The following is a 56,268-nucleotide window of genomic DNA, read 5'->3' as shown; positions in this document are numbered from 1 at the left end:
TCTACCTGGTGGTCTGCCTGGGCGCGCTGGCCGGCGACTACCTGGTGCTCACCGCCGAGCTGGTGGCCTGGGTGCAGGTGCTGATCTACGTCGGCGCGGTGGTGGTGCTGCTGCTCTTCGCGGTGATGCTGACCCGGGCCCCGATCGGCGCCTCGGACGACCTGGACCGGCCCGGCTGGCCGGCCGCGCTGATCGGTGGCGGCAGCGGGCTCGGGCTGGCCGTGCTGCTGGTCGACGCCTTCCGCTGGTCGCGGGTCGACCTGCCCGCCGCAGGCACCGCCGACCGCCTAGGTGAGCAGGTGTTCCGCTCCTGGGTGCTGCCGTTCGAGGTGCTCTCGGTGCTGCTGCTGGCGGCCCTGGTCGGCGCCATCGTCCTCTCCCGCCCGGACATCGGCCGCCGTGCCGGGGCCGCCCCGGCAACGAGCAGGGGCGAGCGGTCCGGGCCCACTGTGGGCGGCACCGGAGTCCCGGTCCCGGCCACCGCAGGCGGGACCGGCGGGCCCGCCCGGGCCGCCGTCGGGACGGCCGCTGACGAGGGCGGGCGCGCGTGAGGCCGGTCATCCCGTACGTCACCGCGGCGCTGCTCTTCGGCCTCGGCGTCTACGGCGTGCTGCGCCGCCGCAACGCGGTGCTGGTGCTGATGGCGGTCGAGCTGATGTTGAACGCGGTTAACCTGATCCTGGTCACGGCGGACACCACGGTCCGGGCGCAGCTGCCGCACGCCGGTCAGGTCTTCGCCCTCTTCGTGATCGTGCTCGCCGCCGCCGAGATAGGCGTGGGGCTGGCCATCGTCCTCCAGCTCTACCGGCTGCGGGCCAGCGTCGCCGTCGACGAGGTGCCGCTCACCGAGCCGCCCGCGCTCGTACCGGTCGGGCGGGCCGCCGGCGCGGGCCGGTCGGCGGAGACCGCCGCGCCGCCGTCGACCGGGCGGACCGCCGAGGGGGAGGTGGACCGGTGATCACGCTGCTCGGCGCGGCGCTGCCGGCCGTACCCCTGCTCGCCGGCCTGCTCGGCCTCCTGCTGCCGCCGTCGCCGCGCGGGGCGGTGACCGGCGAGGACCGGGCGCGGCAGGTGGCCATCGGGCTCGGCGTGGCCGGCGCGGCCACCGCGCTGCTCATCGCGGTCGTCCTGCTGGCCCGGGTCGGCGGCCCGGCGGAGAGTTCCACCACGTGGATCGACCTGGGCGGGCTGCGGGTGACCCTCGGGGTCCGGCTGGACGGCACCGCCGCCCTGGTCGCGGTCGCCGTCGCGGCGGTGGCCCTGGCCGTGCAGGTCTACTCGGTCGCCTACCTGAAGCGCGGCCCGCACGACGGCGTCGAGGTCGACCACCGCTACCCGCCGTACGCCGCCCAGATCAGCCTCTTCACCGCCGCGATGCTGACCGTGGTGGTCGCCGGTGACCTGGTCATGCTGCTGGTCGGCTGGGAGGTGATGGGCCTCTGCTCGTACCTGCTCATCGCCCACGACCGCCGGCTGCCGGAGGCGCCGGCCGCCGCGATGAAGGCGTTCCTGGTCACCCGGGTGGGTGACGTCGGCTTCCTGCTCGGCATCGCGCTGCTCGGCGTCTCCGCGGGCAGCTTCAAGATCGCCGACGTGCTCGCCCACGACCACTCCACCGGTACGCTCACCGCCGCCTGTCTGCTGCTGCTCGCCGGGGTGGCGGGCAAGAGCGCCCAGTTCCCACTGCACACCTGGCTGCCCGACGCGATGGCCGGCCCGACCCCGATCTCGGCGCTGATCCACGCCGCCACCATGGTCGCCGCCGGCGTGTACGCGGTGGCCCGGCTCTACCCGCTCTTCGAGCGGGCGCCGGTCGCGCTGACCGTGCTCGGCGTGATGGCCGCGGTCACCCTGCTGCTGGGCGCGTTCGCCGCCACCGCGCAGGACGACATCAAGCGGGTGCTGGCCTGGTCGACGGTCTCCCAGATCGGCTACATGACCGGCGCGCTGGCGGTCGGCGCGCCCTCGGCGGCGCTGTTCCACCTGCTCACCCACGCCGCGTTCAAGGCGTTGCTCTTCCTCGCCGCCGGCGCGGTCATCCACGCCGTCGGCACCACGCTGATGTCCCGGATGGGCGGGCTGCGGCGGGGCATGCCGGTCACCTTCTGGTGCATGCTGGTCGGTCTCGGCGCCCTCGCCGGGGTGCCGCCGCTCTCCGGCTTCTGGAGCAAGGACGGGGTCCTCGCCGCGGCCGAGGCCGCCGCGCTGGACGGCGCCGGCCCGACGCCCACCTGGGTCGGCTGGCTGGTCTGGCTGGCGGGGCTGCTCGGCGTCGCCGTCACCGCCTGGTACGCCACCCGACTGCTGCTGCGCACCTTCCTCGGCCCCAACCGCATGCCCCTGGTGCACCCGCACGACCCGCCGGCACTGATGCGCTGGCCGGTGCTGCTGCTCGCGGTCCCGGCCGCGCTGCTCGGCCTGGCCGGGTTCTGGGGGCCGTTCATCGATCGGATCTTCGCGCCGGCCAGCCAGGCGGAGCTGACCGACTTCGGCTACTCCCTGGTCCACCTGGGCGCGGCGCTGCTGCTGCCGCTGGCGCTCCTGCTGGCCGGTGCGGGCCTGGCCTGGGCCGGCTGGCGCCGGGACCCGGCCGCCGACCCGGCCCGCTTCCTGGGTCCGTTGCGGCCGGTCTTCGCCCGCGCGTTCCGGCTCGACGACGTCCAGCACGCGCTCGTCGTACGCCCGACGACCGCGCTGGCCCGGGCCGTGCGCACCGGTGACGAACTGGTGGTGGACGGCGTGGTGGAGGGCAGCGGACGCGCCGCGGTGGGTCTGGGCGGTGGGCTGGCCGCGCTGCACCGGGCGGCCCTGCCCCGGGCGGCGGCCGGGGTGCTGGCCGGCGCGCTGCTGATCGGCCTCGCGGTAGCGCTGATCGGAGGGTTGCCGTGAGCGCGAGGAGTGAGCCGGGTTTGCGAGCCCCGCAGTCGCGAGCTGAGGGAGCGTCGGCATGAGCCTTGGAGAGTTCCTGCTGGTCGCGGTGCTGGCGGTGCCCGCGCTCGGGGCGCTCGCCGTGGCCGCCACGCCCGGGGACCGGGCCGCCCGGCTGGTCGGCACCGTCGCCGCCGCGCTGACCCTGCTGGCGGCCGTCCCGCTGGTCACCGGCGAGCACGGCTGGTTCGGCTCTGGACCGCGGCCGGCCGTGCGGCCCTGGCACCAGCTCGACCTGCCCTGGGTGCCCGGCCTCGACCTGCGGTTCCACCTCGGCGTGGACGGCATCTCCTGGCCGCTGGTGGTGCTCACCGCCCTGCTCACCCTGCTCTGCTGCGGCTACACGCTCTGGCAGGTGCCCGCGGGCGGCGGCAGCGGACGGGCGCTGGTGGCGCTGCTGCTGGTCGTCGAGGTCGGCATCCTGGGCACCTTCCTCGCCCTGGACCTGGTGCTCTTCTTCGCCTTCTTCGAGGTCGTCCTCCTCCCCATGTACGCGATCATCGCCGGCTGGGGCGGCGAGGACCGGCGGCGGGCGGCCCGCAAGTTCGTCCTCTACACGCTCTTCGGCTCGGTGCTGCTGCTGGTCGGCGTCTACGTCGTGGTCGCCGCCGCCGGCACCGCCGACATCGTCGCGCTGACCGGCGGGGCCGGACTGCCTCGGGGCACCCAGCTCGCCGCCTTCACCCTGCTGGCGCTGGCCTTCGCGGTGAAGAGCCCACTCTGGCCGCTGCACTCCTGGCTGCCGGACGCGCACACCCAGGCACCGACGGTCGGCAGCGTGATCCTCGCCGGGGTGCTGCTCAAGATGGGCACGTACGGCCTGATCCGGGTGGCGGTCGGGGTGGCCCCGGAGGGCGCCCGCTGGGCCGCCCCGGTGCTCGGCGTGCTCGCCGTCGCCGCGATCCTGATCGGATCGCTGGTCTGCCTGGCGCAGGACGAGCTGAAGCGGCTGATCGCGTACTCCAGCGTGGGGCACATGGGCTTCGTGCTGCTCGGGGTGGCCACGCTCACTGCCACCGGCATCCAGGCGGCGCTGATCGGCAACATCGCGCACGGGGTGATCACCGGCCTGCTCTTCTTCCTGGCCGGGGCGGTCAAGGACCGTACCCACACCGGCGCGCTCGCCGACCTGTCCGGGCTGCGGGAGACCGCGCCCCGCCTCGCCGGCCTGCTCGGCTTCGCCGCCGTCGCCTCGCTCGGTCTGCCCGGGCTGGCCGGCTTCTGGGGCGAGGCGTTCGCCGTGATCGCCGCCGTGCGGCGGGGCGGCGGGCTCTGGACCACCCTGGCGGTGCTGGCCGCGATCGGCGGAGCGCTCACCGCCGCGTACTTCCTGCGGCTGCTGCGCCGGGTGACCCACGGGCGGCCCAGCACGGCGGTCGGTCGGCTGGCCCCGGGGCTGGCGGGAGCCGAGCTGACCGCCTGGGCGCCGCTGGTGCTCCTCGCGCTGGCCGTCGGCCTCGCCCCGGCGCTGGTGCTCGGCTACGCGTCCGGCCCGGTGAACGCCCTGGTGGAGGTGCTGCGGTGAGGTCGGCTCGGGGCGGGTGCGAGGTGGCGGCGTGAGCCTGGTGCAGAACGTGGACAACGTGGCGCTGCTGCCGGCCTATCTCGCCGCCGGCACGGCCGTGCTCGTGCTCCTGGCCGACCTGCTGGTGGCCCGGGCTGGCGCGACGGTGGCGGTGGCCGCCGCGGGCGCCGTCGCCACCGGGGTCGGCGCGGCAGTGGTGGGGGCGGCCGGGGAACGCCGCACCTTCTGCGTCGGCGCCGACTGCTCCTGGCTGTTCGGCGACCGGGCCGCCCTGGTCGCGGGGGTGTTCGCGCTGCTCACCCTCGGCGTGCTGGCGCTCTCCGGGCCGCTGCTGCGGGCCGGTCGGACGCCGGTGGGGGAGTACTGCTTCCTGCTCGCCTGCTCGATGACCGGCGGCGTGGTGCTCGGCGCGGCGGGGGACCTGATCACCCTGATCGTGGCGCTGGAGACGCTCACCCTGCCGCTCTACGTCCTCGTCGGGCTGCGGCGGGGCAGTCTGGCCAGCGCCGAGGCGGCGGTGACCTTCTTCGTGGTCAGCGTGGTGGCGACCACGCTCACCCTGCTCGGCGCGGCGCTGCTCTACGCGGTGACCGGCGGGCTGCACCTCGGCCGGCTCGGCGCGACCTTCGGGGAGCGGCCCGAGCTGCTGGACCTTCCGCTCACCACGGTCGCCGTGGCGCTGGTCGTGCTGGGGCTGGCCTTCAAGGTGGCGGCGGTGCCGTTCCACGCGTGGGCCCCGGCCACGTACGACGGGGCGCCGCTGCCGATTGCCGCGTACCTCTCCACGGCGTCGAAGCTGGGCGGGGTGGTCGCCCTGCTGGCGGTGGTGCAGACGGCCCTGCCGGCGACCGTCACGGGTCCGGTGCTGGCCCTGCTCGCGGTGCTCACCATGACCGTCGGCAACCTGGTGGCGCTGCGCCAGCGGCGTACCGTCCGGCTGCTCGCCTGGTCCTCGGTGGCCCAGGCCGGCTACATCCTCGCTCCGCTCGGCGCGCTGGCGCTGGCCGCCGGCCGCACCGCCGACGCCTGGGCCGGCGCGTACGCGGCCGCGGTCGCGTACGCGGTCTTCTTCGTCGTCCTGGAGCTGGCCGCCTTCGCGTCGGTGGTGGCCCTGCGCCCGCCGGACGCCGACGGCGGCACCCTGGACGACCTCCGCGGGGCGGCCCGCCGGCACCCGTGGGTCGGGGCGGCGCTCGCGCTCGCACTGGTCGGGCTGGCCGGACTGCCGCCGGGGCTGGCCGGGCTCTTCGCCAAGGTGACCGTGGTCCGCGCGCTGCTGGACGGCGGCGCGGGCTGGCTCGCCCTGGTGGTGGCGATCAACGCGGTGATCGGTCTGGCCTACTACCTCCGGCTCGCCGCCACCCTCTACGCCCCGCCGACACCTGACGCGGTCGTCGATCGTCCTCGTCCGCCCCGGGTAGTGACGTTGGCCCTGGCCGTCGCCACCGCCATCGCCGTGCTCGTCGGCTTCGCCCCGCAGCTCGTGCTGGACCTCGCCGGCTGAAGCCCATCGACACCACCCGTACCGCCAGTAGGCAGTAGTTCTCAGGCAACTATCAGCAATGAGCAGGATGGTTGACGGGTAACCGGTTGTTGAACCGGTCAGCGGAGCCCCCCGCGGGTCCGCGCACCGAAGGAGCGATCGTGCATCACAACCGTCTCAAGACCGCAGCGCTGCTCGGCCTGTTGACCTCGCTGATCCTCGCGGTCGGCTACTGGTTCGGCGGGAGCGGCGGTCTCGTCTTCGCCGTCGTCGTCTCGTTGCTGATGAACGGCGTGACCTACTTCTACTCCGACAAGCTCGCGCTGCGCTCGATGCGGGCGCAACCGGTCAGCGAGGCAGAGTTCCCCGAGCTGTACCGGATGGTGCGGGAGCTGGCCACCGAGGCGCGGCAGCCGATGCCCCGCCTCTACGTCAGCCCGACCTCGCAGCCCAACGCGTTCGCCACCGGGCGCAACCCGCAGAACGCGGCGGTCTGCGTCACGCAGGGCATCACCGAGATCCTCGACTACCGCGAGCTGCGCGGGGTGATCGGGCACGAACTCTCGCACGTCTACAACCGGGACATCCTCATCTCCAGCGTGGCCGCCGGTCTGGCCGGCATCATCACCGCGCTGGCGAACATCGCCTGGTTCATCCCGCTCGGCGGTGGGGACGACGAGGACGGCCCGAACCCGGCCGTGCTGCTGCTCACCCTGATCCTCGGCCCGATCGCGGCGACCATCATCCAGCTCGCGATCAGCCGGAGCCGGGAGTTCCAGGCCGACGAGTCCGGCGCCCAGCTCACCCGCGACCCGCTGGCCCTGGCCAGCGCCCTGCGGAAGATCCACATGGGCACCCAGCGTCGTCCGCTGCCCGCCCAGGGCCAGCTGGCCAGCACCGCCCACCTGATGATCGACAACCCGTTCCGGGGCGGCGCTATCGCCTCGCTCTTCTCCACCCACCCGCGGATGGAGGAGCGGGTCGCCCGGCTGGAGCAGATGGCCGGCAGCGCCGGCCCGGTGCAGTTCCAGCGCTGACGCACTGAGCGCCGTCCGCCCGTGCCCGGTCCGCCGGGCACGGGCGGATGTCTTTTCGGGTACGTCCAGCGCCCGCGGCGGTGTGCGGGCTCTAATCGTTTCCCCTCCGGCACGCCGGGCGTTAGGGTCGAAACGTCTCTCACTCATTACATCCCTGGAGGTCGACGGTGGTCGCACTGCGCCAGTACCTGGGCGTCTGGCGGATCCCCGGAGCCCCGATGCTGCTGATCGCCGGCATCATCGGCCGGCTCGGGATCGGCATGACGCCGCTGGCGCTGCTGCTCGTCGTCGAGGAGGTGACCGACCGGTACTCGCTCGCCGCAGTCGCCGGCGGCATCTACGCCCTCTCCGGTGCCGCCCTGAGCCCGGTCGCCGGTCGGATCGCCGACCGGGTCGGGCCCACGCCGGTCCTGCTGACCACGGCCGTCGCCCACCCCCTGGCGCTGTTCGGGCTGCTCTGGGCGAGCCGGTCAACCGGCAGCCTGGCCCTGATCTACCTGGCCGCCGGGATCGCGGGCGCCACCTACCCGCCGCTGACCGCCGCGATCCGGGGCGCCTGGAACGACCTCACCGGGCCGTCCTCCGGCCGCTTCCACCTGCGGAACACGGCCCTGGCGGCGGAGACCTCCCTCTTCGAGATCGTGTTCGTGCTCGGCCCGCTGCTGGTCGCCGCGTTCGTGCTGGTCGCCGACGCGGCCGCCGCCCTGGTCGGCGCTGCGGTGGTCACCCTGCTCGGGACCGGTGCGGTGGCGCTCGGCCGGGTGATGCGCGGGTGGCAGCCGCACCCGCACGAGCACCACGCCAAGGGACTCGGCCCGCTGCGGGTCGGGGGCTTCCCGGCGCTGCTGCTCTGCGTCGCCAGCCTCGGCATCGCGTTCGGCGCCGCCGGGGTGATCGTGCCGGCCTTCGCCGGCAACGCCACGATCGAGGACCCGGAGAGCCTCGCCGGCCTGCTGCTGGCCGTCTGGGGCATCGGCAGCGCTACCGGCGGCTTCTGGTTCGGCGTACGCAAGCCGGCCCGGAACATGACCCGCCAGTTCGCCTGGCTGCTTGGCGCGGTGGCCGCGAGCTTCGCGGTCTTCGCGGTGATGCCGACTCCGCTGGCGCTCGGGGTCGCGCTGGTGCTCGGCGGAGCCACCATCGCCCCCGCGCTCACCCTGGAGAACACCCTGGTCGGCCGGATCGCCCCGACCGGCATGCTGAACGAGGCGTACACCTGGGTGGTCACCATGTCGGTGGCGGCGAGCGCCGCCGGCGGCGCGGTGGCCGGCCTGATCGTGGACCACGGCGGCGGCGTGCCGTGGGCCTTCCTGTTCGCCGGGGCGGCGGTCGCCGTCGGGGCCGCGGTCGCCGCGCTGCCCGCCGGCCCGATCGCCCGGGCGGAGGCCTCCGCGGTACGCGCCGAGCAGACGCTCGCCGCCTGAATCCTCCTCGACCGGCTGACCGCTTGACCCGTCGTGCCTTCGGCGGGTGGTCTCAAGGCGGACCGCCGGGGTAACAGCCGGTCATGTTCGTCTTCTTCTCGAACCGAATCGGGTGCCTCAGCTCGCTCCTGATCAGCGCCATCCTGACCGTGGTGCTGCTGCTGGTGTTCTCGCGCTGACCTGTTCCCGGGCCGGGTCGCCTTCGCCTGATTTAACTAAAACTGCTATAAACCCGTCAATTCGGATAGTTAGCCTGGCGCGGTGGAGGGTAGGCGGGCCCGCAGGCGCTCACTGATTCATGGCTACGGTGCGGCGCGGCGGTCCAGCTGGCTGGAACTCTTCTTCGACCTGGTGTTCGTTGTCGCCGTGTTCCGGCTCGGCCAGTTGCTGGTGGACGATCCGTCGCTGCGCGGCGTGCTGATCTTTGCCGGTTTGCTGAGCACGATCTGGTGGTTGTGGTTCAGCTTCTCCTATTTCGCCGACCTCTTCGACGACGACCGCCCACCCAGCCGTCTGGTGCAGCTGACCGCGATGCTGGGGGTACTGGTACTGGCCGCCTCGCTCTCCGGCGGGGTGGCCGACGACGCAGACCGCTTCGCGGTGACGTACGGGCTGTTGTTGGCACTGCTCACCGCGATGTACGGGGTTGTCGGGTGGATCGACGTCGAGGCACGGGACTTCTGCTGGTGGAACGCCGTCGGGTTCCTGTCCGGGGCCGTGCTCTGGTTCGGCTCGCTCCTGGCCCCCGCACCAGGCCGCTACTGGGTGTGGGGCGTCGCGCTCGTGGTCAACTCCTTGGTCTCCGGACCACTGGCCTACGGCTGGGTGCGCCGGGCGCCGACGCAGACGTCGCACATGCCGGAGCGGTTTGGTCTGTTCACCATCGTCGTGCTCGGGGAGGCCGTGCTGGCGGTCGCCAACGGAATCGACGCCACGGGTTGGCGACCGGTGGCGGTCGCGATCGGTGTTGGCGGCTTCGTCATCGCGAGCGGGGTGTGGTGGGTGTACTTCATCGCCACGTTCGATCGCGAGGCGGGCAATCGGGTGCTCCGTGCCGGCCGGAGAGCAGTCATCCGGAGCTACCTGTACGCCTACGGCCACTTGCTGGTTTACGGCTCGATCGTGGCTGCGGCCGTCGCCGTCGAGTTGGCTGCCCAGGAGTCGGCACATCATGGACACGGCGTGGCCGGGCGGCTGCTGGGGGGCGCCCAGCTGGTGATGATGGGCAGCTGCGTCGTCATCTATCGCGGGATCGGCGTATCGGTCAGCCAGCGGGTCGCGGTGGCGCAGGCCGGGTTGGCACTCGTCGCGCTGGTGGTCGCATTCGGGGGACTGCCGCCGCTGCTGGCGGTGCTGCTCAGCGCGGCGGCCTGGGTGGTGTTGGCGGCTGTTGAGCAGGCCGATGCCTCGGCCCGGCATCGTTGACGGACCGACGGCGGCCTGCCCCAGCGGGTGAACCGTGGAGCAGGCCGCAGCGTTGTGCCGGGCCGGGCTCAGACGGCGATTCGTCCACCGTCGACGGGCAGGACCGCGCCGTGCACGAAGCTCGACCGGTCGGTGGCCAGGAAGGCGATCGCCTCGGCGATCTCCTCGGCCGTGCCGGGACGTCCGGCGGGTGCCGTGGCGGCCAGTTGGTCGAGGCCGTCCCCCATTCCGGAGGTGCCTTCGGTACGCGTCGGGCCTGGGCTGACCGCGTTCACCCGGACGCCCTGCGGCCCGTACTCGGCGGCCCAGGACTTGGTGAGCAACACCAGCGCGGCCTTGCTGGAACCGTACAGGCCCATCCCGGGGTCCCCGAACTCCGCGACCATCGTGGTCACGTTGATGATCGCACCCCGGCCGCGCTTCGCCATCTCCGGCGCGAGCTCGGCGACCAGGAAGTACGGCGCCTTCACATTCAGCGCGAACACCGAGTCGAAGTCCTGCTCGGTCGTCTGCTCGGTCGGGCCGAACGGGTAGATGCCGGCGTTGTTGACCAGCACGTCGACCTGACCCACCAGCTCCCTGGCCCGCGCGGCCAGCGACCGCGCGGATGCCTCGTCACGCAGGTCGGTGGCCACGAAGTCGGCCCGGCCGCCGGCCGCGCGGATGTCCCGGACCACCTGGTTTCCCCGGACCTCGTCCCGCCCGGAGATGACCACGTGCGCGCCGCGGCCGGCGAGCGCGATCGCGGTGGCGCGGCCGATGCCGCTGGTGCCACCGGTCACCAACGCCGACTTTCCCTGCAGTTCTGACGTCATCTCTTCACCCACATCTGTAGAAGGAAAGGGCTTCGGTCGGGCCTGTCCCGACCGGTGGGTGTAAGTCGCTCAAGCGCTGAAGCTTTCCCGTTGGGCTGTTCGAGCGGCTTATGGCGCCTATAAGCGGAGCGGGTCTCCCGGCGGGGCCTACTCCGACCCGAGATGCTCGATGGTGGCGATGAGGTGGCCGAGGTCGCGGCGGCGCGAACTGGCGGGCCACACCGCCCAGGTACGCCGGACCAGCGGATGCCCGACCAGCGGTGCCCAGGTGACGGATTCCGGCATCGGTGCTGACCAGTTGGGCGGTGCGAGGGCGAAGGCTCCGCCGGCTGCCACGGCCGCGAGTTTCACCTCGGCGATCAGTTCCTGTCCCTCCGGCGGGGTGGGTCCCAGATCCAGCCCGTGGCTGCGCAGGATCGCGGTGAGCTCGTCGTACCAGGCGGGGCTGCCGGCACGGGGGAAGCCGACCCAGTCCAGCCCGGCGAGTGCGTCCAGCCGGATTCCCTTCGGTCCGGCGATCTTCGCGGCCTGGTCGGTGGCCAGCAGCACGCCCAGGCGTTCCTCGACGACCAGCACGGCGTCCAGGTCCTGGCCGATCGGGTGTTCCCGGACCAGCCCGACATCGATTTCCCCGGCGCGCAACGCGGCGAACTGCGCCGCGGTGGACATGTGCAGTGCCTGAACCCTCGTGTCCGGGTAGTTCGCCGCGAGGTCGGCGAGCGGCCGGGACAGCAGGCCCGCGGGCAGCTCCAGCGGTATCCCGAGCCGCAGCACTCGTCCGCCCGCCCCGCTGTGCCGGGCGACGGCGGTCATCGCCTGGTCGTGCCGCGCGAGCACCGCGCGAGCCTCGGCCAGCAACGTCATGCCCGCCTCGGTGGCCTGCACGCCGGTGCTGCTGCGCACGAGCAGTTGGACACCGAGTTGTCGTTCCAGCGCGTTCATGGTCTGCGAGAGAGCGGGCTGGCTCACGTGCAGTCGCCGGGCGGCCGCGGAGAGGCTCCCTTCCTCGATGACCGCGACGAACGCCCGCATCTCCCGCAGCTCCATCCACCCATCACACCACCCGCTTTGCCGGCGGCTCGCGCCGCATGACGGAGCTCGTGCCAGTCGTCAGCGGACGCGGTACTCGTCGTCGGTGACCAGATCGCCCCAGTCGGACTCCGGCCCTTGACCTTCGCCCGGGCCTTCCCACATGGCGATGTGCGTCATGAAATGGTCCGGCGCCGCGCCGTGCCAATGCCACTCGCCCGGGGGCGTGTAGATGACGTCGCCGGGGCGGATCTTGATGATCTCGCCGCCGCGGGACTGGATGAGCCCGAGACCCTCAGTCACGTACAGCGTCTGCCCGACCGCGTGCGAGTGCCAGGCCGTGCGCGAACCGGGCGCGAACCGCACGGTGTTGACACGCATGCGCGACGGCTCCTCCCCCTTCGCGATCACGTCGAACCACACGTCACCGGTGAACATCTGCGCGGCCCAGGTTGCAGCGGGTGAGCGAGCTGCTGATCGGCCGAGGCGACGGCGGCTTACCGGTAGTTGGTGAACTGCAGGGCGACCCCGAAGTCCTCGCCCTTGAGCAGCGCGATGACCGCCTGGAGGTCGTCCTTCTTCTTGCCGGTGACCCGGAGCTGGTCGCCCTGGATCTGCGCCTGGACGCCCTTCGGGCCCTCTTCGCGGATCTTCTTGCTGATCGCCTTGGCCTTGTCTGACTCGATGCCCTGGATGATCTTGGCATCGATCTTGAAAACCTTGCCCGAGGGGCGCGGATCCCCGGCGTCCAGCGACTTCAGCGAGATGTTCCGCTTTACCAGTTTCTCCTTGAAGACCTCCAGCGCGGCCCGGACCCGCTCCTCGGTCTCCGCCTGGAGGCTGATCGCCTCCTCGCCCGACCAGGAGATCTCCGCGTCGGTGCCCCGGAAGTCGAACCGCGTCGCGAGTTCCTTCTCCGCCTGGCGGAGGGCGTTGTCGGCCTCCTGCCGGTCGACCTTGCTCACGATGTCGAACGACGGGTTCGCTGCCATGCTCATGCTCCTGCTGTCCGGCGGTCTGTCACGTTCCGTCCCCCGCTGACCAGCGGTACGACCCCCTGACGGTACCCGGTTGCAGAGATCCCGGGGGGAGCCGCTATCCTTGCTTCGGCTGCCGCGCGCGTCGTGGCGCGACATCCTGGCGGGTTGCCCGAGCGGCCAATGGGAGCGGACTGTAAATCCGTCGCGAAAGCTACAGAGGTTCGAATCCTCTACCCGCCACCAGGGACAAGCAAGGCCCCTGACCTGCGAAAACGCAAGTCAGGGGCCTTGCTGTGTGTCGCTGCTGTTTGACCACCGTTGCGCCCGGCTAGCCGTCCCATCGGGCACGTAGCAGGCACGGAGGGGCCTACCATGCCTGACAACCTTCCGCGGTTCCCGCGAGCCGAGATCATTCAGCGGTTCGGCGATGAGCCCTACCCGAGAGGGGCAGCGATCTGTCGCTCGGGTCACGTACTGTCCATGTCCCTTGGCCTCGGTGACCCGGTCACGTCCCGCGGCGTGGTGTAGATCGCCTGCGTGGGGCTCTGTGCGCTGTTCAGTTTTCCGGTTCGCTGTCGCGCTGACAACGAGTCTGGCTATGCGGCTATGAGTTCGCCGGTGGCGGCGGTCTTCGGGGTGGGTTGATCTGGGCCATGGAGCCTTCGGCGAGGTAGCGGCGGTCGCCGGTTTGCCATTCGTCGTGGGCTTCGACCAGGACGGCGCCAGCCGGCACGAGGCTGATGAGGCGACCGCCACGGCGATGAAGGAGGTGCTGCTGCGCTGGGGCAAGCTGGAGAACCCTCTCGCCTACGCCCGCCGGGCGGTGATCAGCAACTTCCTGAAGGAGAAGACCCGCAACCTCGATCGGATACGCCGGCGGCAGGTCGAGAAGCACGCCGGAACCGCCGAGTGCCGCGAGGATCCCGGCATGACCGTCTGGGAGGACCGCGAGTGGGTCATGCAGATGCTGAACTCACTCCCACCCGGGCAGCGCAACGTGATGGCCTTCATCGTCGACGGCTTCACCCCCACCGAGATCGCCGCGTTGCTGGGCCGCTCACCGGCCGCGATCCGCCAGAGCCTGCATGACGCCCGGCTACGGCTCACCGAGGCGCTGCGGCGCGAACGGGCTGCCGAGCAGGCGCCCGACTCCGCTGGGTGCGGCGTTCGCGGAGTACGGGCGGATCGCCAAGACCGAGCACCTGCTGCGCGTGGTCGACCCGGTCGACGGCACCTACCGGAGGCAGATGAACCGGCAGCTCACCGTCCAGGAATCCCACCACAAGCTGGCCCGGGACGTGTGCCACGGCAAGCGCGGCACCATCCACCAGGCGTACCGGGACGGCATGGAGGACCAGCTCGGCTCGCTCGGCCTGGTCCTCAACGCAATCGTGCTCTGGACGACCCGTTACATCGACGCCGCCGTCGCCCAGCTCCAGGCCGAGGGCCACGAGATCCGCGAGGAGGACATCACCCGGCTCTCCCCGCTCAAGCACCGCAACCTGAACTTGCTCGGCCGCTACAGCTTCACCGCCTCGACCCCGGCCGCCGGCGCCCTGCGCCCGCTGCGCGACCCGGACGCGCCCGAGCTGGACGAGGACGACGAAGGCGTGGACTGAACGCCCACATCGGGTGACGCGGGCATATCAGGTGGCCGGGTGCTCGGAAATCGCAAGCGCCGGCAGGGGAGCTGATGTCAGGCTGCCTGGTATGTCTAACTAAGCCTTGATTGGTGCGGCCGACCTGGCGGCCTGCTCGATCTTCGCGCAGTAGGCTGCACGGGCTTCCTCGTCGATCTGCTTCTCGTGTTCGGCGCGCAACCCGGTCCGGCCGTCGAGGCCCTCGCGCAGGATATCGGCGTGCCCGGCATGCCGGATGGACTCGCCGAGGACATGGACCATGATGGCGAACAGGTTCGTGTCGGCATAAGGCTCCGGCCACCACGGCACGTGGCCGGGGGCGTCGAGGGGAAGCTCGTTGATCGTCGCGTCCGAGTGTTCCCACGTGCGCCGGTAGAACGCGATGATCTGATCGCGGGTCTCGTCCTCGGTCGCCCACAGATCGCTGCCGTTGGAGTCCTGCCACCGGGGCAGCGGTTCCGGGGAAGGGCGGTCGAAGACCTCGCCGAAGTACCTGGCCTCGACGGTGGCCACGTGTTTGACCAGGCCGAGGAGGTTGGTCCCGGTCGCTGTCAAAGGTCGGCGGGCGTCGTATTCGGACAAGCCGTCGAGTTTCCAGAGCAGCGCCTTGCGGTCCCGCCGCAGTCTCCCGTGCAGGTTGGCTTTCGCGAATTCATCGTTCATGCGGCATGAGCCTGCCATGGGCTACTCGTGGTCTCAAGATCCGTACGTGGTCCGCAACGACTGGCAGAGCCGAGGCCTGGCCATGGCCGCCGTTGTTCACGCTCACGGACAGCACTGCCTCGGGGCGAAGAGCGGGCGCCTGCGGGGGGATTTGTACCTGAGGGGCTTCCGCATCGCCCGGGCTGAACGCCCCGAAGCGTGCGACCTCTGCGGCCATCTCCATCCGTGGTCGGCCTCGCCCTAGGCGCGACCCTCCTGGTCCTGGTCCTCGCCTACGGTGGGCTGCGGATCGGGGAGGCGCTGTGCCTGCGGCGACGGCACGTCCATGTCACCGATGGCCGGATGACCGTGGCCGAGTCGGTCGCCCAGCTCCCCGGCGGCCCGGTCATCGACACCCCGAAGAGTCACCAGCGGCGGGAACTCGCGCTGCCGGCCTTCGTGGTCGACCGGCTCCGCCAGCATCTCGCCGAGCTGCCCAAGGAGCCGGACGCCTTCCTCTTCCCCAGCCGGCAGCAGCGGACCGCTGACCGCCCGCAGAGCTACAACGGCTGGAAGTACCGCTTTGACCGTGCGGTCGAGCGGGCCGGCCTAACCGACCTCATCCCGCACGACGTTCGGGCAACGCACGGTAGCTGGGTGGCTGACTCTCACGGCGTCCTGGTCGCCGCCCGCCGGCTCGGCCACTCCAACGCCAGCGTCACGACCCGGCACTACGCCCGAGCAGTCGACGGCCGCGACGCCGAGGTGGCCGCCTTCCTGGACCGGGCACGCAGGGCCGAAGATCGTTCCGAGGGGGCACGCAACGGGCACGCGGGGGAGCCTGAACCGGCCGACGGCAGAGAAAAGCGGCGCTGAGCTGGGCGAACTTTCATCTATGACCTTGATAACGGGCAAAACTGTTAATCCGTCGCGAAAGCTACAGAGGTTCGAATCCTCTACCCGCCACCAGGTGCAAGAACGGCCCCTGACCAGCAGAAATGCGGTCGGGGGCCGATCTTGTTTGGTCCCGCCGAGTCCAGCCATTACCCGCCGTCGCTCACGGTTCCGGGGCGTATCGGGGGGAGGACCGGGAGCCTGGCTCATGGGTCGGGAAAACGGACAACAGCAGCATCCGACCTAGTGCCTCGTCTTTGCACGTTGATCGTGTAATCCGCACGTGCTTGGCTTCGGCGGTCGCCGCCAGACGACCGCCGCGTGCTGCTGCCCCGGAGCCCCTGATCCAGCGCGCTTCTGCGCCGAAGGGGCAAGGGTTACGGAAGTCCGACAGGCGGCTGCCGAACCGCCAGATAATGCGGGAGTTAGCCTGCGGTTTATCCCCAGGGGCGGCGGGCAGGCTGATCGACATGCGGTCGGGAGGGAGCAGCAGTCGGATGAGCACGATGCATGCCGTGAGAGCTCACACCAGAGGCGGGCCGGAGCAGCTCGTGTACGAGGAGGCGCCGCGGCCTGAGCCGGGGCCTGGTGAGGTGTTGGTGGCCGTGAAGTCTGCTTCCATGACACCCACCGAGCTCACCTGGCCGCAGACTTGGACGTACAGCTCGGACGGGTCAGGACCTGAGCGCACTCCGGTCATCCCATCGCATGAGTTCTCCGGAGTCGTCGCGGCGTCCGGGACGGGGGTGGAGAGCCCCGCCGAGGGGGAGGCCGTCTACGGCTTGATCCCTTTCACCCGCGATGGCGCGGCGGCCGAGTACGTCGCCCTGCCCGCGGCCGTCCTGGCGGCCAAACCCGCCACCGTTGACCACGACCACGCCGCGGCGCTCCCACTGGCCGCGTTGAGTGCCTGGCAGGCACTGGTGGACCACGCCGACCTGCAGGCCGGCCAGCACGTGCTGGTGCAGGGCGGCGCCGGCGGCGTGGGGATCTTCGTGGTGCAGCTCGCGGCCGGTCTCGGTGCTCGCGTGAGCGCCACGGCGGCGGCGGCCGACCTGGAATTCGTCAAGGGTCTGGGTGCCGAGCAGGTCATCGACTATGCGCACGACCGCTTCGAGGATCACGTTCGCGACGTGGACGTGGTCGTTGATCTTGTCGGAGGAGCCACGCAGGCGCGGTCCTGGTCGGTCCTGAAACCGGGCGGTGTCCTGGTCACCCTCGTCACCCCACCCGACCAGCAGGAAGCAGCCCGGCATGGCGTTCGTGGCGTGTACTTCATCGTCGAGCCCGACCAGAACGCGTTGCGTTCCATCGCCGAGCTCGTCGATAACGGCCGGTTGAGGCCGGTGCTGGACCGCGTACTGCCCCTCACTGAGACGCGCTCAGGTTATGAGGCGCTCGAGACGGCCAAACGCCGCGGTAAGGTCGTCATCCACGTCGCTGACTAGTCACTGCCGTCGGTGCCGCTGTGGGCACCTGCGGCCAGCTGTTCGGTGACGGGATCCGGTCGGCCCGCAGGCCCGGACTACTCGCTTACAACGCGCTTTCGGCGAGCGTCGTACCGTCTGCTGATGTCCACCCGGTTCGGGCTCGACCCGACCGGTGTCCGCACCGTCCGGCGTCGGCCGCCACCGTTGATGCCGACGACTGATGTCAAGTTGCCTCCCCGCCCGGCGCTCGGCTGACCGAGGGGCGGTTCGTGCACTTCCGCTGGAAGTAAGAGCCCAGCCTTCCGGCCTCCCACGCGACCCCCGGCGTGCATCCCGACCTGCGGAATCGTGTTCCGTCGGTTTCCGGTATCTTCCGCCGTTTCTCGTGCTCGGTTGTGCTGGATCTGTGCCCTGTGATCATGATCGGCTACCCAGCTTCCGCAGCCGGTCGATGTCGAGCAGCGCCGCCGGGCCGGCGTCGAGCAGCTGGCGGCGCGGGCCAGTGGCGCGTTGAAGTTCACGGCAACGCCCGGGGCAGGTAGGGTGATGCGCTCCCTGTAGAGCTGGTGTCGCAGACGACTCACCCGGGCGGGCGGGCGCGGCGCCCCTGCGCCGGTCCTGCCAGGCTGCCTGCGCGTACAGTGCTTTGCGGGCGGCCTTTGGTGATCTTGCTCACCCCAGCTGGATCGGGTATCGGCCGACCGGCAGCCTGGCCGGGTGTCAACCACGGTGATGCCTGAGAGCCCTGCGGTCGCTGTCGCGCCCATCAGGCGCGACCCGTACATCGACAACGTCAAAGGGCTGTTGATCGTCCTGGTCGTGCTCGGCCACATGCTGGGTCAGACGGTCGGCTCCTCGCCAGCCGGCAAGACGATCTACACCTTCATCTACCTGTGCCACATGCCGGCCTTCGTCATGCTTTCGGGGATGCTCTCGGCAGCCGAACTCACCGGCCGTCGCGCGGCGTCGCTGATCCGGGATCTGCTCGTGCCGTACGTGGTATTTCAGCTGCTTTACATGAGCTTCTACACGGTGATGGACAAGCCGATGCACTGGACGGTCAACGAGTTCCTCTCCCCGATTTATCACCTGTGGTTCCTGCCCGCTCTGTTCATCTGGCGGATGCTCGCTCCGCTCTTCGCCCAACTTCGTGGAGCGGTCGTCATCGCGATCGTGGTGTCCCTCTCCGCCGGAGCCGCCACGGTGCTCGGCCGCGCCCTGGCATTGGACCGGGTGGCAGGAATGCTGCCGTTCTTCGTCCTGGGTGTCTGGCTCGGTCGCGGCAGGCTCGCGTACCGCCCATCTCCCCGTGTGCGGCTAACCGCGATCGCCGTGCTCACCGCTGCCGCGCCGATTTCCTATCTGGTCGCCTCGCGCCTGTCGGGCCTCTGGGTGTACTGGAACCGCGCTTACCAGCAGCTCGGGGTGGGGGTGACCGAAGGCGTCCTGATCCGGCTTGGACTGATGGCCGTCGGGTTGGCGATGACATGGGCGATCATGATGCTCGCTCCGCGCCGCCAGACGTTCCTCACGGGTTGGGGAACCAACTCCATGTACCCGTATCTGCTGCACGTGTTCGTCGTCATGGCCTTCGCTTGGTCACCCCTCGTCAACCGGGTCGACAACATCCCAGCCTTGCTGGTGCTCATCGCCGCGGTCGTTGCGCTGGTCTGGCTCACCGCCAGCCGGCCCGTGGTGTGGGCGTTGCGTCCGCTGGTCAGCCCTCCGGTCCGCTGGCTGCTCAGGGACGTCGTCCCAGCGACGAACCATCAGTCCACGGCGGGCCGGGGCCGGCTGCGGTGACTTTCGTTACTACTTCCAGTGGTCCGGAAGCGACATCCGCCCGCGCTGGTCCTCCCGCCCGTGCTGGTCGCCACCGCCGCTGGCCTCGTCCTGACCGGGATCGCCGTATCCGACGCAGCCCGCGCCCGAGGACGCCCACCCGAGCCCCCTCACCACCTGGCTAGCCAGAAATTGTCGCCCACGTCCCGAGACTGCTCTAACGGACGTCCTGAGATGACATGCCGGCAGCCGTACTGATCGAACGTTTGTTCGACGAGCGTGCCGGTGGTGGAGGTACGTGGCCGCTGGTCGAACGAGTCGTGGGGTCGCATGGCTCGGCGGGACATCTGGTTGGTCTCCGACGGTCGGCTCTGGCGGTGTTCCGGACCCATCAGGACGGCGTCGTCTTCGGTTTGATCGATGAGTCCGGCGGTCGGGCCGGCGATGGTAGCCGCGTCGACTGGGTCGAGCTGTACCCAGATCGCCTCGGCTTTCACGAGCCATGGGACGGGCTCTACGACACCTGACGTGAGCGGAGCGTCGCGGAGTCTGGCATCGCCAGCAAGAGGCTTTCCACTGTCTGCTGTCTACTCTCAGACGCTGTGGGCACGCAGGTGGTCAGCGAAGGACCTGGTGAAGCTTTCTAGGGCAGCCTGTACCCCTCACCGACGGGGATAGCGGCCACGCTCACCGCCGCTTAGTGTGCGGCCATGATCTTGGAGTCTTCGCTCGCTGCTGCGTCGTCGCCGGGCTCCCCTCTCGGGGACCTGCTGTCCTCCGTGGCCGTGTGGATCATCGGTCTGATAGTCCTGTACGTAGTGATACGTCTGGCCGTTCGTCACGGAATCCAAGACGCGGACCGCCGTCGGCCCTCACGGCCACCTCAGGGACAAGGTCGAATCTGACTCGTAGCTTGGGAATTGGACAAGATCGGGTCATCCTGCCGGGTTAGCCGCTGGTCGGTTCGGTCCTGGACGGCCTGGCTTGGCCCCTGGTGGCACCCGCTTGTGGCCCATGGATGGCCCGGCAGCTTCGACTGCCGTTGACGGAAGTGGCTCAGCGACGGTTACGAGATCGACGCGTCGACCAGGACGGTGCGGTGCAGGTCAACCCGAATCCACCCAACGGGGTCGGGACGGTGCTGCGGGTGATCGGCGATCCACTCCATGCGGTCCACGTGCCGTGTCACGGGCCGGTGGTGCCAGGCGTTTTCACGCCCGCCCTGGGGCACGTCATCCGCCCGCGGCGTCCTCGGCCTCCCAGCGCAGCAGGTCGCCCGGCTGGCACTTGAGCACCTCGCAGAGCGCGGCGAGCGTCGCGAAGCGCACCGCCTTGGCGCGGCCGTTCTTGAGTACCGCCAGGTTGGCGGGCGTGATCCCTACGCGGTCCGCGAGCTCGCCCACGGACATCTTCCGCCTGGCCAGCATCACGTCGATGTCGACGGCGATCGGCATCAGATCACCTCGTCCAACTCGGCCTGCATCTGCGCCGCTTCGACGTCGCGCGCGACGGCCTGGGCGAGCAGCATCCGCAGCACGAGCACGATGAGCGCGACCCCCAGGATGGCCACGCCAACCCCGCCCATGATGACGGTGACGCCCGGGTCGGCCCGCTGGCCCGGCGCATTGAGGACCGTGACCGCGAACCACACGAGGGCAGCCGCCACGATCGCGCCGATCACGACGTCCACGTACCGGAAGGCGGCGTGGGAGAACACGGTTCCGCGTCGCACCATCGTCACCAGCCGCCATACGCAGACCAGGGCGACCTGGACCGACACCATGCCCAGGATCGTGATCACGCGCAGCGGGGTCAGCGGGAGCGACCCGTCCTCCGGGTCGGTGGCCAACGCCCACACCATCAATGCCTGTACGAACACGGTGCCGGCGAGCACCACCACGAGCACGGCGCGCAGCGCACGCACTGTCAGCTTTCCCATGGCCCATCCTTCCATCGAGTTGCGATGAGAATCTATCGAACTTCGATAGGCCGAGCAAGAGCTGGGACGGAGGGTGGGCGGGCGGTTTCGCACCGTGACATCCGATCACCGCATCTAGCCGGGCCGAGAGCAAGAGTCCACCACCGACCAGGAGGCTGCCCAGGACGACCGCCACGACGACCCGCAGCCGCCGTCCGTCGAAACCGGTCACCGACGTGGCCTCCAAGCTGCGGCAAGCCGACCAGCAGGAACTGGGCAGGCGCCAGCTAGTGGTCGTTGAGCATGAACAAGAGCGTCTGGTGCTCGACATCGAGGAACGCGACCCGCCACCGCGGCGACGGCGCGGTTTCGTTGTACGACCTGCTGTGCAGCCACCGCGACTCGCTCGGCAGGAACGGCACCAGGGCAGGCCACACGTCCGCGGGGCTACTGTCATGGGGAAGTTCATCCAGGTTGACAGATGTCCACGGTGCGAAGTCGTATCGCTTCGCCAACGCCTGCGCGTCCTCCGGTCGCAGCTTGACCACGCCCTGGTACGCCCGGTCGGTAGGGCCGGGCATTCTGGAACACGGGTTGCCCGAGGCGCGCAGCTGCCAGTGGATTTCTGGGTAATCGCCGAGGTCCGGCAACTCCTCCGGAGGATCCCACGGGTCGGTGCGGACCTTTGCCTCTGCGACCTGCACGGACTCCTGGCACGTGCGCGTCTTCGTCGGATCGTCGCCAATGAGCAGGAATCCGGCCGCAACGCACCCGACGACCGCCAGCAGCAGTGCAGCAGCCGCGCCGAATACAGCCACCAGCAGCGGCCTGCTCGTCTTCATGGTCACGAGGGTACGAGTCCTCGCCCACAACCATCGGGCCTCAGGACGTGCGTGACACATCGGTCTCAGGACCTGGTGACACTCCAGTGGGTGCTCACCATCGGCGACGCATGTGTTCTGTTCGCGTCAGTGGCGGGCTTCGCGGAAGCTGTAGCGTTGCGCGGGTGTCCGAGGCTGGGGGCATGGACAACGCCGAAACGCTTGCTGCCACCGAGATCGCCTGGCTACGCGGTGGTAACTGGGGGGCAGTGATGGCTGGTCTGGCCATGCTGCATACGCGCGGGGTCTTGGCACCGGGTGCCGGCAGAATCCGCCGGACGGGATCGCTTCCGCAGGATGCTGAGCCGCTGGAGCGGGCGCTGTACGCCGCCTTGTACGGCTCTATAGGGCCCAGGGAACTGGCCGGCCAGAAGCGGGTGCAGCGAGCACTTCGCGATGTGCGGCGGAGCCTGGTCGAGCGGGGACTCGTGCGGGCTACCAGCCGAAGGGTTCTGATGCCGGTCCTGCTGGTGGTGCTGCCCCCGGTGTTGCTTGCGAAGTTGGTGGCGCTAAGAGCGGTCGGTGTGACAGAGGGACTGGTGGCCGTCGTGGTTCTCGTGGGAATCGCCGTCTGGCTTCGGCCTCGCCGGACCGTTGCCGGGACTCGAGCGTTGGCTGCCGGCCGGGTTCGATACGGCGACCTCGTCGAGCGGTCCCAGCTGGAGCCCGTCGAGGTCGGCCTCGCGGTGGCACTTTTCGGCACCCCCGCGATTCTGGCGCTGATGCCGAGATTTGCCTGGGGCGCTGGTCTGCTCGACGGTGGCCGGTCGTCGAACCACTTCGATAGCCGCCTCGACTCGTCGCCATGGGGTGCAAACACCGACTCCTTCTGGAACTGACCAAACACCCCTAGACCCGATCTGTCAGGCAGGTCCCGACACCGATCTGTCACCCACGCCTGAGACCCGACACGCCGGCGGCCGGCCGGCAGCTCGGTGTCGGGTCTCAGGACCGCGCTCCCGGGTCTTTCTCGTGGAGTCCACGGGAGTCCAGCCCGATCCGGCGCTGCATGGCCCTCTACGACCCGGAAGCCGGGCTCGCCGGTCAGGTCCGCGTCGAGCCGCCATCCCAGCTGCAGCTGCGGCTCCTGCCGCCGACGTCGTCCGCGATGTACGTCGCGTCGCCCGCAGGCCGTGGCTGCGCAACAGGCCGACGGCCAGTTCCGCCTCAGTGCGGCTGGTGACGACCGTCACCGTGAACGGTGCACTCTCCGCGACAGAAGTCAGTAAGCCGGTCCGGGCCGGACCCAAGCGCGAAATCGCGTTCCGGTCCGCCGGTCGCCGGACCGGTGCGAGGATGGGCGCATGCCAGCCCCGCCGGCGCCCCGGCGCCGGTCGACCTGACCCGGCAGGTGGAGAACATGTCCAACGACAAGGAAATCGGTCCCTTCCGGCTCGACACGCCGGAAGAAGCGATCGCCGACCTGCGTCGCCGGATCGCAGCCACGCGCTGGCCCACCCGGGAGCTGGTCACCGATCGCTCCCAAGGTGTGCAGCTGGCGACGGTCCAGGAGCTGGCCCGCTACTGGACGACCGAGTACGACTGGCGCAAGTGCGAGGCCAGACTGAACGCGCTGCCGCAGTTCACAACCGAGATCGACGGGGTCGAGATCCACTTCATCCACGTCAGGTCGCGGCATGAGGACGCGTTGCCGCTGATCATGACGCATGGCTGGCCCGGCTCGGTCATCGAGCTGCTGCAGACCGTCGGCCCGCTGACCGACCCGACCGCTCACGGCGGCACCCCCGAGGACGCATTCCACTTGGTGCTGCCGTCCTTGCCTGGCTACGGCTTCTCGGGCGGGCCGACCGAGCTCGGCTGGGAGTCCGGCCGCATCGCACGGGCGTGGGCGGCGCTGATGGACCGCCTCGGCTACACGCGCTACGTCGCCCAAGGAGGCGACGTGGGCGCCAACGTCACGGACGCGATGGGTCGCCAAGGACCGGAGGGGCTGCTCGGCATCCACATCAACCTGCTATCCGGGGCGATCGCTCTCAAGGACCAACTGCCGACGGAGTCCGAGCAGGAACGCGCGGCGCTCGACGCTCTCAACACGTTCACGACGGACGGCTTCGGCTACTTCCTGGAGCAGTCCACCCGGCCGCAGACGATCGGCTACTCCCTGCTGGACTCACCCGTCGGGCTGGCGGCCTGGATGCTCGACCACGACACGGACAGTTACTACAAGATCTCCCGCGCGTTCGTCGACGGCGAGCCCGTGGGCAATCTCACCCGGGACACCATCGTCGACAACATCACGCTGTACTGGCTGACGGGCACCGGCGCCTCGGCCGCCCGGTGGTACTGGGAATTTGGACGGTTCCGGGCCGCAGCCGCTGCGTCCGGCCAGGCTCCTCCGCCGGTCTCGGTTCCGGTCGGCTTCACGACGTTCCCCGGCGAGCTCTGGGCTGCCCCGCGCAGCTGGGTCGAGACGGTCTACCCCGACCTCGCGTACTTCAACCAGGTCGACAAGGGTGGCCACTTCGCCGCCTGGGAGGAGCCGGAGCTCTTCTCCACCGAGGTGCGGGCCGCGTTCCGGTCGCTGCAGAAATCCTGAGCCCGCTCCGGTTCGCGCGTGACCCTCCTGGTCAGTGAGCCGCCGCACGGGTACGGGATCTGGCACCGTCACGGCCTGACCGCAACGACGCCGTAGGCCAGGCAAGGTTTACGGCGTGTCGGCAACACCGTGAACGTTCGTGCTCCCAGGGCTGGATTGCCCGCGCTCTGCTCGAGATGAAGCTGATGTCGAACTACAACTTCTGGGACGGCATCCTCGCGCAGACCCCCAGTACGCGATCTCCGAGGAGGTCCGGGTCGCCTTCTTCGTCGCGATCGCCTACACCGACGAGGAGATGGCCGAGAGCACATCAACAAGATGCACAAGGCTGCCCGGATCGCCAGCGAGCGGTACAAGATCAAGGTGCGGCCGATCGTGATCGACGCCCGGAAGAAGGACTCCGCCTCCAAGCTCAAGCCGCCGCAGGACAAACTCAATCGTGGAGAACGCCGAACGGCTCGACAAGATCAAGAACGCCCGACTGCGTGGGCCGATGCGATCCTGGCGATTGAATCCTTGACGAGCCGCCAGATACAGGAGTTGATCCGGCGGGAGGAGGAGAGCGTTACGGGTCGGTTCCCGGCTCCTGCTTGCATGTGTGCCGGCCGGGCGCCTGTGCATCCGCTGGGAGGAGAGGCGATGACATCCACGAAGCGTTCCTCGCCCTCGGCTGCGCCATCATCTGCTGACGCCGACTCCAACGCTAAACGTGGCGACGTTGCGGTGCGGACGCCTTACCCCCTCGATCTGCGTGCGGTTGGCCATAGTCTCGCAGCGGCGCGTTGACCTCAACTTTGGTTGAGCTATCAGGATCCGCCGGTGACCACGACACTGCCGCGCATATCGGCTGAGGGCGCCCCCAAGACTGCCGGTACGGGATATCTGGCCGGCCTATTCATCGATGCCCTGGGATCAGGGCTCTACCTGCCCCTCACGGTGCTCTTCTTTCACGAGGTGACCCGGTTGCCGGTGGCGACCATCGGGCTCGGTCTCACCATCGCGGCGGTCGCAGGGGTGGCCGCCAATCCGCTTGCCGGGGTCCTGTCTGACCGATTCGGAGCGCGGAAGATCATCATCGCCACCTATCTTGCGCGGGCGGCGGGATTCGCTTGTTATCCGCTGGTCGGCAGCTTCGGGGCGTTCGTCGCCGTCGCTGCGCTGGTCTCCGCCGGCGACCGTAGCTTCTACCCCGCCAACAGCGCGTACGTCGCGGATCTGGCGGAGGGCGCCGCCCGGGACCGGCTCTATGCGCTGGTACGCACCGGACGCAACGTCGGCTTCGGGCTCGGCGGGTTGTTCACTGCCGCCGCGATGCAGTTCCCCGAGGAGTCCGGATACCACCTGATCGCCGGCGCCAACGCGGCGAGCTTCCTGATCGCGGCGGCGCTGCTCGCCTTCACGGGGAAGGCCGGCCCGGCCCGCCCACCCGGTTCCGCGCGCCGATCGACAACGCCTGATCGGGATGTTCGCCGGGTACGGCCGAGTCTTCGCCGACCGGCCGTTCCGGCGGTTGGTCCTGGCCGAGCTTGCGTTCACCTTCGCCCACTGGGTTTTCCCGCTCGCGATACCCGTCTACGCCACGGTGGTGCTGCACGCGCCCGCAAGCCTGCTCGGCGTGCTGTTCACCATCAACGCCGTCCTCGTCGGCGTCGGCCAACTCCCGGTTCTACGTTGGCAACGCGCCGTACGCCGGACCCACGCCATGGCTCTCGCGGGCGTGGTGTTCATCGCCTCGTTCTGTGCCTTCGCATTTGCCGACATGCTGCCTGCCGGCGCCGGAGTGTCAGTCGGGCTCCTGGTCGCGACGCTGCTGTTCACCCTCGGCGAATTGCTCCACGCCACACCATCGGCCTCGCTCGGTGCCGGCGCGGCACCGCAGTCACACCGGGGCCGTTACCTCGCCGTCTACCAACTCACCTGGGCGGTCTCGGCGATCTTCGCGCCGGTCGGCGTCACCCAGGTCATCACGGTGAACCCGCAACTTCTCTGGCTGATCGTGGCCGTCATTGTCGCGGTGGCCAGCGTGACCGTGCTCAGGCTCGCCACCAGCCTGCCCACCGACGTGGTGTGGCCGGCGAAGGACGATGCCCGATGACTCCTCTCGCGACGCCATCCCGTATGCCGTCGACCCGCCCTCTGGGGAGCGGGGCCGCCGCCGGGTCGCTGGTGGAACCAGTCGTGGGGCCGAATGGCCCGGCGCCGATCAACGATGCGCTGGCCGGCTTTTTCAACGGAAGGCGATGGCGGGGCCACACCAATGCTTGTGCTTCAGGTCACAGCAGAGCACGTCACATCCACAGGGCTAGCTCGTCCTTGAAGCAAGGTGCAGAGACGGCCCCTGACCAGCGGAAATGCGGTCAGGGGCCGATCTTGTTTAGTCCCGTTGAGTCCGACTGTTGCCCACCGTCGCTCAGGGTTCGGGGGCGTATCGGGGGCTACGCACGGCCAGACTGCCGCCAGGCGGCACAGAAACTGTTCAGCAGCACTTTGACGCGGCTCCGCTGGTGGCGGGTTCCTTCTCGGCATCGGTTGGTTCGCCGCAGCGGCACTCGCCGTCGACGCTTCCCTTGGTGAGGGTGTCGGCGTCGGCCTTGACGGTGTAGACCTCCCACGGCTCGTTGCCGGGGCCGCGTACCCAGACCTTGTCCTGGAGCGCGTAGCAGCATTCGGTGTTGTTCTCCTCCAGGGTGATCAGACCGGCGTCGGTGAGCCGCTTGGTGGCGGCGTTGACCTCGTCGGTGCTGAACACCTCGACGCCCAGGTGGTCCATCACGGTGGGCTGCTCGGGCTCGCCTTCGAGGAGGACGAGCTTCAGGGGCGGGTTTTCGATGGCGAAGTTGGCGTAGCCGGGTCGGCGCTTGGCCGGCTCGACGCCGAACAGCTTCGCGTAGAAGGCCACGGAGCCTTCGAGGTCGGACACGCGCAGGGCGAGCTGGACGCGGGACATGGCATTCCTCCTGGCAGGTTCAGCGGATGTGGTTGGCCAGCGCAGTAGTGCGGGTGCGGTCGTAGCGGGCGTCGGCGCGGCAAGCCGCGGTGCACACCTGCCCGCAGGGCTCGCAGAGCGTCACGCCCTGGACGTGCGCGGTACGGCGGTGCCGGAACAGCTTGATCATCGCTTCGTCCTTGCCTAGATGCTTTTCGAAGCAGGGCCTTCAGGTTGCACCCTGCTTTGAGGCCTGTCAACCTAGAGATATGTCGAAACAAGCCCTGCCGGTGGTGGACCTGAACGCGGTCGCCTGCTGTTCCCCGATCGCGGTCCGCCCGATGGACGTGGATCAGGCAGCGGTGGTCGCGCCGATGTTCAAGGCCCTGGGCGATCCGATCCGGCTGCGGCTGATGTCGATGATCGCCTCGGTGCCGGAGATCTGCGTCTGCGACCTGACCCCGGCGTTCGACCTGTCCGGGCCGACCATCTCCCACCACTTGAAGGTTCTGCGGGAGGCGGGCCTGGTCGACTCGGAGCGTCGGGGCACGTGGGTGTGGTACCGGGCCAAGCCGGAGGCGTTCCGGCAGCTCGGCGCGCTGCTGGAAATCTCCGCGACCCCGGCCTCCGGCGGCACCGCGTGAGCCTCGCCCTCACCCGGCGGGCATCGGCGGAGTTCGCCGGCACCGCCCTCCTGGTCGCCGCCGTCGTCGGGTCCGGCATCGCCGCCACCCGGCTCTCGCCGCACGACGTCGGGCTCCAGCTCCTGGAGAACGCGCTCGCCACCGCCCTGGCGCTGGGCGCGCTGATCCTGACGTTCGGACCGGTGTCCGGCGCGCACTTCAACCCGATCGTCTCCGCCGTCGACTGGTGGCTCGGTCGACACGCGGGCACCGGCCTGACCGGACGGGACCTCGCCGCCTACTGCGTCGCGCAAGTGACCGGCGCGATCGCCGGCGCTGCGCTGGCCGATCTCATGTTCGGGTTGCCGGCCGTTGCGTGGTCGCACACCGACCGGACCGGGGGCAACCTGTGGCTGGCCGAGGTCGTGGCCACCGCCGGCCTGGTCGTCCTGGTCTTCGCCCTCGCTCGCAGCGGCCGAACCTCCGCCGCGCCCGCTGCCGTGGGCGCCTACCTCGGCGCTGCCTACTGGTTCACCTCGTCCACCTCATTCGCCAACCCCGCCGTCACCATCGGCCGGGCCTTCACCGACACCTTTGCCGGCATCGCCCCCACCTCGGTGCCGGGCTTCGTCGCCGCCCAGCTCGTCGGCGGCCTGGTCGCCATCACCGCGCTCGCCGCCTGGTACCCGCACGCCGAAGACGCCGCCCATGCCGTCGTCGTGCCCAAGCTGGCAGAGGAGACCGGACGCCGATGAATCCCACTGCCACCGCTGCTGGCGTCACGATCGTGGCCATGGGCGACCAGCACGCCGACGCCGTGTTGGACATCTACCGGCTCGGCATCGCCACCGGCAACGCCACCTTCGAAACCGAACCACCCACCTGGCACGACTTCACCGCCACCCGGCTGCCCGGCCACCGCTGGGTGGCCCTCGACCCCGCCGGTCCTGTCCTGGGCTGGGTGGCCTGCTCGGCCGTGTCGGACCGGTGCGCCTACGCCGGAGTCGTCGAACACTCCGTCTACGTCCACCCCGACGCCCGCGGCCGAGGAGTCGGCCACGCCCTGCTCGACGCGCTGATCGCCTCCACCGAGCAGGCGGGCATCTGGACCATCCAGTCCGGCATCTTCCCTGAGAACACCGCCAGCCTCGCCCTGCACGCCGCCTGCGGCTTCCGCACCGTCGGCACCCGCCAGCGCATCGGCCGCCACCACGGAACCTGGCGCGACGTGACCCTCATCGAACGCCGCAGCCCCACCGTCACCTGACAGAAAGACCATCGATGAGCGACAAGCCCAGCGTCCTGTTCGTCTGCGTCCACAACGCCGGCCGCTCTCAGATGGCCGACGGCTGGCTCCGCCACCTCACCGGCGACACGGTCGAGGTCCGCTCCGCCGGCTCCGAACCCGCCGACCAGATCAACCCGGTCGCCGTCGAAGCCATGCGCGAAGTCGGCATCGACATAACCGACAAGACCCCGGTCCGGCTCACCTGGGATGCGGCCGAAGCCAGCGACGTCATCGTCACCATGGGCTGCGGCGACGCCTGCCCCGTCTTCCCCGGCAAGCGCTACGAAGACTGGAAACTCACCGACCCCGCCGGCCAACCCCTCGACGTCGTCCGCCAGGTCCGCGACGACATCAAGACGCGGGTCCTCGCCCTGCTCGCTGACCTGCGACAGCACCAATAAGACCTCGGAGCCGTCGGCAACCCCTGCCTTGCAAAGGCGGCTCGATGCTTTGGCCGCTCGCCGATTGGTGTCGGCTAGTGGCGTTGGCGTTTGCGATCTTTCTGTCCTTTGCCAGCGGTTGTCGGTTGTTGTCGCGCGTCTCACTGACTTCTTGCTGACGGCGGACCCTCATGAGCCGCGGCTTGATCCCCTGAACCCTCCCGCATGCCAAAGCAGGACGGGACCCATCAGCAACAGCTGCAATCCGGCATGCCGGAATCCCGAAGGATGTAAGGGGTTCCGTGCTCCAGCGGTCGGGTTGCCGCACTTTGCTGCTGTACGGCGATACCGGCCGCGACGCCGGCTCATCGGGCGCCGAGCCCGAACCCCTTCATCCCTAACTCCGGGCAGCGGCTTCTCCTGTGATTCCGCCACGTCGTGGCCTCTTCCATCGATGCCGGTGAAGAGCTACCGTCACGCTGTGCGTTGCCGGGATTACCGCTCCCGGCTGCGCCGCAGGGTCCCACCAGGATTGACGGAGTCGATGCCACGCATCCTTTCCGGGCCTCCGGCAGGCACGCAGCCTCCGTCAGCATCGGCAGCTTTGTCTGCGGAGAGGAAACCCCCATGCGCAGAACGCTGACGGCGGCGCTGTTCGCAGGCGTCGTCGTGGTGGCCGCCACCACCGCCACCGGCACGGCCACCGCCGCCCCGTCAACCAGCGGCTACATCGTCATGCTGCGCGACAGCGCAGCCTCCCCGTCGGTGGCCGCCGAACACGCCCGCGCCTACGGCGCGTCTGTCAGCCACGTCTACCAGTACTCCATCCACGGCTACTCGGCGCAGATGAGCGCCACCGCCGCCGCCCGGATCGCCAAGGATTCCCGCGTCCTGCTGGTCCAGCCCGACGGCGTGGCCACCATCGACGCGCAGACCACGCCGACCGGCATCGACCGGGCCGACGCCGAGCTGAGCCCGACCGCGAAGATCAACGGCGTCGACGAGCGGGTCGACGTCGACGTCGCGGTGATCGACACCGGCATCGACCTCACCCACCCCGACCTGAACGTCTACACCGCCGGCGCGAAGAACTGCTCCACCGGCAGGAGCGCGAACGACGGCAACGGCCACGGCTCGCACGTGGCCGGCACCATCGGCGCGCTCGACAACGGCGTCGGCGTGGTCGGCATGGCCCCGGGGGCCCGGGTGTGGCCGGTACGGGTGCTCAACAACGCCGGCAGCGGCTCGTTCTCGGACATCATCTGCGGCATCGACTACGTGACCGCGCACGCCGGCGAGATCGAGGTCGCGAACATGAGCCTCGGTGGCTCCGGCTCCGACAGCGCCTGCGGCAGCAACAAGGACGCCATGCACGAGGCGATCTGCCGGTCGGTCGCCGCGGGTGTCACCTACGCGGTGGCGGCCGGGAACGAGACCGACAATGCCGCCAACCACGTGCCGGCCGCGTACGACGAGGTCATCACGGTCAGCGCGCTGGCCGACTTCAACGGGCAGCCCGGTGGCGGCGCGGCCCCCACCTGCCGCACCGACGTGGACGACACCATCGCCGACTTCTCCAACTTCGGTGCGGACGTGGACCTGATGGCCCCGGGCGTCTGCATCTACTCCACCTGGAAGGGCGGCGGCTACAACACCATCTCGGGCACCTCGATGGCCAGCCCGCACGTCGCAGGTGGCGCGGCGCTGTACAAGGCGACCCACCCGACGGCCACCCCGAGCGCCGTCAAGTCGGCCCTCCAGTCGGCGGGCACGACCAACTACAGCTGGCCGGCCGGTGACCCGGACGGGATCCAGGAGAAGCTGCTCAACGTCGCCACCTTCTGACCGCCTCGAACGCTTCGGCGTCTCAGCGAGGGGCTCTGCAAAGGGGGCTCCCGGCCGTGGCCGGGAGCCTCCTTTGCCGTCATCAGCGGCTCCGTTGGCTGGTCAGCCACCGGAACCCGGCCGGCACGGCGAGGAAATATCAGGAGGTGGGGCGAGCGGTCGGCGTAGCGGTCGGGTGACCGCCACCAGCGGGTTTGCTGGGAACGCTCGTCGGAGCGCTGTCCGGCTTCCCGGCTGTGTGGGACGGGCGAGCCTCGGTCGGCCGGGCGGTCGGAGTCGTCTTGGTGTCCTTCTGCGCGAGCAGGGTGTCGCAGTAGGCGGCCACCTTCTCCTTGTCCCCGGCGGTGGTGATCAGCACGCCGAACGCGGGGTTCTCCAGCGCCTTGCCGGGGTTGTCGCCGGCCCCGGCCTTGTACGCGCGGCACAGGCCGACCAGCGAGGGTGACGGGGACGCGGCGACCTTCGCCTCGGCCGAAGGCTTCCCCGCCTGCTCGGACGACTTGCCCGTGGCGTGCGGCGAGGGCTGGACGTTCGCGTTGCCGCTCATCGGGTTGGGCAGTACGCCGTTCGCGGCGGCCAGGGCGACGCCGCCGGTAGCGACGACGGCCACCGCTGCGGCGCCGGCGACTTTCAGGGTGAGCAGTTTGGCGAGGGCGGTCTCGAGCATCGAGCGTCTCCGTGGTTGAAGGCCTGGGCCGAGATGAGCCGTCCGGAAGGCGTCCATTGCCGCCTCCTCGCCCGCCCACTCGCCCGGCTGTGCCTGGGCGCGGGTCGCCGCGAGGAGACGAACCAGGGCATCAGGGCCCGCGTGCGGATTCGTCACGTCACCGCCGAGCAGTCGCTCCGCGGTGGTCCGGTCCACCCCGTAGGGCCAGTCTGCGCTCATCTCACGGTCCTCAGCGCCGCAGCCTCTCCCGACGTCACACCCTTCTCGGCAAGTGGGCGCTCGGACAGTGACACCTCCGCTTGCCGTAACCGAGCGGCGAGACGCCGCAGCCCCCGGTAGGCGGCCGTCCGCACGGCACCCGAACGCTTCCCCAGCACCTGCCCCGCCGTCGCGGCGTCCAGCCCCATCACCGCCCGCAGCAGCACCGCCTCCGCTTGATCGCGGGGAAGGGTGCCGATCAGTCGGATGGCGGCTTCCGTTGACATCGACTGCATGGCCTGCATCGCCGGATCCGCCTGGTCGGCCAGGTCACGGAACTCCTCCAAGGGCACTAGGGTGCTGGGCCGGCGGCGCATGCGACGCAGATGATCCATCGCGCGATGGCGGGCGATCGTCGCAGCCCACCCACGGAAACCGTCGTAATCACCCTGGAACGACCCCAGATCGCGCGCGATCTGCAACCAGGCCTCCGACGCCACGTCTTCCGCGTCATCCCCGACCAGGGTGCGCAGGTAGCGCAGGAGAAGTGGCTGAACCGCCCGGTACAGCAGACGGAAAGCCTCCTGGTCACCGCTACGCGCCGCCGGCACGAGAGGCGACAGGTCCCCTTCCCCGCCAGCCGGCCAGGTTCCATCCGCCGCCGACGATGCGTCGTCAAAAACTTTGGCCGGCAGTCGATCGCTGCTGCGGTGACCCCGCCATGCCCTGGCGCTCACGTTCGTCATGATCGGGCAACCACCTGCGGCACCGACACCAACCTCCAGAAGGCATCCGGGAAGGGGGCGTAGCAGGACGAACGGATCCCCCATCCAGCCGATGCTGCTACCTAACCGTGTCAGCGCCCGACGATGCCGTTTCGTCACCACGGCTCGGTTGCCGCTTCCTCCGGAAGCCTGCCGTCTAGCGATGGTGCTGGAGGGTCCGGCCTGACGTCGCAGCGTAGGTAAACCGCACAGTGGACGCATGCGCCCACCCGAGGTGCGGCAGTCTCGTCTCCTCCCACCCCTGGTCCTGAATCTATGGATTGCCGGCGAGGCGGTTTTGAGGCCCGGTACGCAGATCACGAGCTTCGCTCGGCTGGTCTGGGGCTGTGACGGTGCCTGCGTCGCTGTACCTGCTTGCTGTATGGCGGGCGCATGTCCGGGATCAACTGCCGTCCGGCTTGCCCTTCCAACTGATCTTCGGAATTTCGGCGTTCCCGGCATCTGACCTGTCCGCCGATGCGATGATTGGCCATCATTGTCAGATTTGGCCGAATTTGCCTTAGAGGAAGGTCTACCAATGAGGAAGTTGATCACGGGCACCGTAATCGCGGCTGCCGCCGTGCTTGTGCCGGCAGCTCCGGCCTTCGCCATCCATGACCCCAATGTCCCCGCGGGTGTCTGCTCGGCTCCGGGTTCCCAGGCAGTTGGGCATCCGGCGACGGGCAAGGCAAACACCGCCTTCTCGAACACGGTGCTAGAGGTACGCAACAACGCCAACCCCCCCTGCGCCAAGCGCTAGACGAGGTGCGGGCCCGGGCGGGGCGGAAGCACGCACTGACCGAGCGGACCCCGCCCGGACTCACCCACGTCCCAGGGGCCGCCGAGCAGACCGAGGAATCCGAGCTGCCAACGTCCCCGGCCAAGGTCGGACTCGCTTCAAGGTAGAGGTCGCCGGCTGCCCCTGCTCTGGCAGTCCGTCACCGGGCGTGAGCTGGGCAAGGTTGATCTTCGTTGGTCATCGTTGGTCATCGCTGAGCTCTGGCGGCCTGGAGACGGACTGGGGCGTGAGCGGTCGCGCTATCGCGGGGTCAACACACAGAACTCATGGCCATCGGGATCGGCCATGACCACCCAGCTGACCTCGCCCTGGCCGATGTCGATGCGAGTCGCCCCGAGGGAGACGAGACGGTCGACCTCCGCTTGCTGATCACCGTGGACGGGTGGAGCGAGGTCGAAATGCAGCCGATTCTTTCCGGTCTTCGGCATCAATGGCGGACCACCCCACGTGATCTTCGGACCGCCGTGCGGCGAGCGGATCGCGGTCTCTTGGTTCTGGTCCCAGACCAACGGCCAGCCCAGCGCTTCGCTCCAGAAGTACCCGACGTCCTGCGAACCGTCGCACGCAAGCGCTCCGATAAATCCGCAGTCAGCAAGGAAGTTGTTGCCCGGCTCGATGACACAGAACTCATTGCCTTCGGGGTCGGCGAGCACCACATGGCCCTCTTCCGGGCGTTGGCCAATGTCTATGTGCCGGGCGCCGAGTCCGAGCGACCTCGCCACCGTCTGATGCTGGCCCTCGAGGGACGTGCTCGTCAGATCGAAGTGCATCTGGTTCTGGCCGGCCTTCTCATCCTGCGTCGGAAGAAATCGGAGCCGGAACCCGGTGTCATCGCTCGGCAGGAGCGCAATGCCGTCCTGGGGGTCGTCGGCCATCTCCCAGCTCAGGACGCCGGCCCAGAAGCGCGCGAGACGGAGCGGGTCGTTCGCATCGAAGCAGAGCGCGACGAGGTGACAAGTCATTCGGCTCCGCACCTCCGATCTGATGACTCAAAGCCGCAGACAGGGCCACATCTTCCGTGCCCAGGAGGAAAGCAACGCTAGGCGCTCGGGGGCCTGCCACGCAAAGAGAATTGAGTCAGAGGGCGGCGCTTGCCCCCGCGTGGGCGGACAGCCCACACCCGCACGTTGGGCGACCAGCGCGTTTCCTCGGCGTCGTCGTGGCTGTTTACCGGCACAGCGGGATGGGGCTGCGTCATCGACGTAGTCAGTGTCGGGGTAGCCGATGACGTAGCCGCCGCGCCAGCGTACGAAGATCCAGTACTACCGCACGCTCGCCTCGTAGCCAGGGATGGCCTACCGCAAGCACCCCGAACCGCCGGGAAGCCTCGGCTAGCTGGGCACCTGCCTGAGGCAGGCAGGTTTTCCCACCAAACGAAAGGTTTTAGTGCAATCGGGGTAAATTTGGCAGGACGGCCGGAACTAGCCGTACCAGGGGAAGCGACTCACCGACAGCTGCTTGGCATTGTTTACCGGCTGCGGCCCAGGGTTCGCCCATGTCGTAGAGGAGGTCCGCGTGGGTATCGCAGGGCCAGCTCGTCCCGCTCGTGTCGCTCTGGCCGCCGTGGCCGGTGTCGCTACCGTCGTGCTCGCCGCACCCGCCCTCGCCCACGTACAGGTCAACGCCGACAAGCCTCAGGCTGGAGCCCGTGACGTGACCCTCACCTTCACCGGCGAGGCCGAGTCCAACCGCGCTGGCATCAATTCGGAACGAGTGGTTCTCCCACCCGCGATCACCCCCGAACAGGTGCGACTGGCCAAGGCGCCCTTCGGCTGGAGGTTGTCCCACAATCCTGACGGGTTCACGGTGGCCGGGCCCGCGCTGAGGGTTGGCCAGGACGCCGTGTTCGCCGTCACGGTCGCGCAGTTGCCGTCCGACGCCACCGAGCTGCCGTTCAAGACCCTGGAAACCTACGGCGACGGCAGGGTGGACCGTTGGATCGAAATCCCCGAAGCCGGCAAGCCCGCGCCCGCCAACCCAGCCCCGGTGCTCAAACTCAAACCAGCCACCCCGGTACCGACCAGCGCGTCACCGACCCCGACCAGCGCTGCTGCCGCCCCCAGCTCGGCCGCGCCCAACGCCATTCACCGCCCGACCGGCAGCGACAACGCAACCGTGACCAACCTCCTATGGATCTTGCTCATCGCGGTCGCCGTCGCGGCCGCCGCCATCGGCGCCTCCGTCCTCCGGCGACGCCGGCGGTAACACGACGAGATGCGGGCGCCTCCCACCCGAGATTGCCGCCTCACCGCTTGCCCGCCGGCTGTGTGACCTCCGACTTCTGGCCGTCAGGGACACGTAGCGCGGGCATGCCGGCGGGGTCGTGGCGACGGCGTCCGGTCGGCGACTCTCCGTTACGGCGCGAAGCGCAGATTCTTCGAGACAGGGGTAGCGCGGGGTCGGGTCGTTCTGATAGTCAGGGCGGGCAAAGAGGCAGGGCAGGGGCGACCTGCCAGATTCGTGGCTTCGGGGGCACTCAAGAGAAAATCAGCCACTGACACCGAAAGTCCGAGTGTTCGCCAAGTGAACCAACGCATGGCGGACAGGGCGGTGGGGGTATCACCCCGCCAGGCAGGGCCTCCTGCCGATCGGTCGGACTTGTCCGCGTCCCGGCGGAGCCACGCGCCAAGGTCTTTGCTGCCCTCGGCGCTTGTGGCACCATCATGGAATCTTCGCGCCCCCCGTGCTGCCCGTTTCGCCGACAGGAGCCCCACAGATGCCTACTCAAAAGCTGGGTCGGCTGCTCGCTTTGACCCTCGTGCTGGTTGCCCTCTTCGGGGGAGCCGCCACCGTCGCCGGCGTCCAGCCCACCGGCGATGCGACCACTCTTGAATTTGAGTGGACCTAAGCCGCCCGCGGACGTGAGTCTTTCCGGGCGCTCCCCCGGAAGCCCTGACGTGCAGGGTTCGGGCGTGAGAATGGAGCTCACTCTCCGTAATGATGAGGGAGCTTGATGGCAAGTCGTACGGGCGTGGCCCGACGAGCCACGGACAACGCCTGGCTGATCACTGGCCCGTTGGCCTTGCTGGCCGTCATCTGTTCGACCTTCCTCGGCATCGCCTCCCGGGAACCCCACACTGACTGGGGGATCGCCCTTCTGTTGCTCGTCGCCCTCGTGGCCGCGCACCTCCCAGTGCTGACCTTCGTGGTGCGTCGACAGGCCATCTCCGCGACCATCACCGAAATCCCGCTGGTCCTGGCGCTCTACCACCTACCGCCGCTGACCGTCGTCCTGCTGGCGACCCTCGCGGCTCTCATCACCCAGATCCGTCGAAGGCTGGGGCCCGCCAAGTTCGCCTTCAACGTCGCCCGCTCCGCCGCCGCGACCTCGCTCGCCGGTCTGGTCCTGCTTGCGCTACCGCCGATCCGAGGGGGAGTCGGCCCCGGCGCCTGGGGGGTCCTTTTCGCCGCGGTGAGCACCGTCACGCTCGTCACCCTGGCGGCCGTGGTCGGCGTCATCACCCTTCTGCAGGGCTGGCAGGCGGGCAGGGAGGTCGTCAAGACGGCCGGGGTGCCGCTGCTGGCCGCCGCGGTCAACGTGACCGTGGGCCTGATCATCCTCATCGCGGTGGCAAGCACCCGCTGGTCGCTGTTGCTGCTAGGCGCGTTGGCGCTGACGGTCGCGATGGTCTACCGCGCGTACGCCCAGTTCCTCCGGCAGCACCGCACCGTGGCCGACATCTACGAGCTGACCCGGGCGATGACGCAGAGCGGCCAGGACGCAACGCTGCCCGACGCCCTGCTCGGCCGGGTGCGCGCCCTCATGCAGGCCGAGTACGCCACCCTCTGGCTGCCGGCCCAGGGTCGGCATCCCGAGGTCCTGCTCACCGCCAGCGTCGAGGGGCACGGCCTGCTCGACTTCTCCAAGATTCCCGGAACCCTGCGGGAAGGGGCCATCGCGCAGCGCAAGACGATCGCCCTCGGTGCCCGGTTGGGCGGGGACAAGGAGCAGCTCGCGATCCTCCGGGAGGCGTCGGCAAAGGACGTGATCATCGTCCCGCTCCGGTCCGGCCAGGCGGTGATCGGCACCCTCGAGGTAGCCAATCGGCTCGGCGGCATCGGATTCTTCACCCCCGACGACGTCCCGGTCCTGGAAACCGTGGCCGCGCACGCCGCCGTCGCCTTGGAAAATTCGCGGCTGGTCGACCGGCTGCGGCACGACGCGTACCACGACGCGCTGACCAAGCTGCCGAACCGGCGGCGGATCACCGGCGCGCTCGACGAGGCGGTGAAGATCCGGGCGCCCGGCGAGGTGGTCGCCGTGCTGCTCTTCGACGTGGACCGCCTGCGGCAGGTCAACGAGTCGCTCGGGCATGCCGCGGGGGACAAGGTCCTCGTCGAGGTCGCCGAGCGGCTGCGCGCCTGCGCCCCGTCGTCCGCGCTCGTGGGCCGGGCCGGGGGCGACGAGTTCCTGGTGACCCTGCGGCTGGAGAACGCCGAGGCGGCCGTGGAGTTGGCCACGCAGCTGCGTGAGCAGATCCGCGACGAGATGGTCTTCGACGCACTCACCCTGGACGTGGACACCGCCGTCGGGGTGGCCGTACACCCTGATCACGGCAGCGATGCCGCGACCCTGCTGCAACGGGTGGACCTGGCCGCGACGGCGGCCAAGTCGGTCCCCGGCAGCGTGCAGCTGTTCAACCCGGCGCTGGAGTCCCGCTCGCTGCGCCGCCTCGGGCTCGCCGGCGACCTGCGCCGCGCCCTCGACGAGGGCGAGCTGGAGGTCTACTTCCAGCCCAAGGTGACGCTGCGGGACCGGCGGCTGCTCGGAGTCGAGTGCCTGGCCCGCTGGGAGCACCCCACGCACGGCACGGTCGCCCCGGAGGACTTCGTCGCGGTGGCCGAGCACACCGGCCAGCTCGGCCGGCTCACCGAGGTGGTGCTCCGGGAGGGGCTCCGGCGCAGCCGGGACTGGGCCCACGCCGAGCAGCCGCTCGCCGTCGCGGTCAACCTCTCCGCGCGTACGCTCACCGACCCCCGCTTCCCGGACCGGGTACGCGAGCTGCTCGACGAGTACGGCGTGCCGCCGCAGCGGCTCACCTTCGAGATCCGGGAGGCCGGGGTGCTGGACGGCACCGACCGGCCGGTACCGACCCTGCGCCGGCTGCGCGACCTCGGCGTACGGCTCTCGGTGGACGACTTCGGCACCGGGTCCTCGTCCCTGGCCTACCTGCGCCGGCTGCCGGTGCACGAGGTGAAGGTGGACCGCTCGTTCGTGCAGGGCATGGCGACCGATCCCGGCGATCTGGCGATCGTCAACGCGGTGGTCACGCTCTCCCAGCAGTTCGGTCTGGCGGTGGTGGCCGAGGGCGTGGAGAGCGAGCTGACCCTCGAACTGCTCCAGGACATCGGGTGCGAGATCGGTCAGGGGTTCCTGTTCAGCCGGCCCCTGCCGTACGAGCGGCTGGAGGCGTGGTTCGGCGCCCAGGTGGAGTCCGAGCCGGCGGCGGGCGCGGAGGCGCCCCGGCTGCGGATCGTGCCCGACCGCTCCGTGACCCTGCTCTGAGCTGGTAAACGCTCCGTGACCCTGCTCTGAGCTGGTAAAATAGAGGTCACGCCCGGCACGGGGGGATCCGATTTCACCTCCAGGGCCGCGCCGTGTACTCTTACCTCTGCGCGCCCCACGAGAGATCGCGCAGGCCCCCTTAGCTCAGTCGGCAGAGCGTCTCCATGGTAAGGAGAAGGTCTACGGTTCGATTCCGTAAGGGGGCTCAACGGGTCCGGCTGGACCCACCACGGCGGTGTAGCTCAGATGGCAGAGCAAGCGGCTCATAATCGCTGTGTCGCCGGTTCAAGTCCGGCCACCGCTACTCGTCCTCCGGGCTCGCTCCCGGTGGCCGGTGGGATGGGCGCCACAGGCGCCCACTTTGCATGTCCGCGTTGTCAGCGCGTAGGCTGATGCGCCCGTAGTTGTTCCGTTAGCGAGGAAGGCACTCCGCCGTGGCGAAGGCGACCGATGTCCGGCCGAAGATCACTTTGGCGTGTGTGGAGTGCAAGGAGCGCAACTACATCACGCGCAAGAACCGCCGCAACGACCCGGACCGCATCGAGCTGAAGAAGTTCTGCCCCCGGGACGGCAAGCACACGCTCCACCGCGAGACCCGCTGACCCACGGCCGGCCGAGCCGGCCCGGTCCCGCAGCACCTCCGAACGCCGATTCGCGCGGACGGCGGCCCCAAGCCGCCAACCCGTACGGATCGGCGTTCGTGTTTTCCGTGTAGGTTCGCCGCATGTCCCTGGACCCGTCCTTCGTCGGCCGGACCTATCCGCCGACCGCCCCCTACCAGGTGGGCCGAGAAAAGATCCGCGAGTTCGCCACCGCCATCGGCGCCACCGATCCGGCCCACCACGACCCCGAGGCCGCCCGCGCGCTCGGGCACCCCGACGTGGTGGCCCCGCCGACCTTCCCCGTGGTGGTCACCATGGCCGCCAGTCGGCAGATCATCGAGGACCCGGTTCTCGGCGTGGACTACAGCCGGGTGGTCCACGGCGACCAGCGCTTCGCGTACACCCGGCCGGTGGTGGCCGGTGACGAGCTGGTCTGCGTCAACACCATCGAGGAGATCACCAGTCGGGGCGGGCACGGTTTCCTGACCACCCGCACCGACGTCAGCACCGCCGCCGGCGAGCCGGTGGTCGCCGTCTGGTCCAAGATCGTCGTACGCGGGGAGGCCTGACATGGAGCTGCCCACCCAGACGTTCCGGGTGACCCGCGCGGACCTGGTCCGCTACGCCGGCGCCTCGGGCGACTTCAACCCGATCCACTGGAGCGACCGGATCGCCACCAAGGTGGGTCTGCCCGGGGTCATCGCCCACGGGATGTTCACCATGGCCCTGGTCGGCCGGGCGGTCACCAGGTGGGCCGGGGCGCCCGACGCGGTGGTCGACTTCGGCGTCCGGTTCACCCGGCCGGTGGCGGTCCCGGACGACGACCAGGGCACCGAGATCGAGGTCAGCGCGGTGGTCAAGGAGCTCACCGAGGATGGCCTGACCAGGCTGGACGTGACCGCGACCTGCCTGGGGGAGAAGGTGCTCTCACAGGCCCGGGCGACCATCCGGACGCCCCGCTGACGGGCGCTCCGACGCGCGAGGGGCAGACCGGTTGGGAAAGTCGTACGACTACCCGTACACTGGTCCGCCGTGGGGCAAGTGACCCCTGCCCGGCCGTGCCTGGTCGAGCGGGGTGAGAGTTGCCGCACAGGGGTGTAGCTCAATTGGCAGAGCAGCGGTCTCCAAAACCGCAGGCTGCAGGTTCAAGTCCTGTCACCCCTGCGCCTCAGGCCTGACCGTTCCCGTGGGTCGCGCCGCCCAACGGCGGCGCTCGGCCCGTGGTGGTGGCACCGGCGGGGTGGTTCCGAGGCATCGGGGCCCTCCCGGTGGGTCCGCCGGCCGCGGCCCGTCGCGGGACGGTTGGTCCGGCTGGCGTGATCACACGCCGCGCACGCCGATCGGCGTGCGACCCGATATCCCGCACGGAGGGCGAAGTGGCCGAGAGCAAGCGGCGCCGCGAGGACGCCGACGACGAGCGTCTGAATGACGAGGTCGTCGACGACGTGGCCGGCGACGACGCCACCGGCGCGGACGAGCCGGTCTCCCGGGGTGGCACCGCGACCCGTGCGCGGGCCCGGGCCGAGTCGGCCGACAAGCCGAAGACCCGGAAGGAAACCGACCGGGTGGGGCTGTTCGCCCGCATTGCGCGGTTCTTCCGCGAGGTGGTCGCCGAACTGCGTAAGGTCATCTGGCCGACCCGCAAGGAGCTGCTGACCTATACGGCGGTGGTGGTTACCTTCGTGGCGGTGATGCTGGCGATCGTGGCCGGCCTGGACTACGGCTTCGCGAAGGCGGTGCTGTGGGTCTTCGGCAACCCCAGCTGACCGGCTACTGAGCGATAGTGACGGAAGTGAGCGAGCGTGCCTGAGTACGACGAGACCGCCGAGACCTCGGACGAGCAGTCCACGGTGGCGACGGCGGCCAACCAGGAGTCGGTCGAGGCCGCCAGCGAGCAGCAATTCGCGACGACCGAGCCCGCGGCGGAAGAGGAGTACGACCCGGTCGCCGAGCTGCGCCAGAAGCTGCGCTACGCCCCGGGCGACTGGTACGTGGTGCACTCGTACGCCGGCTACGAGAACAAGGTCAAGACCAACCTCGAGACCCGGATCACCTCCCTCGACATGGAGGACTTCATCTACCAGGTCGAGGTGCCGACCCGGGAAGAGGTCGAGGTCAAGAACGGCAAGCGGTCCCAGGTTCAGGCGAAGGTCTTCCCGGGCTACATCCTGGTCCGGATGGAGCTGACCGCCGAGTCCTACTCCTGCGTCCGCAACACCCCGGGGGTCACCGGCTTCGTGGGGGCGACCGACCGGGCTGACCGCCCGGCCCCGCTCTCCCTCGACGAGGTGCTGAAGTGGCTGGCCCCGGCGGTCGAGGCGGTGGAGAAGAAGGCCAAGCCCGAGGTCAAGGTCCTCGACTTCGAGGTCGGCGACTCGGTCACCGTCACCGACGGCGCCTTCGCCTCGCTGCCGGCCACGATCAGCGAGATCAACGCCGACCAGCAGAAGCTCAAGGTCCTGGTGTCGATCTTCGGCCGGGAGACGCCGGTCGAGCTCAACTTCAACCAGGTCGCCAAGATCTGACGTACGGTCACGCCGGCGGTGGGCTCCCAGCCCGCCGCCGGCGTGTCGTTTCGCCGTCCCGCCGGACCTCGGCGGAGGGGGCGGCGGACGGCTGCGCTACCCTAGAACGTCGCCGTCGTCGCATCGCGCTGACCGTGCGCGCCCGCGGCCGGCACTTTCCCAGTTTCAAGCCCCAGGAAGAGACATGCCTCCGAAGAAGAAGCTCGTCAAGACGTTCACGCTTCAGCTGCCGGCGGGCCAGGCCACCCCGGCGCCGCCGGTCGGCCCCGCGCTCGGCCAGCACGGCGTGAACATCATGGAGTTCTGCAAGTCCTACAACGCGCAGACCGAGTCCCAGCGGGGCGACATCGTCCCCGCCGAGATCAGCGTGTACGAGGACCGGACCTTCACCTTCGTGCTGAAGACCCCGCCCGCCGCCCGGCTGCTGATCAAGGCCGCCGGTGTGCAGAAGGGCTCGGGCGTCCCGCACAAGGAGAAGGTCGGCACCGTGACTCGCGCCCAGCTGCGCGAGATCGCCGAGAAGAAGATGGCCGACCTCAACGCCAACGACCTCGACCAGGCTGAGAAGATCATCGCCGGCACCGCCCGGTCGATGGGCCTGAACGTCGCCGACTGACGTCAGCCACCACCCGCCGGATCAGTTCGTGGGAGGGCGCGCGGTGACCGCGGCCCGCCATAGACCACAGGAGTAACCAGACATGCAGCGCAGCAAGAACTACCGCAAGGCCGCCGAGGTCATCGACCGGTCGAAGCTGTACGCCCCCGCCGAGGCCGTCAAGCTGGCCAAGGAGACCACCAACGTCAAGTTCGACGCCACGGTCGAGGTCGCGATGCGCCTCGGCGTCGACCCCCGCAAGGCGGACCAGATGGTCCGCGGCACGGTCAACCTGCCGCACGGCACCGGTAAGACCGCCCGCGTGATCGTCTTCGCCGCCGGCGCGAAGGCGGAGGAGGCCACGGCAGCGGGCGCGGACGAGGTGGGCACCGACGAGCTGGTCGCCCGTATCCAGGGCGGTTGGCTGGACTTCGACGCGGCGATCGCCACCCCGGACCAGATGGCCAAGATCGGCCGGATCGCGCGGATCCTGGGCCCGCGCGGCCTGATGCCGAACCCGAAGACCGGCACGGTGACCATGGACGTCACCAAGGCCGTCTCGGACATCAAGGGCGGTAAGATCACCTTCCGGGTGGACAAGCACTCCAACCTGCACCTGATCATCGGCAAGGCCTCGTTCACCGAGGCTCAGCTGGTCGACAACTACGCTGCGGTGCTGGACGAGGTGCTCCGCGCCAAGCCGTCCGCGGCGAAGGGCACGTACCTCAAGAAGGTCACCCTCACCACCACCATGGGCCCGGGCGTCCCGGTCGACCCGAAGCTGGTGAAGAACCTGCAGGAGGCCCCGGCCGAGGCCTAGCATGGCTCCCGCAACGGGGCCCCGCCACGACAGTGGTGGGGCCCCGTTCGTCTGTCCGCTGTCGCGGGCTCGCGGCATGCGGCACACCGGCCCTACCCGGCCCGTCGACGGCACGACGTGCCGCAACCGGAGTCGATCATGAAATCGGGTGAGGGTGACTGGCGGCACGAGGGGGCGATTTGGCGGAACCGGGACCCCTCGCGTAACCTTCTGGCGTAGTTCCACCCAGAGACCGCTGGTCACCGTGCCCCGGCACGGTCGAAGGTCCCGCGATGACGGGCGACCCGCGCAGGGCGGCAAGCGAAAATCGGCTGTGAACGTGGTCCGCCGACCATTGCTCATATCGCCGGCCCTCGCCCCGTGCGCCCTGCGCCGGGGCTTTTCTCGTTGTCGTGTTGCCTCCGGCGCCGTCGAGGAGCATCCCGCTCGCCGACGGCGACCAGCTCCGAGCAACGAGAGAGGAGGGACATGGCGGACAAGCCGATCCGGGCCGACAAGGCCACGGCCGTCGCTGAGCTGACCGAGAGCTTCCGTAACGCGGGCGCTACGGTGCTGACCGAGTACCGCGGTCTGACGGTTTCCCAGCTCACCCAGCTGCGGCGCTCGCTCGGCAAGGAGACCACCTACGCCGTCGCCAAGAACACGCTGGCCAAGCGTGCCGCGGTCGACGCGGGCATCTCCGGCCTCGACGAGCTGTTCACCGGTCCTACCGCGCTGACTTTCGTTTCGGGCGACGTCGTCGAGGCGGCGAAGGGGCTTCGCGACTTCGCGAAGGCCAACCCGAAGCTCGTCATCAAGGGCGGTGTCTTCGAGGGCAAGGCCATTTCCGCGGCCGAGGTCACGAAGCTCGCCGACCTGGAGTCCCGTGAGGTGCTGCTGGCCAAGCTGGCCGGCGCGATGAAGGGCAACCTGAGCAAGGCCGCGGCCCTGTTCCAGGCTCCGCTCTCCAAGGCCGCCCGTGCGGCGGCCGCCCTGGCGGACAAGCGCGAGAAGGAAGGCGCCGAGGCGGCCTGAGGCCTCCCGGCGCACCCACGTTCTTAGTTAAGACATTCAGGAAAGGACGCCAGACATGGCGAAGCTCAGCACCGAAGAGCTGCTCGACGCGTTCAAGGAGATGACGCTGATCGAGCTCTCCGAGTTCGTGAAGCAGTTCGAGGAGACCTTCGAGGTCACCGCCGCCGCCCCGGTCGCCGTGGCCGCCGCCGCCCCGGGTGCCGCTCCGGCCGAGGCCGAGCCGGAGAAGGACGAGTTCGACGTCGTCCTCGACGCCGACGGTGGCAAGAAGATCCAGGTCATCAAGGTCGTGCGTGAGCTGACCGGCCTGGGCCTGAAGGAGGCCAAGGACCTGGTCGAGGCCGCGCCGAAGGCGGTCCTGGAGAAGGTCAACAAGGAGACCGCCGACAAGGCCAAGGCCAAGCTCGAGGGCGAGGGCGCCAAGGTCACCGTCAAGTGACCTGAGGTACGACCAGCGCGCGTCTGGCTCACGTGAGCCGGGGCACACCGCGTCGCGGCGGGCGGTGATCCGGGAACGGATCACCGCCCGCTGTGGTTGGTGGCTACCCGGCGGCAGCGGCGTGAGCAGGGCGTCCAGCGTCCCTCGTACGGCTATCCAGCGGTGCCCGGTGGTAGCCCGTCGGTGGGAAAGACACCCCGACCGGTAACCGGCCCTTGACGCGGCCCCGGCCTGCCAGGCACGCTGACACCAGCAAGACCTTCCGCGCTTGCAACGGCCACCACTTGGGTATGGCAGCGGTAGCACCAGCACCGCGGTACCCGAGCGACCCGGCGGGAACGTCGCGTTCCGAGCGGCCCGGTGAGACCCGGTTTTCCAGGGTCCCGAGGCAAGTTCCGCGACGACCTGCGGGGTGGGCTGGACAGCGGTTAGCCTCTCGGCTACACTGCTAGTTTGCGCTGCCTTCCGACTTGACCCCTGCTCGGAAATGTCCGTTTGCGGATATTTCTGGTGGGGTCATTGGAGTGCACGCATACCAGCCGTTCTGCAGCACCGGTCCTCGGAAGGACGCATCTTGGCAGCTTCCCGCCCTGCGAAGACCAGTCGTACGTCGAGCGCTTTCGCTCCCCGCCGAGTTTCTTTCGGCAGGATCACCGAACATCTTGAGGTCCCCAACCTCCTCGCCATCCAGAACGAGTCCTTCGACTGGCTGGTCGGCAACGAGGCTTGGCAGGGCCGGTCGGCGAACGACCCGCACGCACGCTCGGGTCTCGCGGAGATCCTCGACGAGATCAGTCCCATTGAGGACTTCTCCGGCACCATGTCACTCTCCTTCTCGGCGCCGCGCTTCGACGAGGTCAAGGCCTCGATCGAGGAGTGCAAGGAGAAGGACCTGACCTACTGCGCCCCGCTGTTCGTGACCGCGGAGTTCACCAACAACACCACCGGCGAGATCAAGAGCCAGACGGTGTTCATGGGTGACTTCCCGATGATGACGCCGAAGGGCACCTTCATCATCAACGGCACCGAGCGCGTCGTGGTCAGCCAGCTCGTCCGGTCCCCGGGCGTCTACTTCGACAAGCAGCCGGACAAGACCTCCGACCGCGACCTCTCCAGCGTCAAGGTCATCCCGAGCCGGGGTGCCTGGCTGGAGTTCGACATCGACAAGCGCGACACGGTCGGCGTCCGCATCGACCGCAAGCGCCGGCAGGCCGTCACCGTCCTGCTCAAGGCCATCGGGTGGTCCGCGGACCGGATCCGCGAGAAGTTCGGCTGGTCTGAGCTGATGATGACCACGCTCGAGAAGGACCACATCGCCGGCCAGGACGAGGCGCTGCTCGACATCTACCGGAAGCTCCGCCCCGGCGAGCCGCCGACGCGCGAGAACGCCCAGACCCTGCTGGACAACCTCTTCTTCAACCCGAAGCGGTACGACGTCGCCAAGGTCGGTCGGTACAAGTTCAACAAGAAGCTCGAGCTGGACGTGCCGATCACCACCGGCACGCTGACCGAGGACGACATCGTCGCCACCGTGGAGTACCTCTGCCGGCTGCACGCCGGTGAGGAGGGCTACGAGGCCGACGACATCGACCACTTCGGCAACCGCCGCCTGCGCACCGTGGGTGAGCTGATCCAGAACCAGGTCCGGGTCGGCCTCTCCCGCATGGAGCGGGTCGTCCGCGAGCGGATGACCACCCAGGACGTCGAGGCGATCACGCCGCAGACCCTGATCAACATCCGCCCGGTGGTGGCGGCGATCAAGGAGTTCTTCGGCACCTCGCAGCTGTCCCAGTTCATGGACCAGACCAACCCGCTGGCGGGCCTGACCCACCGGCGCCGGCTGAGCGCGCTCGGCCCGGGTGGTCTGTCCCGGGAGCGGGCCGGCTTCGAGGTCCGCGATGTGCACCCGTCCCACTACGGCCGGATGTGCCCGATCGAGACGCCGGAAGGCCCGAACATCGGTCTGATCGGCGCGCTGTCCACCTTCGCCCGGGTCAACCCGTTCGGCTTCATCGAGACGCCGTACCGGAAGGTCGTCAACGGTCGGGTCACCGACCAGATGGACTACCTGACCGCGGACGAGGAGGACCGGTTCGTCAAGGCGCAGGCCAACGCCCCGCTGAAGTCCGACGGGTCGTTCGCCGAGGACCGCGTCCTGGTCCGCCGTAAGGGCGGTGAGACCGAGGACGTGCCGCCGGAGGCCGTGGACTACATGGACGTCTCGCCGCGGCAGATGGTCTCTGTCGCGACCGCGATGATCCCGTTCCTCGAGCACGACGACGCCAACCGCGCGCTCATGGGCGCGAACATGCAGCGCCAGGCGGTGCCACTGGTCAAGGCCGAGTCGCCGCTGGTCGGTACGGGCATGGAGTACCGCGCGGCCGTGGACGCCGGCGACGTCGTCGTCGCCGAGGTCGGCGGTGTGATCGAGGACCTCTGCGCGGACTACATCACCGTCCACCAGGACGACGGCCACCGCCGGACGTACCTGCTGCACAAGTTCCGCCGCTCCAACGCCGGCTCCTGCGTCAACCAGAAGCCGGTCGTCTTCGAGGGCGACCGCGTCGAGGCCGGCCAGGTCATCGCCGACGGTCCGTGCACCGACGAGGGCGAGATGGCGCTCGGGCGCAACCTGCTCGTGGCGTTCATGACCTGGGAGGGCCACAACTACGAGGACGCGATCATCCTGTCGCAGCGCCTCGTGCAGCAGGACGTGCTCACCTCGATCCACATCGAGGAGCACGAGGTCGACGCGCGAGACACCAAGCTCGGCCCGGAGGAGATCACCCGCGACATCCCGAACGTCAGCGAGGAGATGCTCGCCGACCTGGACGAGCGCGGGATCATCCGGATCGGCGCCGAGGTCGTCCCGGGCGACATCCTGGTCGGCAAGGTCACGCCCAAGGGCGAGACCGAGCTGACCCCGGAGGAGCGGCTGCTCCGCGCGATCTTCGGCGAGAAGGCGCGCGAGGTCCGGGACACCTCGCTGAAGGTGCCGCACGGTGAGACCGGCACGGTCATCGGCGTGCGTACCTTCTCCCGCGAGGACGGCGACGAGCTGCCGCCGGGCGTCAACGAGCTGGTCCGGGTCTACGTCGCCCAGAAGCGGAAGATCCAGGACGGCGACAAGCTCGCCGGCCGGCACGGTAACAAGGGCGTCATCTCCAAGATCCTGCCGATCGAGGACATGCCGTTCCTGGAGGACGGCACCCCGGTCGACATCGTGCTCAACCCGCTGGGTGTGCCGAGCCGGATGAACATCGGGCAGGTGCTGGAGACCCACCTCGGTTGGGTCGCCAAGACCGGCTGGAGCGTGGACGGCGACGACGCGGACTGGAAGAAGGCCCTGCGCTCGATCGACGCCCACGAGTCCGAGCCGGACACCAACGTGGCCACCCCGGTCTTCGACGGTGCCCGCGAGGCGGAGATCTCCGGTCTGCTCGCGTCGACCCTGCCCAACCGGGACGGCAAGCAGCTGATCGGCTCCAGCGGCAAGGCGCAGCTGTTCGACGGTCGCTCCGGCGAGCCGCTGCCGGACCCGATCGCGGTCGGCTACATCTACATCCTGAAGCTCAACCACCTGGTCGACGACAAGATCCACGCCCGGTCGACCGGCCCGTACTCGATGATCACCCAGCAGCCGCTGGGTGGTAAGGCGCAGTTCGGTGGCCAGCGCTTCGGTGAGATGGAGTGCTGGGCGATGCAGGCGTACGGCGCCGCCTACGCCCTGCAGGAGCTACTGACGATCAAGTCCGACGACGTCCTCGGCCGGGTGAAGGTCTACGAGGCGATCGTCAAGGGCGAGAACATCCCCGAGCCGGGCATCCCGGAGTCGTTCAAGGTGCTCCTCAAGGAGCTGCAGTCGCTGTGCCTCAACGTCGAGGTGCTCTCCAGCGACGGTGTGGCCCTGGAGATGCGCGAGACCGACGACGAGGTGTTCCGGGCCGCGGAGGAGCTGGGCATCGACCTGTCCCGGCGCGAGCCGAGCTCGGTCGAAGAGGTCTGAGGTGAGCGGTCGGGAGCCGGTCCGCCGGCTCCCGACCCCCGCCCAATAGCTAAGCAGTACAGACGACGACATAGGGGACATAGTGCTCGACGTCAACTTCTTCGACGAGCTGCGCATCGGCCTCGCCACCGCCGACGACATCCGTCAGTGGTCCCACGGCGAGGTCAAGAAGCCCGAAACCATCAACTACCGCACCCTCAAGCCGGAAAAGGACGGGCTCTTCTGCGAGAAGATCTTCGGCCCGCAGCGGGACTGGGAGTGCTACTGCGGTAAGTACAAGCGGGTCCGCTTCAAGGGCATCATCTGCGAGCGCTGCGGCGTCGAGGTGACCCGGTCCAAGGTCCGTCGTGAGCGGATGGGGCACATCGAGCTGGCCGCTCCGGTGACCCACATCTGGTACTTCAAGGGCGTGCCGAGCCGGCTGGGCTACCTGCTGGACCTCGCCCCGAAGGACCTCGAGAAGATCATCTACTTCGCCTCGTACGTCGTGACGAGCGTGGACGCCGAGGCGCGTCACCGTGACCTCGCGACGATCGAGAACGAGATCCTGGCCGAGAAGCGGCAGGCCGAGAACAGCCGCGACTCGGAGATCGAGAAGCGGGCCGCCAAGCTTGAGGCCGACCTGGCCGAGCTGGAGGCCGAGGGCGCCAAGGCGGACGTCCGGCGCAAGGTCAAGGAGGGCGGAGAGCGCGAGATGCGCCAGATCCGCGACCGGGCCCAGCGCGAGATCGACCGCCTGGACGAGGTGCTGGACACCTTCCGCAAGCTGGAGCCGAAGCAGCTGGTCACCGACGAGCTGCTCTACCGCGAGCTGCGCGACCGGTTCGGCGAGTACTTCACCGGCGGCATGGGCGCCGAGGCCATCAAGGCGCTGGTCCAGAACATGGACCTCGACGCCGAGGCGGAGAGCCTGCGCGAGACCATCCGTACCGGCAAGGGCCAGCGGAAGATCCGGGCGCTCAAGCGGCTCAAGGTCGTGGCGGCGTTCCTGAACACCCGCAACTCGCCCCTCGGCATGGTGCTGGACTGCGTCCCGGTCATCCCGCCGGACCTGCGTCCGATGGTGCAGCTGGACGGTGGCCGCTTCGCGACCTCCGACCTGAATGACCTGTACCGCCGCGTGATCAACCGGAACAACCGCCTCAAGCGGCTGATCGACCTCGGCGCGCCCGAGATCATCGTCAACAACGAGAAGCGGATGCTCCAGGAGGCCGTCGACGCGCTGTTCGACAACGGCCGTCGGGGTCGGCCGGTCACCGGCCCGGGCAACCGCCCGCTGAAGTCGCTCTCCGACATGCTCAAGGGCAAGCAGGGTCGGTTCCGCCAGAACCTGCTGGGCAAGCGCGTCGACTACTCCGGCCGTTCGGTCATCGTGGTCGGCCCGAAGCTCAAGCTGCACCAGTGCGGCCTGCCCAAGCAGATGGCGCTGGAGCTGTTCAAGCCGTTCGTGATGAAGCGGCTGGTCGACCTCAACCACGCGCAGAACATCAAGTCCGCCAAGCGGATGGTCGAGCGGCAGCGGCCGGTCGTGTGGGACGTGCTGGAAGAGGTCATCGGCGAGCACCCGGTGCTGCTCAACCGGGCGCCGACCCTGCACCGGCTGGGCATCCAGGCGTTCGAGCCGCAGCTGGTCGAGGGCAAGGCCATCCAGATCCACCCGCTGGTCTGCACCGCGTTCAACGCCGACTTCGACGGCGACCAGATGGCGGTCCACGTGCCGCTGTCCGCCGAGGCCCAGGCCGAGGCGCGGATCCTGATGCTGTCGTCGAACAACATCCTCAAGCCGGCCGACGGCAAGCCGGTCACCATGCCGACCCAGGACATGGTCATCGGCCTCTACCACCTCACCCACCTCACCCCCGGTGAGAAGGGCGAGGGCCGGGCGTTCAGCTCGGACGCCGAGGCGCGGATGGCGTACGACAACGGCGAGCTGCACCTGCAGGCCCCGGTCAAGATCCGCCTGCGCGGCATCATCGGCGTCGACAACGGCGCCGGCGCCGAGCCGTGGGTCGCTCCGGAGGGCTGGGTCGAGGGCGAGCCGCTGACCGTGGAGACCACCCTCGGCCGGGTGCTGTTCAACGAGACGCTGCCGCAGGGCTACCGCTTCGTGAACTACGAGATCCGCAAGGGTCAGCTCTCCGCGATCGTCAACGACCTCGCCGAGCGCTTCCCGAAGGTGGCGCTGGCCGCCACCCTTGACGGGCTCAAGGAGGCCGGTTTCCACTGGGCCACCTGGTCCGGCGTCACCATCGGCATGGAGGACGTCATCGCTCCGCCGCGCAAGCGGGAGATCCTGGAGCGGTACGAGAAGGAAGCCGACCGGATCGACAAGCAGTACCAGCGTGGTCTGATGACCGCCGAGGAGCGCCGCGGCGAGCTCATCGAGATCTGGACCAAGGCGACCAACGAGGTCGCCAAGGAGATGGACACCGCGCTGCCGCAGGAGAACCCGCTGTGGAAGATGATCAACTCGGGTGCCCGCGGTAACCTGCTCCAGCTCCGGCAGATCGCGGCGATCCGTGGTCTGGTGGCCAACCCGAAGGGCGAGATCATCCCGCGGCCGATCAAGGCCAGCTACCGGGAGGGTCTGTCCGTGCTGGAGTACTTCATCTCCACGCACGGTGCCCGCAAGGGTCTCGCCGACACCGCCCTGCGTACCGCCGACTCGGGTTACCTGACCCGTCGTCTGGTGGACGTCTCGCAGGACGTCATCATCCGCGAGGAGGACTGCGGCACCGACCGGGCCATCCCGATGCAGATCGGCGAGCGGATCGACGGCAAGCTGGCCGTGCACGAGCACGCCGAGACCAGCGTGCACGCCCGGACCCTGGCCGACGACATCAAGGGGCCGGACGGCGCCGTGGTCGCCGAGCGGGGTCAGGACCTCAACTCCATCCTGGTCGACAAGATCGTCGCGGCCGGGGTGGAGACGGTGCGGGTGCGCAGCGTGCTCACCTGCGAGTCGAAGCTGGGCGTCTGCGGTGCGTGCTACGGCCGCTCGCTGCCGACCGGCAAGACCGTGGACGTCGGCGAGGCGGTCGGCATCATCGCCGCCCAGTCGATCGGTGAGCCGGGTACGCAGCTGACGATGCGTACCTTCCACACCGGTGGTGTCGCGGGTGAGGACATCACCCAGGGTCTGCCCCGGGTCCAGGAGATCTTCGAGGCGCGTGTGCCGAAGGGCAAGGCGCCGATCGCGGAGACTCCGGGCCGCATCCGGATCGAGGACGGTGAGCGGTCGCGCAAGATCGTCATCATCCCGGACGACGGCAGCGACGAGATCGTGCACGACAAGATCTCCAAGCGGGTGCGTCTGCGCGCCCACGACGGCGATCACGTCGAGGTCGGCGAGAAGCTCACCGAGGGCACCATCGATCCGCACGAGCTGCTCCGGATCCTCGGCCCGCGCGCGGTCCAGGTCCACCTGACCCAGGAGGTCCAGGAGGTCTACCGCTCGCAGGGTGTGCTCATCCACGACAAGCACATCGAGATCATCATCCGCCAGATGCTCAAGCGGGTGACGGTCATCGACTCCGGCTCGAGCGAGTTCCTGCCGGGCGTGCTGGTCGACCGGGCACTCTTCGAGTCGGAGAACCGCCGGCTCGTCTCCGAGGGCGGCGAGCCCGCGGCGGGCCGCCCGGTGCTGATGGGTATCACCAAGGCCTCGCTGGCCACGGACTCCTGGCTGTCGGCGGCCTCCTTCCAGGAGACCACCCGGGTGCTGACGGACGCGGCGATCCACGCCCGCAGCGACTCGCTGATCGGCCTCAAGGAGAACGTGATCATCGGTAAGCTCATCCCGGCCGGTACGGGCATCAGCAAGTACCGCAACGTCCGGGTCGAGCCGACCGAGGAGGCGAAGGCCAAGGTCTACTCGATGACCGGCTACCCGGAGACCGACTACGGCTTCGGGCCGGCCAGCGGCCAGGCGGTTCCGCTGGACGACTTCGACTTCGGGTCGTACCGCTAAGCGCCACGCAACGACGAGGCCCCCGGCAACCGCCGGGGGCCTCGTCGTGTCTCCGGCTGCGCCAGTCCTCGGGGTGCTCCGGGTGGCGTAACCTCGGCGCGGCGCTCGGCGGGATGGAACAGCGCGGGGGCACCGGCCGGGCCGGAGCGGCATGATGGTGGGCATGACGACCGCACCCGGGCCGGTGCCCGTCGCGCAGCAGGGGCCGCGCCATCCGCTCGATCCTGAGCCGATCCGCTCGACGAAGGCGCGCGCGGTCTTCGCCCTTGGCCTGATCGGGGCGTTGACCGGGCTCTTCGTCGGCGGGGTGGTGGCGTCGACCGTCGCCCTCCAGTTGGCCCGGCAGGCCCGCCGGGAGGCGTACGCCTCGGGTGGCTTCCTCACCGGCGGGGACTGGCTGCGGCGGGGGGAGCGGCTGGCCTGGACCGGCCTGGTGCTGGGCGCCGTCGCGGTGGTGGCGGCGGTGGTGATCGGCGTGGTTCGGCTCGCCGACGCCCCGTTCGCGCACGACTACGGCCCGAACATGGACTGACCGCCCGGGGAGCGTCCGTCCCCGGCGAGGGGATCCGCGACGGTAGCCTGGCCGGTGTCCGCCGCGTGGGGGGACGACGGGACACGTCGACAGGAGGAGTTCGTGACGGAATCGGCCCCACCGGCGGGAGGCGAGCCGACCCGGCCCTCCGCCAGGCAGGACGCCGTCGAGCCCGCCTCGGGTGCCGGCGCGACGAGCCCGTGGGCCGCGCCGGGCGCCGGGTTGGACGAGGGGCCGAGCGTGTCGCCGGAGGTCGCCCCCGTCGGGTACGCCCCGCCGCCGGTCTCGCCGCACCCGGGCCAGCAGCCTCCGTCGGGTCCGTACGGCCAGCAGCCTGCCTCGGGGCCGTATCCCGGACCGCAGGGTCCGTCCGGACCGTTTCCAGGGCACCCGCAGCCGTCCGGTGGCGGGTGGCCGGCACCGGGGTCGTACCCCGGAGGGACGCCGCACTTCCCGGCGCCGCCGCCCGGTGGCGCATGGCCGCCGGCACCGCCGGCCACCGGTCCCCGGCCCGGGCCGGTGCCACCGCCCCCGCGCGAGCCGGCCCGCCCACCGAAGCGGGTCGACCCGGTCCCCGGGACGCCCTTCGGGGTCGTCCACCTCGACGTGCCGCCGGTGACCTCCGGGCTCGCGGTGGGGTCGCTGGTGACCGGGATCGCCTCCATCCTGGTCTCGCTCGTGGTGCTCTGCTTCGGCCTGGCCGGCCCCGACTACGGCGGCGCCTGGGCGGCCGGGGCGTTCACCGTGCTGGGCGCGCTGGCCGGGACGGCGGCGATCGTCGCCGGCCTGCTCGCCCGCCGGCAGATCCGGCGGCCGGCGCCGCCTCCGGCCGTCCGCTTCACCGGCCATGGGCTCGCGGTCGCCGGTCTCAGCTGCGGCGGGACGGGTCTGCTGCTCAGCCTGGTCGGTCTCGGCCTGGCGCTGGTGGTCCAGATCGCGTGATCCGGGTCGCATCCGGCCGTGGCGCGGCCGACCTGCCGGTTCGGTGGGCCGGGCGGCTGCCTGCCCGGGCTGACTCGGGGCCGACGGGCCGATCCGTAGGAAAGCCGGTACACTTGTCACCGTAGGTGCCCATCACGGGTGGGCAGGGAGGACAGGTTCGGCCGGTGGGCTGCGAGGGCAGTTCTCCCGGACCGCTCCGTTTTGACCTGCGCGGCTGTGGTAGGTACTCTTTCCTCTTGTGCCCGGGCAAGCCCGGGCAATGCGTGCGTGCGTTGGAGCCGGTCGCCCGGTGATCGCGCGGCGGCACGACAAAGCCAAAGATCCGGTGCACGGTGAGTCGCGTGCCGGTGACAAGAAACCCGGTGCGGGCGCGAGCGACGGCACCGGGACCGTGATCTGGGCGACACGCCCGACCGCGGGTGCTGGGACCGCCATCAGGCGGCTCCGGTTGGAAGGTAAGAGAGCCGTCCATCAGGCCGGCTACGAGCAGACGGTGCGGTCGCGACAGCGGCCGAAGGGAGCGGAGAAACCCGGTGCCCACGATCCAGCAGCTGGTCCGAAAGGGCCGCCAGGCCAAGACGACCAAGACCAAGACCCCGGCGCTGAAGGGTTCCCCTCAGCGGCGCGGTGTGTGCACCCGCGTGTACACCACCACCCCCAAGAAGCCGAACTCGGCGCTCCGCAAGGTCGCTCGTGTCAAGCTCAGCAGCCAGATCGAGGTGACCGCCTACATCCCGGGCGTGGGTCACAACCTGCAGGAGCACTCGATCGTGCTCGTCCGCGGCGGCCGGGTGAAGGACCTCCCCGGCGTGCGTTACAAGATCGTCCGCGGCTCGCTGGACACCCAGGGTGTCCGCAACCGCAAGCAGGCGCGCAGCCGTTACGGCGCGAAGAAGGAGAAGAGCTGACATGCCGCGTAAGGGACCCGCTCCGCGGAAGCCGCTGGTCGCTGACCCGGTGTACAACTCGCCGTTGGTCACCCAGCTGGTGAACAAGATCCTGCTGCGCGGCAAGCGTCAGCTCGCCGAGCGCATCGTGTACGCCGCCCTGGAGGGCTGCCGCGAGAAGAGCGGCACCGACCCGGTCGTCACCCTGAAGCGGGCGATGGACAACGTCAAGCCGACCCTCGAGGTGCGCAGCCGCCGTGTCGGTGGCGCCACCTACCAGGTGCCGGTCGAGGTCCGTCCCGCCCGGGCGACCACCCTCGGTCTGCGCTGGCTGGTGACGTACTCCAAGGCCCGTCGTGAGAAGACAATGGTCGAGCGGCTGATGAACGAGCTGCTGGACGCGAGCAACGGTCTGGGTGCCGCCGTCAAGCGGCGCGAGGACACGCACAAGATGGCCGAGTCCAACAAGGCCTTCGCGCACTACCGCTGGTAACACCCTGGTTCCGGCGCCCGCCCGGGCGCCGGGACCGCCACCAGTTGTGTCTAGACG

Annotated in this window: 51 protein-coding genes, 4 tRNA genes and 5 pseudogenes (1 of these 60 cut by a window edge); 46 read left to right on the top strand and 14 right to left on the bottom strand. The window is 69.6% G+C overall.

Annotation, left to right across the window (positions count from 1 at the left end; genetic code table 11):
* The 8 genes from GA0070624_RS00895 to GA0070624_RS00860 all read left to right on the top strand — a co-directional run.
* On the top strand, nucleotides 1-551 hold the 3' portion of the coding sequence (locus GA0070624_RS00895; RefSeq protein ID WP_245718606.1) for an NADH-quinone oxidoreductase subunit J family protein. The gene continues 97 nt to the left of window position 1, outside the view; the window shows 551 of its 648 coding nt (coding positions 98-648); its start codon lies beyond the left edge, outside the window; the stop codon is at nucleotides 549-551.
* Nucleotides 548-958, top strand: a complete 411-nt coding sequence (nuoK, locus tag GA0070624_RS00890) for an NADH-quinone oxidoreductase subunit NuoK (RefSeq protein ID WP_091335730.1) — start codon at nucleotides 548-550, stop codon at nucleotides 956-958. Before GA0070624_RS00895 ends, nuoK begins: the two co-directional genes overlap by 4 nt.
* Complete coding sequence (locus tag GA0070624_RS00885; protein ID WP_091335728.1) at nucleotides 955-2,889, top strand: NADH-quinone oxidoreductase subunit 5 family protein; 1,935 nt, start codon at nucleotides 955-957, stop codon at nucleotides 2,887-2,889. The genes nuoK and GA0070624_RS00885 overlap by 4 nt, the downstream gene beginning before the upstream one ends.
* A 58-nt stretch (nucleotides 2,890-2,947) precedes the next feature.
* Nucleotides 2,948-4,453 (top strand): complex I subunit 4 family protein, encoded by a 1,506-nt coding sequence (locus GA0070624_RS00880; RefSeq protein WP_091335726.1) that lies wholly within the window; start codon nucleotides 2,948-2,950, stop codon nucleotides 4,451-4,453.
* A 31-nt stretch (nucleotides 4,454-4,484) separates the two neighbouring features.
* Nucleotides 4,485-5,957, top strand: coding sequence for an NADH-quinone oxidoreductase subunit N (locus GA0070624_RS00875; RefSeq protein ID WP_091335724.1), 1,473 nt, complete (start codon nucleotides 4,485-4,487; stop codon nucleotides 5,955-5,957).
* 140 nt (nucleotides 5,958-6,097) lie between these two features.
* A complete protein-coding gene (gene htpX, locus GA0070624_RS00870) occupies nucleotides 6,098-6,973 on the top strand; it encodes a zinc metalloprotease HtpX (protein WP_091335723.1) in 876 nt (291 codons plus the stop codon).
* Between the two features lie 167 nt (nucleotides 6,974-7,140).
* Complete coding sequence (locus tag GA0070624_RS00865) at nucleotides 7,141-8,397, top strand: MFS transporter (RefSeq protein WP_091335721.1); 1,257 nt, start codon at nucleotides 7,141-7,143, stop codon at nucleotides 8,395-8,397.
* Nucleotides 8,398-8,658: 261 nt separating this feature from the next.
* Nucleotides 8,659-9,822 (top strand): low temperature requirement protein A, encoded by a 1,164-nt coding sequence (locus GA0070624_RS00860; RefSeq protein ID WP_091335719.1) that lies wholly within the window; start codon nucleotides 8,659-8,661, stop codon nucleotides 9,820-9,822.
* Nucleotides 9,823-9,890: 68 nt separating this feature from the next.
* Here GA0070624_RS00860 and GA0070624_RS00855 read toward each other — a convergent pair whose 3' ends face one another.
* From GA0070624_RS00855 to GA0070624_RS00840, 4 genes and pseudogenes are all read right to left on the bottom strand, one after another.
* Entirely contained in the window at nucleotides 9,891-10,637 is a 747-nt protein-coding gene (locus GA0070624_RS00855) for an SDR family NAD(P)-dependent oxidoreductase (RefSeq protein ID WP_091335717.1), read from the bottom strand.
* A 147-nt stretch (nucleotides 10,638-10,784) separates the two neighbouring features.
* Nucleotides 10,785-11,684, bottom strand: a complete 900-nt coding sequence (locus GA0070624_RS00850) for a LysR family transcriptional regulator (protein ID WP_091335716.1) — start codon at nucleotides 11,682-11,684, stop codon at nucleotides 10,785-10,787.
* 63 nt (nucleotides 11,685-11,747) lie between these two features.
* A pseudogene (locus tag GA0070624_RS00845) lies at nucleotides 11,748-12,122 on the bottom strand ((R)-mandelonitrile lyase); the annotation flags it as partial.
* A 41-nt stretch (nucleotides 12,123-12,163) separates the two neighbouring features.
* Nucleotides 12,164-12,658 (bottom strand): YajQ family cyclic di-GMP-binding protein, encoded by a 495-nt coding sequence (locus GA0070624_RS00840; RefSeq protein WP_091335712.1) that lies wholly within the window; start codon nucleotides 12,656-12,658, stop codon nucleotides 12,164-12,166.
* A 147-nt stretch (nucleotides 12,659-12,805) separates the two neighbouring features.
* Here GA0070624_RS00840 and GA0070624_RS00835 point away from each other — a divergent pair.
* Nucleotides 12,806-12,889: transfer RNA gene (locus tag GA0070624_RS00835), tRNA-Tyr, on the top strand.
* Between the two features lie 361 nt (nucleotides 12,890-13,250).
* Here GA0070624_RS00835 and GA0070624_RS35475 read toward each other — a convergent pair.
* Complete coding sequence (locus GA0070624_RS35475; protein WP_245718605.1) at nucleotides 13,251-13,541, bottom strand: hypothetical protein; 291 nt, start codon at nucleotides 13,539-13,541, stop codon at nucleotides 13,251-13,253.
* A 33-nt stretch (nucleotides 13,542-13,574) separates the two neighbouring features.
* Between GA0070624_RS35475 and GA0070624_RS36695 the strand changes: the two are divergent.
* Nucleotides 13,575-13,691: pseudogene (locus tag GA0070624_RS36695) on the top strand (hypothetical protein); the annotation flags it as partial.
* A gap of 100 nt (nucleotides 13,692-13,791) precedes the next feature.
* A pseudogene (locus GA0070624_RS00825) lies at nucleotides 13,792-14,265 on the top strand (Tn3 family transposase); the annotation flags it as partial.
* 99 nt (nucleotides 14,266-14,364) lie between these two features.
* Here GA0070624_RS00825 and GA0070624_RS00820 read toward each other — a convergent pair.
* Nucleotides 14,365-14,949 (bottom strand): DinB family protein, encoded by a 585-nt coding sequence (locus GA0070624_RS00820; RefSeq protein WP_091335710.1) that lies wholly within the window; start codon nucleotides 14,947-14,949, stop codon nucleotides 14,365-14,367.
* Nucleotides 14,950-15,174: 225 nt separating this feature from the next.
* Here GA0070624_RS00820 and GA0070624_RS00815 point away from each other — a divergent pair, with 225 nt between their 5' ends.
* From GA0070624_RS00815 to GA0070624_RS33735, 4 genes are all read left to right on the top strand, one after another.
* A complete protein-coding gene (locus GA0070624_RS00815; protein WP_176731545.1) occupies nucleotides 15,175-15,804 on the top strand; it encodes a site-specific integrase in 630 nt (209 codons plus the stop codon).
* 122 nt (nucleotides 15,805-15,926) lie between these two features.
* The gene (locus GA0070624_RS00810; RefSeq protein ID WP_342672736.1) at nucleotides 15,927-17,270 is read left to right on the top strand and encodes an NADP-dependent oxidoreductase; all 1,344 of its coding nucleotides are present in this window, start codon (nucleotides 15,927-15,929) and stop codon (nucleotides 17,268-17,270) included.
* A gap of 699 nt (nucleotides 17,271-17,969) precedes the next feature.
* Nucleotides 17,970-19,055, top strand: coding sequence for an acyltransferase family protein (locus GA0070624_RS00805; RefSeq protein ID WP_091335707.1), 1,086 nt, complete (start codon nucleotides 17,970-17,972; stop codon nucleotides 19,053-19,055).
* Nucleotides 19,056-19,273: 218 nt separating this feature from the next.
* Nucleotides 19,274-19,561, top strand: a complete 288-nt coding sequence (locus tag GA0070624_RS33735; protein ID WP_141714913.1) for a hypothetical protein — start codon at nucleotides 19,274-19,276, stop codon at nucleotides 19,559-19,561.
* Between the two features lie 705 nt (nucleotides 19,562-20,266).
* On the opposite strand, the gene GA0070624_RS00800 is transcribed toward GA0070624_RS33735, so the two are convergent.
* The 3 genes from GA0070624_RS00800 to GA0070624_RS00790 form a co-directional block, all read right to left on the bottom strand.
* Entirely contained in the window at nucleotides 20,267-20,488 is a 222-nt protein-coding gene (locus GA0070624_RS00800; protein ID WP_010981499.1) for a helix-turn-helix domain-containing protein, read from the bottom strand.
* Complete coding sequence (locus GA0070624_RS00795) at nucleotides 20,488-20,973, bottom strand: DUF2975 domain-containing protein (RefSeq protein ID WP_091335706.1); 486 nt, start codon at nucleotides 20,971-20,973, stop codon at nucleotides 20,488-20,490. The genes GA0070624_RS00800 and GA0070624_RS00795 overlap by 1 nt, the downstream gene beginning before the upstream one ends.
* 266 nt (nucleotides 20,974-21,239) lie before the next feature.
* The gene (locus GA0070624_RS00790; RefSeq protein ID WP_141714912.1) at nucleotides 21,240-21,794 is read right to left on the bottom strand and encodes a hypothetical protein; all 555 of its coding nucleotides are present in this window, start codon (nucleotides 21,792-21,794) and stop codon (nucleotides 21,240-21,242) included.
* Between the two features lie 182 nt (nucleotides 21,795-21,976).
* Between GA0070624_RS00790 and GA0070624_RS00785 the strand changes: the two genes are divergently transcribed.
* From GA0070624_RS00785 to GA0070624_RS00770, 5 genes and pseudogenes are all read left to right on the top strand, one after another.
* Entirely contained in the window at nucleotides 21,977-22,672 is a 696-nt protein-coding gene (locus GA0070624_RS00785) for a TIGR04222 domain-containing membrane protein (protein WP_176731544.1), read from the top strand.
* Nucleotides 22,673-23,193: 521 nt separating this feature from the next.
* The gene (locus GA0070624_RS00780; protein ID WP_091347874.1) at nucleotides 23,194-24,390 is read left to right on the top strand and encodes an epoxide hydrolase family protein; all 1,197 of its coding nucleotides are present in this window, start codon (nucleotides 23,194-23,196) and stop codon (nucleotides 24,388-24,390) included.
* Between the two features lie 318 nt (nucleotides 24,391-24,708).
* Nucleotides 24,709-25,176, top strand: coding sequence for a hypothetical protein (locus GA0070624_RS33730; protein ID WP_141714911.1), 468 nt, complete (start codon nucleotides 24,709-24,711; stop codon nucleotides 25,174-25,176).
* A 33-nt stretch (nucleotides 25,177-25,209) separates the two neighbouring features.
* Nucleotides 25,210-25,830: pseudogene (locus GA0070624_RS36690) on the top strand (MFS transporter); the annotation flags it as partial.
* A gap of 70 nt (nucleotides 25,831-25,900) precedes the next feature.
* Entirely contained in the window at nucleotides 25,901-26,485 is a 585-nt protein-coding gene (locus GA0070624_RS00770) for an MFS transporter (protein ID WP_176731543.1), read from the top strand.
* A gap of 381 nt (nucleotides 26,486-26,866) precedes the next feature.
* On the opposite strand, the gene GA0070624_RS00765 is transcribed toward GA0070624_RS00770, so the two are convergent.
* The gene (locus tag GA0070624_RS00765; protein ID WP_091335699.1) at nucleotides 26,867-27,337 is read right to left on the bottom strand and encodes an ArsI/CadI family heavy metal resistance metalloenzyme; all 471 of its coding nucleotides are present in this window, start codon (nucleotides 27,335-27,337) and stop codon (nucleotides 26,867-26,869) included.
* A gap of 19 nt (nucleotides 27,338-27,356) precedes the next feature.
* The gene (locus tag GA0070624_RS34515) at nucleotides 27,357-27,506 is read right to left on the bottom strand and encodes a hypothetical protein (protein ID WP_176731542.1); all 150 of its coding nucleotides are present in this window, start codon (nucleotides 27,504-27,506) and stop codon (nucleotides 27,357-27,359) included.
* 79 nt (nucleotides 27,507-27,585) lie between these two features.
* Here GA0070624_RS34515 and GA0070624_RS00760 point away from each other — a divergent pair, with 79 nt between their 5' ends.
* The 5 genes and pseudogenes from GA0070624_RS00760 (at nucleotide 27,586) to GA0070624_RS00740 (ending at nucleotide 31,452) form a co-directional block, all read left to right on the top strand.
* Nucleotides 27,586-27,960: an ArsR/SmtB family transcription factor gene (locus tag GA0070624_RS00760; protein WP_091335697.1), complete on the top strand. Its 375-nt coding sequence runs from the start codon at nucleotides 27,586-27,588 to the stop codon at nucleotides 27,958-27,960.
* A pseudogene (locus GA0070624_RS00755) lies at nucleotides 27,957-28,691 on the top strand (aquaporin); the annotation flags it as partial. The gene GA0070624_RS00760 and the pseudogene GA0070624_RS00755, both read left to right, overlap by 4 nt.
* Nucleotides 28,691-29,206, top strand: coding sequence for a GNAT family N-acetyltransferase (locus tag GA0070624_RS00750; RefSeq protein WP_091335695.1), 516 nt, complete (start codon nucleotides 28,691-28,693; stop codon nucleotides 29,204-29,206). The pseudogene GA0070624_RS00755 and the gene GA0070624_RS00750, both read left to right, overlap by 1 nt.
* Before the next feature lie 14 nt (nucleotides 29,207-29,220).
* A complete protein-coding gene (locus GA0070624_RS00745) occupies nucleotides 29,221-29,628 on the top strand; it encodes an arsenate reductase ArsC (protein WP_091335694.1) in 408 nt (135 codons plus the stop codon).
* 606 nt (nucleotides 29,629-30,234) lie between these two features.
* Nucleotides 30,235-31,452, top strand: a complete 1,218-nt coding sequence (locus GA0070624_RS00740) for a S8 family peptidase (RefSeq protein ID WP_091335692.1) — start codon at nucleotides 30,235-30,237, stop codon at nucleotides 31,450-31,452.
* 139 nt (nucleotides 31,453-31,591) lie between these two features.
* On the opposite strand, the gene GA0070624_RS00735 is transcribed toward GA0070624_RS00740, so the two are convergent.
* From GA0070624_RS00735 to GA0070624_RS00725, 3 genes are all read right to left on the bottom strand, one after another.
* Complete coding sequence (locus tag GA0070624_RS00735; protein WP_141714910.1) at nucleotides 31,592-32,338, bottom strand: hypothetical protein; 747 nt, start codon at nucleotides 32,336-32,338, stop codon at nucleotides 31,592-31,594.
* Nucleotides 32,335-33,063 (bottom strand): RNA polymerase sigma factor, encoded by a 729-nt coding sequence (locus GA0070624_RS00730; RefSeq protein ID WP_091335688.1) that lies wholly within the window; start codon nucleotides 33,061-33,063, stop codon nucleotides 32,335-32,337. The genes GA0070624_RS00735 and GA0070624_RS00730 overlap by 4 nt, the downstream gene beginning before the upstream one ends.
* 1,056 nt (nucleotides 33,064-34,119) lie before the next feature.
* Nucleotides 34,120-34,842, bottom strand: a complete 723-nt coding sequence (locus GA0070624_RS00725) for a VOC family protein (RefSeq protein ID WP_091335686.1) — start codon at nucleotides 34,840-34,842, stop codon at nucleotides 34,120-34,122.
* Between the two features lie 691 nt (nucleotides 34,843-35,533).
* On the opposite strand from GA0070624_RS00725, the gene GA0070624_RS00720 reads away from it, so the two are divergent.
* The 21 genes from GA0070624_RS00720 to rpsG all read left to right on the top strand — a co-directional run bounded on the left by GA0070624_RS00720 (nucleotide 35,534) and on the right by rpsG (nucleotide 56,211).
* The gene (locus tag GA0070624_RS00720) at nucleotides 35,534-36,085 is read left to right on the top strand and encodes a DUF1775 domain-containing protein (RefSeq protein WP_245718604.1); all 552 of its coding nucleotides are present in this window, start codon (nucleotides 35,534-35,536) and stop codon (nucleotides 36,083-36,085) included.
* Nucleotides 36,086-36,596: 511 nt separating this feature from the next.
* Nucleotides 36,597-36,728 carry a hypothetical protein gene (locus GA0070624_RS36305; protein WP_281180932.1) on the top strand — a complete coding sequence of 44 codons (132 nt, stop codon included), beginning with the start codon at nucleotides 36,597-36,599 and terminating at the stop codon, nucleotides 36,726-36,728.
* Nucleotides 36,729-36,833: 105 nt separating this feature from the next.
* Nucleotides 36,834-39,386 (top strand): putative bifunctional diguanylate cyclase/phosphodiesterase, encoded by a 2,553-nt coding sequence (locus tag GA0070624_RS00715; protein ID WP_091335683.1) that lies wholly within the window; start codon nucleotides 36,834-36,836, stop codon nucleotides 39,384-39,386.
* A gap of 133 nt (nucleotides 39,387-39,519) precedes the next feature.
* Nucleotides 39,520-39,592, top strand: a tRNA-Thr gene (locus tag GA0070624_RS00710).
* 25 nt (nucleotides 39,593-39,617) lie between these two features.
* Nucleotides 39,618-39,690, top strand: a tRNA-Met gene (locus tag GA0070624_RS00705).
* 130 nt (nucleotides 39,691-39,820) lie between these two features.
* Nucleotides 39,821-39,988 carry a 50S ribosomal protein L33 gene (rpmG, locus tag GA0070624_RS00700; protein WP_046567246.1) on the top strand — a complete coding sequence of 56 codons (168 nt, stop codon included), beginning with the start codon at nucleotides 39,821-39,823 and terminating at the stop codon, nucleotides 39,986-39,988.
* A 122-nt stretch (nucleotides 39,989-40,110) separates the two neighbouring features.
* Nucleotides 40,111-40,557: a MaoC family dehydratase N-terminal domain-containing protein gene (locus GA0070624_RS00695; RefSeq protein WP_091335681.1), complete on the top strand. Its 447-nt coding sequence runs from the start codon at nucleotides 40,111-40,113 to the stop codon at nucleotides 40,555-40,557.
* Nucleotide 40,558: 1 nt separating this feature from the next.
* The gene (locus tag GA0070624_RS00690) at nucleotides 40,559-40,951 is read left to right on the top strand and encodes a MaoC family dehydratase (RefSeq protein WP_091335679.1); all 393 of its coding nucleotides are present in this window, start codon (nucleotides 40,559-40,561) and stop codon (nucleotides 40,949-40,951) included.
* A 128-nt stretch (nucleotides 40,952-41,079) separates the two neighbouring features.
* A tRNA-Trp gene (locus GA0070624_RS00685) sits at nucleotides 41,080-41,152 on the top strand.
* A gap of 212 nt (nucleotides 41,153-41,364) precedes the next feature.
* Nucleotides 41,365-41,754 carry a preprotein translocase subunit SecE gene (secE, locus tag GA0070624_RS00680; protein WP_091335677.1) on the top strand — a complete coding sequence of 130 codons (390 nt, stop codon included), beginning with the start codon at nucleotides 41,365-41,367 and terminating at the stop codon, nucleotides 41,752-41,754.
* Nucleotides 41,755-41,790: 36 nt separating this feature from the next.
* A complete protein-coding gene (gene nusG / locus GA0070624_RS00675) occupies nucleotides 41,791-42,513 on the top strand; it encodes a transcription termination/antitermination protein NusG (protein WP_091335675.1) in 723 nt (240 codons plus the stop codon).
* Between the two features lie 184 nt (nucleotides 42,514-42,697).
* The gene (rplK, locus tag GA0070624_RS00670) at nucleotides 42,698-43,129 is read left to right on the top strand and encodes a 50S ribosomal protein L11 (RefSeq protein ID WP_091335673.1); all 432 of its coding nucleotides are present in this window, start codon (nucleotides 42,698-42,700) and stop codon (nucleotides 43,127-43,129) included.
* Between the two features lie 82 nt (nucleotides 43,130-43,211).
* Complete coding sequence (gene rplA, locus GA0070624_RS00665) at nucleotides 43,212-43,928, top strand: 50S ribosomal protein L1 (RefSeq protein ID WP_091335672.1); 717 nt, start codon at nucleotides 43,212-43,214, stop codon at nucleotides 43,926-43,928.
* Between the two features lie 468 nt (nucleotides 43,929-44,396).
* Nucleotides 44,397-44,942 (top strand): 50S ribosomal protein L10, encoded by a 546-nt coding sequence (rplJ, locus tag GA0070624_RS00660; protein WP_091335670.1) that lies wholly within the window; start codon nucleotides 44,397-44,399, stop codon nucleotides 44,940-44,942.
* 55 nt (nucleotides 44,943-44,997) lie between these two features.
* Nucleotides 44,998-45,381 (top strand): 50S ribosomal protein L7/L12, encoded by a 384-nt coding sequence (gene rplL / locus GA0070624_RS00655; RefSeq protein WP_091335668.1) that lies wholly within the window; start codon nucleotides 44,998-45,000, stop codon nucleotides 45,379-45,381.
* A 574-nt stretch (nucleotides 45,382-45,955) separates the two neighbouring features.
* Complete coding sequence (rpoB, locus tag GA0070624_RS00650) at nucleotides 45,956-49,387, top strand: DNA-directed RNA polymerase subunit beta (protein WP_091335666.1); 3,432 nt, start codon at nucleotides 45,956-45,958, stop codon at nucleotides 49,385-49,387.
* An 82-nt stretch (nucleotides 49,388-49,469) separates the two neighbouring features.
* Nucleotides 49,470-53,357 (top strand): DNA-directed RNA polymerase subunit beta', encoded by a 3,888-nt coding sequence (locus tag GA0070624_RS00645; RefSeq protein ID WP_091335663.1) that lies wholly within the window; start codon nucleotides 49,470-49,472, stop codon nucleotides 53,355-53,357.
* Between the two features lie 163 nt (nucleotides 53,358-53,520).
* Entirely contained in the window at nucleotides 53,521-53,889 is a 369-nt protein-coding gene (locus GA0070624_RS00640) for a hypothetical protein (protein WP_091347870.1), read from the top strand.
* 519 nt (nucleotides 53,890-54,408) lie between these two features.
* Nucleotides 54,409-54,831 (top strand): hypothetical protein, encoded by a 423-nt coding sequence (locus GA0070624_RS00635; protein ID WP_091335661.1) that lies wholly within the window; start codon nucleotides 54,409-54,411, stop codon nucleotides 54,829-54,831.
* Nucleotides 54,832-55,364: 533 nt separating this feature from the next.
* The gene (rpsL, locus tag GA0070624_RS00630; protein WP_007465318.1) at nucleotides 55,365-55,739 is read left to right on the top strand and encodes a 30S ribosomal protein S12; all 375 of its coding nucleotides are present in this window, start codon (nucleotides 55,365-55,367) and stop codon (nucleotides 55,737-55,739) included.
* Between the two features lies 1 nt (nucleotide 55,740).
* A complete protein-coding gene (rpsG, locus tag GA0070624_RS00625; RefSeq protein WP_091079418.1) occupies nucleotides 55,741-56,211 on the top strand; it encodes a 30S ribosomal protein S7 in 471 nt (156 codons plus the stop codon).
* The last annotated feature ends 57 nt before the right edge of the window (nucleotides 56,212-56,268 follow it).

Source organism: Micromonospora rhizosphaerae (assembly GCF_900091465.1).
GTDB lineage: Bacteria > Actinomycetota > Actinomycetes > Mycobacteriales > Micromonosporaceae > Micromonospora > Micromonospora rhizosphaerae.
The sequence above is the reverse complement of the archived record's forward strand: the minus strand, read 5'-3'. Positions and strand labels throughout refer to the sequence as shown.

Bases quoted from the DNA above. Each gene is read 5' to 3' on its own strand.
- GA0070624_RS00880 (WP_091335726.1), top strand. From the start codon at position 2,948: ATGAGCCTTGGAGAGTTCCTGCTGGTCGCGGTGCTGGCGGTGCCCGCG.
- GA0070624_RS00855 (WP_091335717.1), bottom strand. From the start codon at position 10,637: ATGACGTCAGAACTGCAGGGAAAGTCGGCGTTGGTGACCGGTGGCACC.
- GA0070624_RS00850 (WP_091335716.1), bottom strand. From the start codon at position 11,684: ATGGAGCTGCGGGAGATGCGGGCGTTCGTCGCGGTCATCGAGGAAGGG.
- GA0070624_RS00840 (WP_091335712.1), bottom strand. From the start codon at position 12,658: ATGGCAGCGAACCCGTCGTTCGACATCGTGAGCAAGGTCGACCGGCAG.
- GA0070624_RS00820 (WP_091335710.1), bottom strand. From the start codon at position 14,949: ATGAACGATGAATTCGCGAAAGCCAACCTGCACGGGAGACTGCGGCGG.
- GA0070624_RS00810 (WP_342672736.1), top strand. From the start codon at position 15,927: ATGCGGTCGGGGGCCGATCTTGTTTGGTCCCGCCGAGTCCAGCCATTA.
- GA0070624_RS33735 (WP_141714913.1), top strand. From the start codon at position 19,274: ATGCCGGCAGCCGTACTGATCGAACGTTTGTTCGACGAGCGTGCCGGT.
- GA0070624_RS00800 (WP_010981499.1), bottom strand. From the start codon at position 20,488: ATGCCGATCGCCGTCGACATCGACGTGATGCTGGCCAGGCGGAAGATG.
- GA0070624_RS00795 (WP_091335706.1), bottom strand. From the start codon at position 20,973: ATGGGAAAGCTGACAGTGCGTGCGCTGCGCGCCGTGCTCGTGGTGGTG.
- GA0070624_RS00790 (WP_141714912.1), bottom strand. From the start codon at position 21,794: ATGAAGACGAGCAGGCCGCTGCTGGTGGCTGTATTCGGCGCGGCTGCT.
- GA0070624_RS00785 (WP_176731544.1), top strand. From the start codon at position 21,977: ATGGACAACGCCGAAACGCTTGCTGCCACCGAGATCGCCTGGCTACGC.
- GA0070624_RS00780 (WP_091347874.1), top strand. From the start codon at position 23,194: ATGTCCAACGACAAGGAAATCGGTCCCTTCCGGCTCGACACGCCGGAA.
- GA0070624_RS33730 (WP_141714911.1), top strand. From the start codon at position 24,709: ATGCACAAGGCTGCCCGGATCGCCAGCGAGCGGTACAAGATCAAGGTG.
- GA0070624_RS00765 (WP_091335699.1), bottom strand. From the start codon at position 27,337: ATGTCCCGCGTCCAGCTCGCCCTGCGCGTGTCCGACCTCGAAGGCTCC.
- GA0070624_RS34515 (WP_176731542.1), bottom strand. From the start codon at position 27,506: ATGATCAAGCTGTTCCGGCACCGCCGTACCGCGCACGTCCAGGGCGTG.
- GA0070624_RS00760 (WP_091335697.1), top strand. From the start codon at position 27,586: ATGTCGAAACAAGCCCTGCCGGTGGTGGACCTGAACGCGGTCGCCTGC.
- GA0070624_RS00750 (WP_091335695.1), top strand. From the start codon at position 28,691: ATGAATCCCACTGCCACCGCTGCTGGCGTCACGATCGTGGCCATGGGC.
- GA0070624_RS00745 (WP_091335694.1), top strand. From the start codon at position 29,221: ATGAGCGACAAGCCCAGCGTCCTGTTCGTCTGCGTCCACAACGCCGGC.
- GA0070624_RS00740 (WP_091335692.1), top strand. From the start codon at position 30,235: ATGCGCAGAACGCTGACGGCGGCGCTGTTCGCAGGCGTCGTCGTGGTG.
- GA0070624_RS00735 (WP_141714910.1), bottom strand. From the start codon at position 32,338: ATGAGCGCAGACTGGCCCTACGGGGTGGACCGGACCACCGCGGAGCGA.
- GA0070624_RS00730 (WP_091335688.1), bottom strand. From the start codon at position 33,063: ATGACGAACGTGAGCGCCAGGGCATGGCGGGGTCACCGCAGCAGCGAT.
- GA0070624_RS00725 (WP_091335686.1), bottom strand. From the start codon at position 34,842: ATGACTTGTCACCTCGTCGCGCTCTGCTTCGATGCGAACGACCCGCTC.
- GA0070624_RS36305 (WP_281180932.1), top strand. From the start codon at position 36,597: ATGCCTACTCAAAAGCTGGGTCGGCTGCTCGCTTTGACCCTCGTGCTG.
- GA0070624_RS00715 (WP_091335683.1), top strand. From the start codon at position 36,834: ATGGCAAGTCGTACGGGCGTGGCCCGACGAGCCACGGACAACGCCTGG.
- GA0070624_RS00695 (WP_091335681.1), top strand. From the start codon at position 40,111: ATGTCCCTGGACCCGTCCTTCGTCGGCCGGACCTATCCGCCGACCGCC.
- GA0070624_RS00690 (WP_091335679.1), top strand. From the start codon at position 40,559: ATGGAGCTGCCCACCCAGACGTTCCGGGTGACCCGCGCGGACCTGGTC.
- rplK (WP_091335673.1), top strand. From the start codon at position 42,698: ATGCCTCCGAAGAAGAAGCTCGTCAAGACGTTCACGCTTCAGCTGCCG.
- rplA (WP_091335672.1), top strand. From the start codon at position 43,212: ATGCAGCGCAGCAAGAACTACCGCAAGGCCGCCGAGGTCATCGACCGG.
- rplJ (WP_091335670.1), top strand. From the start codon at position 44,397: ATGGCGGACAAGCCGATCCGGGCCGACAAGGCCACGGCCGTCGCTGAG.
- rplL (WP_091335668.1), top strand. From the start codon at position 44,998: ATGGCGAAGCTCAGCACCGAAGAGCTGCTCGACGCGTTCAAGGAGATG.
- GA0070624_RS00640 (WP_091347870.1), top strand. From the start codon at position 53,521: ATGACGACCGCACCCGGGCCGGTGCCCGTCGCGCAGCAGGGGCCGCGC.
- rpsG (WP_091079418.1), top strand. From the start codon at position 55,741: ATGCCGCGTAAGGGACCCGCTCCGCGGAAGCCGCTGGTCGCTGACCCG.